Below are 56,847 nucleotides of genomic sequence, written 5' to 3' on the forward strand. Positions count from 1 at the left end.
CCCGCCGGCCTGGAGGGGGTGTGTGTGGCCGGCGACCAGGTGGTGGCCCAGGACGCGCAAACGCGCAGCGTCATATGTGCCCGCCGCGAGCTGAAAGTGCCCGGCGCGACCGCCAACCTCCTGGCCATGATGGCGGTCGGAGTGCTGTGGAAGGTCCCGGTAGCGGTGATCGGCGGCGTCGCCGCCGGATACGCCGGGCGCGAGCACGTCATCGAACCCGTCATCACCGCCCAGGCAGTGGACTACTACAACGATTCGAAGGCGACGAATCCATGGTCAACGCTGCACGCCCTGGACGCCTTCCCCGGCCGGCCGGTGGTCCTGATCACCGGCGGTAAAGACGACAAACGGGCCGAGGTCGCCCCGCTGGTCGCCGGGCTGGCCGGGCGGGTGCGTCACGTCATCACCATGGGGCAGAGCGGGCCACGCATCACCGCCGCCCTGTACGCGCGCGGCTTCACCGCCGTCACGCAGGCCGCCGCCCTCGCCGAGGCGGTCGCCCTGGCCGCCGCCGTGGCTCACGCCGGAGATGTGGTGCTGTTCAGCCCCGGAGCCAACAGCAAGGACATGTTCACCGATCACCGCACGCGCGGGGAGCTGTTCAAACAGCACGTGCGGCAGCTCGCCGCCCAGCCCGGCGGCGCACAGATGTCAGCGAGGTGACGGCATGGACGAGCCTGCACGCTTACGCGTCCACCTCGACGAGGCAGCCCTGCGCGACAACATTCAGACGGTGCGCCGCCTGCTCACCCCTGCCGCCACGGTGATGGGCGTCGTCAAGGCGCACGCCTACGGGCACGGACTGGTCCTGGCCGCCCGGTTGCTGACCCGGCACGGCGTTCAGCACCTCGCCGTGGCCACCACCGATGAGGCCTGCACCTTGCGCGACGCTGGACTCCAGGTGCCGATCACGCTCTTGTCGCCTCCTGCGCCGGCCGCCATGGCCGAACTGGTGGCGCGCGATCTACGCCCCGCGCTGTCCACGCTGGCCGCCGCCCGTGACCTCCACCGAATCGGGGTGCGGCGAGGGCGGCCGGTGCCGGTCCACCTGGAAATCGACACCGGGCTGGGCCGGTTCGGCTGGGCTCCGACAGCGGCCAGCATCGCCCAGATCACCCGCCTGGCCGCACTGGATCACCTGGTGGTGTGCGGCATCTACACCCACCTCAGCAGCCAAGACCCCGACCTCTGCGCCCACCAGCTTCGGCTGTTCACCTGGGTGTATGCAAAAGCGGCCGCCGCGTTGGGCTACCGGCCGCCGCGGCACGTGCTGGCCAGCTCGGGACTGGCCGCCGGGCTGCACCGGCGCACCCGGTTGGAGATGGTGCGCCCCGGCGCGCTGCTGTACGGCCTGCCCCCCTCCTACTCCCCCCCGGCCTCCCCCACGGCGCCGACGCTTGATCTGCGGCCGGTGCTGTCGCTGACCTCCCGTATCGAGCACCTGGCGCGCCTGCCCTCGGGCACGCCCATCGGATATGGCGCCACCTACCGCACCGCCGCTTCCACCGTCGTCGCCGTGGTGCCGGCGGGTTTTGCCGACGGCGTGCCCCGGCAACTCACCGGCTCCGGCCGCGTTTTGATCTGCGGCCACTACGCCCCCGTCATCGGATGCGTCGGCATGACGCACCTGACCGTTGATGTCACCCACATCCCGCAGGCCACGGTGGGCGAGACCGTCATCTTGATCGGCGCCCACGGTGAACGCGCCATCGACGCTCAAGAATGGGCGCGCCTGGCCACGACGATCAACAGCGACGTTCTCACCCGGATCGCGCCCGCCATCGCGCGCACCGTCACCACGCTGCCGCACGCAGAACGGAAACCCGCATGAGCTCCACCATGATTGCTCTTGGCACCAAGGCGCAGACCCTCCAGCGGCTGTTCGGCGCGCTGGCCACCGCCCGGGTCGCCGAGCAGGTCACCATCACCGTCGCCCAGTGGCGCAGCGACCCGCAAGGATGCGTGCGCACCATCCACCGCGTCTTTCCCCGCGGGCACGTGATCGTCCGCAGCAGCGCACCCGACGAAGACGGCGCCACCAGCTCCGCCGCGGGCCTGTACACCAGCGTCCTGCACGTGCCCGCCACCGCAGCCGACGCTCTCACCCAAGCCATCGACGCCGTCGCCGCCAGCTACACCCGCCGCCACGGCCAACACGTCGGCGCCTTCGAGATCCTCCTGCAGCCGATGCTGGAGGCGGTGACGTGCAGCGGGGTCGCCTTCACCCGCGACCTTTCCACCATGGCCCCCTACCTGGTGATCAACTACGACGAGGGGGAGCGCACCGACACCGTCACCAGCGGGATCGGGATCATCCCGCGCGTCGCTCGCATCCACCACCAGGTGCCCACCGCGGACCTGAAGGCGCCGCTCGACGCCGTGGCCGCCACCGTCCGCGAGCTGATCCACCTCACCGGCCAAAGCGAGCTGGATGTGGAATTCGCCGTCGCCGCCGGACAGCTGTACGTGCTCCAGGTTCGCCCGCTGCCGGGTGCGGGCAGCGACCACACCGCCGCTGACGCCCGAGTGGCCGCCGAGATCGCTCAGGTCAAAGACATCCTTCATGCCCGCAACCACCCCCGCCATGGCCTCTACGGCACCCAGGACGTCTACAGCAACATGGCGGACTGGAACCCCGCCGAGATGATCGGCGCCCACCCCCGGCCCCTGGCCCTGTCGTTGTATCAGCGTCTGATCACCGACCAGGTGTGGCGCGATGCGCGCCGCCGCCTCGGCTACCACGACCCCGCCCCCCACCACCTCATGGTCACCCTGGCCGGCCACCCTTATGTCGATCTCCGCGCGGACTTCAACTCCTACCTGCCCGCCGACCTCGACGACCCGCTCTGCCACAAACTCATCGACTGCTACCTGACCCGCCTCACCCGGCACCCGCAAACCCACGACAAGGTCGAGTTCCGCATCTGCCCCAGCGCCCTCGACTTCACCTTCCCGCAGCACGCCGAAGCTTTGGCCGCCGACGGCTTCACCCCCGACGAGATCGGCCGGCTCCGCGCCAGCCTGCTGCGTCTGACGACCCGCGTGGTGGGCGACCACAGCGGCCAGCTCGCGCAGATGCATCAGCGCATCAGCCAACTCCCGGCCCGGCGCGCCCAGCTCCTGGCCCGCGCCGGCGAAGAACACCCGTTGTTCCTGGCGGGCGCCCTGCTGGACGACGCGCTCTCCCACGGCACCCTGCCCTTCGCCGTCGCCGTACGCGGCACGTTCATCGCGACCGCCCTATGGCGATCCCTGCTGGCCACCGGCGTCATCAACCACACCCAGCACGACGCCTTCCTCGCCAGCATCGAGACCGTGGCCACCGGCTTCGCTACCGAGCTCGCCCTGTGCCAGCGCGGCCACATGGCAGCGGAGGACTTCCTCGCCCGCTACGGCCACCTGCGGCCCGGCACCTACGACATCACCGTGCCGTCCTATGCCGAAGCGCCGCATCTGTATCTCACCGGGCCCCACCTCGCCCCCGCCCGGCGGCCTCCCGCCGCGACGCAGGTTCTCCCCGACAGGGTTATCCGGGCCATCGACAAGCGATTGACGCACGCCGGCTTCGACTTCACCGCCCACCGGCTGCTGAACTTCATCCATGAGACCCAGACCCGGCGGGAGGCCTACAAGTTTCAGTTCAGCGCGAACATCAGCCACGCCCTTGCCCTCATCACGGCCTTCGGTCAGCGGCACGGCCTGGACGCTGAGTGCCTGTCCTACCTCACCGTGCAAGACCTTCTGGCCTGCGCCGCCACCACCATCACCGCCCATGACATCACCCGGCTTCGGAACCTGGCCGAAGACCGGCGCCACACCCACGCGGCCCAAAGTCGCGTGCACCTTCCCGACGTGATCACCAGCCGCCCGGACATCGAGATCATCACCAGTCAGCACGCGCCGAACTTCGTCACCACCAAGAAGGTCACCGCCCCGACCGTCTTCATCACCCCCACCCACCTCGCCGAATCCCCCGACCTGGGCGGGCGTATCGTTCTGGTCGAAAACGCCGACCCCGGGTTCGAATACCTGTTCAGCCGAGGTATCGCCGGCCTCATCACCCGCTACGGCGGGGCCGCTTCTCACATGGCCATCCGGTGCACGGAGATAGGCATCCCAGCGGCGATCGGGTGCGGGCAAGACACCTTCACCCACCTCAGCCGCGCACACACCGTTACCCTCGACTGCGCACAGCAGTTGATCATCCCCCTGATCTGAGCTGGCACCACGCACCGGCGACCAAACTCCACCGACCCCAAGGACACCCATGGCCCACCCGCATGAGCAGATCACTCAGCTTCTCAGCGCCGCGGTAGATCAGCGGGTGTTCCCCGGCGCGGTCTGGGCCATCGGCGACGCCCACGGCACCCTCCACTCCGGGACCTGCGGCCTGGCCGACCCCGCTGATCCGTCCTGCGCGATGCGACTCGACACCGTCTTCGATCTCGCGTCGCTCACCAAGATCCTCGCCGTGTGGGCCTGCGTCGGCGCCCTGTGGGAAGAGGGCACGCTGCCGCTCGACGAGCCCCTGGCCACCTGCTGGCCGGAAGTCACCGCTCACCCGCTCGGCCAAGTCACCGCCCGGCACCTGCTCACCCACACCGCCGGCCTGCCGCTTCGGGCCAACCTCAAAAACCTCTACGGCACCGACCCTCAGGCCGTCCGCGACGGCGTCCTGCGCGAGGCACTGCATCGCCCGCCCGGCCATGCCGTTGACTACACCGACCGGGCCGCCCTCATCCTCGGCTACCTCGCCGAATACCTCTCCGGCCAGCCCCTGGACCAGCTTGCCCACGAGCGGATCTGGCAGCCGCTCAGCATGGCCGACACCCGCTTCGGCCCCGTGCCCTCCGGCCTCGCCGCCCGGTGCGCCCCCACCGAGCTCGACCCCGACACCGGCGTTCACCTCAAGGGCCGTGTCCACGACTTTTCCGCCCGCCTGCTCGGCGGCGTCTGCGGTATCGCCGGCGTCTTCTCCGTCGTGGAGGATCTGGCGCTCTTTCATCGCCATCTCCTGGCCCGCGACCTCGAAACGGGCCGGGCCGGCTTCGGGCCTGCTTGGGTGATCGAGTCCCTTCAGGTCCACACCGGGAACCTGACTCCGGCGCGCGGCCTGTTCTGGCACCCCGCCCCTGGTATCACCCCGCAGGAGGATATCTACGTGCACTACGGCTTCACCGGGACCGGCATGTGGGTCTCCCCTAAGCAAGGCCGATGGGCCGTTCTGCTCACCAACAAGCTGTACTACGGCAGAGACCGCAAGCCCCTCATGAGTATCCGCAAGGCCTTCCGTGCGCTCGCTTTCGATTGACACCTCCTCACAGCCGCTCCCGGGATCAGAGGCGCCCGGACCGACGCCCGGGTGAGACGGGTCCTTGAAGCTCACTTCACCGAGCGCGGCTGGCAGTCCAAGTACGAAGTACTCGCTGACCTTCACCGCGGTGCCGAGTTCATCTTCCTTGAGCAGCCCCGCCACGGCCGCTACGGCACCGCGGTGCCCGCGATGGTCGCAAGCAAGTTCGTCGACGGTGACGACTTTCTCTTCCTTACCGGTGACGACCTGCTCCTACGTCCCGACGGGGGTTCCGACCTCGCCGACCTCGTTGCCGCTCGTAAACACGCCAACACGCCTGCCGCTATCGCGGCAGCCACCGTTCCTGGCGCCGATGCACACCGCTACGGGATCTTGACCACACGACACGACGCGTACGGCAACCAACTGCTGGCTGCCATCGTGGAAAAGCCCGCCCACCACGCCGACCCCGTCGCGCACATCAACATCAGCCGCGCCCTGCTGTCAGGCGACTTCATCGACTACCTCGATGCGCTCACGTGCGCGGTGAACGGCGAATACCAGGCCACCGACGCCATCGCAGCCTATGCCCGCGATCACGACGTCTTGGTCCACCCCGTAGCGGGTCAGTATCACGACTGCGGCAGTACCGTCGGCTGGCTGGCGGCCAACCTCGCCGCTGCCCAGGCCCAGGGCACCCTCCTGCCACCCTTGTCCGGCTCGATGATCTAGCAGGTCTGCAAGACGACGACCAGGGGACCTGCGGGTAAGCGGAGCCTTTGGCGACCATGGCGTATAAACGCCACGCCGCGTTCGTTTCCTCTGCCGTCGAAGGGACGTCGGAGGGGCAGAGCCACGATGATTGGCTCCGTGACCGCATGGACGCCACGGTGCCAGAGGCTGGCCGCCGATGCCGACTTCACCCGCCACACCTACCTTATCTACTCCTGTCAAGCTTCTCCGCTGGTCACAGGTCATGCCCGATAGGCAGGCATGTAAGGCATGGCGCTCCTGGCCATGGGTGATCTGGTCAACCAGTCGAGCTGGTAGTGCTTTCGTAGCGGATCATCCGGCGGATGCTGAGACGGGCGGCGGCGAGGTCGTCTTCGGTCTCGTTGAGTTGTTGGGCGAGCTTCGCGTTCTCGGTGCGCGCGCTGTCTCGCTCGTTGCTGAGGCGCTGATTCTCCGTGGTGAGCTCTTGGACGCGCTGCGCAAGGTCGGCCGCGCCAACCTGATCGAGTTGTTGTCCGAGGTGTCGCCGCAGCGCTTCCTTGAGTCGGCGCTCTTCTGCGCGGAGACGGGAGTTTTCCTGTCGAAGGAGCTCGAGTTCGACTTGAAGGCCCGCAGGACTCACCGTGGCGCCCGTGGCCTTGGCTTGCCTGGGGCTCCTGGTGTTCTGGCGGCGCCGAGCGTTCTCGACGTGCTCGCGCATGCCATCGGCGTAAACGAGCCAGCGGGAGACGCCTGCGGCCTGGGCGACCGCCGCGAAAGTGATCTTCTCGTTGTTGGTCAGCATGTTGTCGATGGCGGCCAGGACCTGTTTGCGTTTGGTCTGGCTGTCGCGCCGTCGAGCTTCTCGCAAGACGTCACCTGGGGTCGGCAGGGTGGTCACCTGCTGCTCTCCTGTCGGTTCAGAACGGTGAGGGGTAGGAGGGTCCGGCCGCCGGCGGTGGCTCTGACCTTGCGGAGAACGGCGCTGGCCTGCGCAATCGCTTCCTGCTCGTCGGCGGGTAGTTGGTCCAGGCCGGCCTCCATGCGCGCGACGACGTCCTTGAACGCGTCCAGCTGGTCCTGGAGGTTGCGGAGCACGAAGTCGGCGGCGTCCATGGCGCGAGCGGTTTCCAGGTCCGCCTTCAGGGAGCGCACGTGATCTTCGACTGCGGGGATGTAGGAGGGGTCGGGCCGGTAGAAGCCGCATCCGGCGCACTGGAAGCGGATGGCGCAGGCTTTTCCGCCGGCCCTGACGTTGCTGGGCTCGATGCAGTTGCCGAAAGGGACGGCGACCGAGCGGGCCTCGTAAGCGGTGGCAGACGCCATGGGCGCGGGGCGGCCGCTGCGGTCGACGACGTGCAGCCGCATCGTATCGACGGCCTCGCGTTTCCGTTTCAGGGAGACCTTGAAGTATCCCAGGGTCGTTTGGATGTGTTTGTGGTCCATCAATTCCCGCAGGACGTCGATGTCGATTCCCGCGTCGGCGTGCCTTTGGGCGTAGCTGTGCCGGAACGCGTAGGGAATGATCAGACTACGGTCGAATGGCAGCGGCGTTCCATCAGCCTTCAGGATGGTGGAATTAATCACGGGGATCGAGTCCGCCCAGGCGCGGATGGCGCGGGCAAGGTTGCCCGGCCGCAGGTGAGGGACGCCGCCGTCGTCGCTGATCGCCGGAAAGAGGTAGTCGCGGCTGCTGGCCGGAACCTCCAGGGTGAGCCGATGCTCGCGCCATTGAAGGATCGCGTGAGCGGTGGAGGTGGGTATGGGAAGGCGCCGGCGGTTTCGGCGCCCCTTTCCGTTATCCCAGATAAGGAAATAGTCGCCGTCCTCGCATTCGATGCAGTTCAATCGGAGCCTGGCAACTTCGTGGGGCCGGCGTCCGGTGTCTCGCAGGATCGTGTAGACGGCCGTGAACATCGCGGTGACGTCCGGCGGCGCCATCAGCCCGTAGACGAAGTTGTGGCCGATCAGGTCGAGCGCGGCGTCGAGCTGATGGATGACGGATTCGGGCAGGGCCTTCCCGATCTCGTCCTCGTTGGGTTCCTCGTCGGGGATGCGATGGGAGGCGTGGCGGGTGAAGGAGCCCGACATCCGGTCGAGGAAGCCGTTCTCGCGGCCGAAGTCGAGGACCTCGTAGAAAGCGATGAGCAAGTCGCGGCGGGTCTTGGCCAGCAGCGGAGTACCGTCCTTGCTCAGCAGGGCTCGGAAGGCTGCTGCCACCACGGTCATGTCGGCGAACTGCAGGGCCGCGATGTCCGTGCCTCCGCCTGGCCGCTGAGACAGGGCGTTGGAGGCGATCTTGCAGGCGCGCAGCCGGTGTCCCAGGGTCTTGCTGGTCGGCCGGGTGGCACGGGCCCATTCCCAGGTGAGCTCGCGGATCCAGGCTTGGGGAAACTGGTTGAAGTCGACGGTTCCGACGTTGCGGCGCCGGCCCGAGAGGCTCGCCGAGGACGGGATGCCCACCGCGACCAGGTCCCAGGTCGTCTTGTCGGCGGGGTCGATGCCGCGGAATCTCTCGTGGGCGACCTCGGCCGCCCACCGGGCCTCCCGCAGGAAGGCTTTGGCGTTGGAGTAGGCCTTCCGGTCAAGGGCGTCCAGCTCTTCCGCCGGCGCGGTCACGAGGCTCGGCAGGTGGTGCAGGTTGAACACGACCCACCGGACGGCCTGGGGATCGATCTTGCCGCCGCGGAGATCGCGTTGCTGGAGTCCGTGCAGCAGCTCCAGGCGAAACGTGGGGTGCAGTCCTGCCAGGGAGAATTCGTGCATGGCGGTGTAGGGGTGTTGGGAGGCCGCCCACGTGTCCAAGTCCAGGCGGCCCGTGGCGGACGCGCCCTTCTCCGCGGCTTTCCACCGGACGCGGTGCAACGCGCACAAGGAGGTGACGGTCGCCTGCTGCCGCGTGCAGCCCACGACGACGCAGTCCGGCCGGCGATCCAGCGGTCCGGCCTCGGTGGCGCGGAGCCAGTCCTCCACTGTGGTTCCTGGCCTTCGCTTCCGCCAGTCGTCACAAGCGCGGTGATGCGATCTGCAGAGGCCGGCCGTCGTGGCGTCTCGGCGGCACCGTGCCTCTCCCTTGGTCAGCCGACAGTTCTGCGGCACCACCCCGATCCGTCGAACGGGAGGGGGGACGAATGCCTTGGTGAACGACTCCTTGTCCAGGTCGCTGCGCTCGAAGTGGCGCTCACAAAGATCACACAGTGCGCTGCGAGACATGACGACGCGATCGCATGCATTGACGGAGCAGCCGTAGGCGGCGGTCTTGGGGTTGGTGATGTCGCCAGTGAACAGCCAGGCATCGGCGTTCCATTCATTGGGCCGCCACGACGGGTCCACCAGCCGCGAAAGCCATGTCGTCCATGCCTGCTGATCGGCCTCGGCGCGGTCCCCACCGGAGAGGACCGCGAGTGCTTCAACAGTCATCCGGTCACCGTCCGCCGCGCCGCGACCCGTTCCACAGCTTCCCGTTTGTCCTGGTCACTGGCATGAAGATAGGGATCCATGGAGGAAGGGGAAACATGGCCGAGGATGTCCTGGACGACCTCTCGGCGGGTGCCCGAGCGCACCATCCTGGTGGCGGCGCTGTGACGCAGCAGGTGCGGCCTGGCGATGAACTCGGCCGCCTTGGCCAGCCGGTCGAACATCCCCTTGGCGTTGCCGTAGCGCATCGGCTGGCCGAGTGGAGCGCGGAAGAGATTGACGAACACGAAGTCACTCATCCGGGCCTCAAGCACCTGATGCCGTTCGTGCAGGTAGTTGGTGTAGGCGGAGACGACCTGCTCGGTGACGGGAATCGATCGCGGCGACCTCGCTTTCGCCAAGGCGCCGTTGGCGTTGCGTCGGCGTCGGACATGGACGTGCGGCCCAGGGATCAAGCAGCCCAGCGACTCGGAGTTCGACAGCAGATGCAGATCCTCGCGCCGCAATCCCAGCGCCTCTCCGATCCTCATCCCGGTGCAAGCCAGCAAGACGATCAGGAACCGGTCTCGAGCCCGGCCGGCCAGGGCTATCAGCCGGTCGACTTGTTCAGCCGACAGCCACTCATAGCCCTCGACCGCGACGCGGTACTTGATCCGCCGGGCCCGGATCGTGCGGAACCGGCCGTCCTCTCCCGCGTTGAAGCCGGGTGGGAGGTACTGCAGATACTTCGGTTCCGTCAGCTGAGCAGCAGTTTCCGCGGAGACCCAGCCGGGGCCGACGCCGAACCGCAAGAACTCCGACACCGCGGTGAACACCGCGTTCGCCGTGCTCTGCTTTCTGAACCGGGCGGGCCGCGGCCGCCGGGCGCGCGAGGGAAGCGGCTGCTCGATCAGCCACCGCATGAACTCCTGCAGCTGGATAAAGCGCGGCTCGGCCCAGTCGACGCCGTACTCAGCGCAGTACGACAGGTAGAGCGCGAGACGACCGGCATAGATCCGCTCGGTGTTCACCGACCGATCGAGCGCTCGCAGCGATCCGAGGTAGGTCGTGGCCTGCGGATGCAGCTCGTAGTCGTCGGTAACGACCACCCAGGCGTCGGCCTCCCCCCGAGGGTGGATAGCCCGCTCCGCCACGAACTTCCGAGGCAACTCTTCTTGGACATCCAACATGCCTAACAAACTCACCATCGCGTACGAATCCATCAGAATCAGGGAGGTAAACCTACATGCCTGACCTTTTGGAGGATCTTGAGCGACAGAAGATAACCTATGTGGTGATCGACTTCGAGGGGTTGACCCCGGCGGGCCGCTCGGCCGTGCCGATCGAGGTCGCCGCCCTCGCCCTGACGCCCAAGGACGACGAGCTGGTGGAGACCTGGCGGTTCCAGGCGCTGATCAAACCTCCAGCCGAGGTGCCGATGACCGACTTCGACGTCCGCCAGACCGGCATCACCGCCGCCATGCTGGCCGGCGCGGCCGGTCCCGAGCAGGTCATGGCCGACCTGGACGCATTGCTGAGCATGCCGCCCTACCGGCTGGTCGCCCACCACGCCCCGACCGAGGCCGGACTCATCGCTCACCAGGCACCCCACTGCCGGACGCTGGCGGCCACGCCGCTGCTGGACACCGTACGGCTGGCCCGCCTCATCTACCCCGAGCTGTCCTCCCACCGCTTGGATGCGCTGCTGCGCTATCTGCGCATCCCGATGCCGGTCGACCGTCATCGGGCGATGCCGGACGTGCAGGCCACCGCGCAGGTCCTGCGGCGCATCCTCTGCGACGGCTCCGCCTCAGGCCGCTGGCGGGCCCTGCACGAGCTGGACGCCGACGGCGGCCGGCCGCCCAAACGCCTTCTGGCCGGCGAGGGCTCTCAAGCAGAGCTCTTCTGACCCACACAGACAGCCCTCGGTGATCGACATCTCCTGCAGCCGCGCCCGCGCGGCATCCGAGGCCGGTGGCCCTCGTCGTGGCCGCCCCGGCAGCCCGGCGCCGACATACGGCGGGGTTCCCGAACGGGTTATCGGAAACTCCGTGGCCGGCCGGTAGGGTCGCCGTGTGCGTGACCCGGCTCCTCTTCCGCTGCCGCCGTTGGTGATCTATCGCAGCGCGGTGGTGTTGTGGTGCGGCAGGCGGATCCCGCCGGACGGGCCGCCAGTGGCCGACATCGCCTGGGTGCACACCAGCGACGACAACGATCCGCTTCATCGGCTGTCCCTGGCCGGCGCCCAGGTGCTGATCGACGACATCGAGCGGGTCGACGGCCAAAACTACGACGTTTTCCGCGGGGCCTGTCCTCGTGCGCTCGCTGCGCCGCCGCTGGTGACGCATGAGGGGGCGGCGTTCTTTTTGAGCGCCTGGTGGCAGAGCGGTCCGCGGATGTGGTGGGCCGACCTGGTGCAGATCATCGACGATCGGGGCACCTGGCCGCGACGCCCGCGCGTCATCGGCCGCCGGGTCCTCGCGGCGCAGGTCCAACGGCTTGACGGCCAGGACTATCGGGCGGTGCCCCGCTTGGGCGCCTCGGCGTGATCAGTCGGCGGGCCATGGCGCCACCGGCGGCGGCCACGGCTTGGGGATGCCAGATTTGGAGGTGCCGGATCAGGCTTGCGGTGCTCCAGCCGCTGAGCTGACCTCCCAATCTCGTCGGAGGGGGGACCTCCGCCAGTGCCCGGCGCGGCAGGCGCGGTAGGCGCGGTAGGAGATTGCGGTTGCGGGCGCGTCGAACCGGTCGCGGCGACGACTGCCGGCACATACTGATCGAACATGTATTCGATGCGGGATGTTCTCCCCGGCCCGCCGCTGGAAAAAGGGGGAGCGCCCGTGCCGGAGGAGCAGTTCGCGCATTTACACGTCGCCAGCGGGTTTTCGCTGCTGCACGGAGCTTCGCCGCCGCAGATGCTGGCAGCCCGCGCGGGCGAGCTGGGCATGACCACGCTGGCGTTGACCGACCGCGACAGCCTGGCCGGTGCGGTTCGCTTCACCATGGCGTGCCGCACGGCGGGGGTGCGGCCGGTGTTCGGCGCCGAGCTGGCCATTGAGGAGCTCTTTCCAGCGGAGGTGCCCTACCGCGGCGGATGCCTGGGCGAGCATGGCGGCCGGTGCCGGGTGACGTTCCTGGCGCGTGATATGACCGGGTGGAGTGCGTTGTGCCGGATGATCTCGGCGGTGCACGCCGCCGACCGCGAGCAGCCGTTCTTGAGCAGGCAGGTGCTGGCCGCCCATACCGGCCGGGGTGGGGTGTTGGTGCTGCTGGGCCCGGACTCCGATGTCGGCGCGCGATCATCGACCGGGACGCCGAGAGGGCGCTTACGCGGCTGCGCGCCTGGCAGGAGACGCTCGGCCAGGACGCGGTCCGGGTGGAGATCGTCTGCCATCTGTCTCCCAGTCCGGGGCCGGGGTCGCTTGTCCTGGCCGGGCGGATGCTGGCCTTCGCCGCCCAGCAGCGCCTCGTGCCGGTGCTGACCAACGCGGTGCGTTACGCCGAACGCTCCGGCGCGCGGGTGGGGGATGTGCTGGCGGCCTGCCGTCGTCGGCTGCCGGTCAGCCGGGCTCGTCATCCCAACGCCGAGGCCTACCTCAAGTCCCCCGCCGCGATGCGGCAGGTAGCCGAGCAGGTCGCCGCGGCCGCCGCTCTGCCATCGGCGGCCGTCGATCGGTTGCTGGCGTGCACGCTGGCCACCGCTCAGGCGTGCGCGCTGGATCCGGTCGCCGACCTGGGGATCGGTGCGGGGCGGGTGCGTTTTCCCGAGCCGCACCTGCTCGCCGCGGCTGACACCCGGGAGTCGGTGAACGCCGGCGGCGTCGACGGGGTGCTGCGCGCTCGGTGCGAGGCCGGCCTGAACACCCGCGGATTGGGCGCAGACCGGGCGGTGCTACGGCGGCTGGATGAGGAACTGGCCGTGATCGCGCGGCTGGGGTACGCACCCTACTTCCTGACGATCGCCGAGATCACCGCCATGATCCGCGGCATGGGGGTGCGGGTGGCCGCCCGCGGCTCGGCCGCGGGCAGCCTGGTCACCTACGCCCTCGGCGTCTCCGGGGTCGATCCGCTGCGACACGGCCTGCTGATGGAGCGGTTCTTGTCGACGCGGCGCCGCAGCCTGCCCGATGTGGACCTGGACGTGGAATCAGCGCGCCGGCTGCAGGTGTATCGGGCGATCCTTGCCCGGTACGGGCCCGAGCGGGTCGCCGCAGTGGCGGCGCCCGCCACCTACCGGGTGCGCAGCGCCATCCGCGACGCCGGCGCCACGCTCGGCGTGGACCGCCGCGAGCTCGACGCCCTGGCCACGGCCTTCCCGTGCATCCGGGCCCGGGACGCGCGCCGGGCGATGGCCGAGCTGCCGCAACTGGCCGCGCGCGGCATCCGCCCCGGCCAGCTGCGGCTGCTGTGGGAGCTGGTGGAGGCCCTGGACGGACTCCCCCACCATGCGGCGATGCATCCGTGCGGGATCATCCTGTCGGATGCCGCCCTGCCCGATCGCAGCCCCGTCCAGCCCGTGCCGGCCGATACGGGCGGCCTGCTGATGAGCCAGTTCGACAAGGACGACGTCGAAGCGCTGGGCCTGCTCAAACTCGATGTGCTGGGGGTGCGGATGCAATCGGCCCTCGCCCACGCCGTAGCCGAGATCGCCCGGGTGGAAGGCCGCCGCGTCGACATCGACGACCCGGCCCAGGTTCCATTGGACGACCCCGCCACCTTCACGCTGATCCGCTCGGCGCAGACGGTGGGCTGTTTCCAGATCGAGTCGCCCGGCCAACGCGACCTGCTGAGCCGCCTGCAGCCGGAGCATTTTGCCGATCTCATCATCGACATCTCGCTGTTTCGGCCCGGCCCGGTCGCCGCCGACATGATCTCTCCGTTCCTCGCCGCCCGGCACGGCCACGCCCCGCTCGACTATCCGCACGCGGACCTGGCGCCGGTGCTGGCCGAGACCTGCGGCGTGGTCGTCTTCCATGAGCAGGTCATCCGCATCATCGCCGTCATGACCGGCTGCGATTTCGGTGAGGCCGACGAGGTGCGCCGCGCCCTGGCCGATGACGGCCAAGCCGATCGGCTGCACACCTGGTTCGCCGCCGCCGCGCTCGCCCGCGGCTACGACGCCGTCGTCGTCGAGCGCATCTGGCCGATTCTGGTCGGCTTCGGGTCGTTCGGCTTCGCCAAAGCCCACGCGGCCGCCTTCGCCCTGCCCACCTTGCAGTCGGCGTGGCTGAAAGCCCACCACCCGGCCGCCTTCTACGCCGCCCTTTTCGAACATGCGCCGGGTATGTACCCAAAGCGGTTGATCTTGGCCGACGCCCGCCGCCACGGCGTCGCGATCTTGCCTCTGGATGTCAACCGCAGCGCCGGCCCGTACCGGATCGAACCCCTCCCCCCACACGGGGACGGGGACGGGGACGATGCCGCCCGCGGCTTCGGGGTACGGCTCGCGCTGGCCGCGGTCAAAGGCATCACCGACGCCGAAGTCGCCCGCCTCGTCGCCGGTCAGCCGTATGCCTCGTTGGCCGACTGCTGGCAGCGCGCCCGCCCCAGCCTGCCGATCGCCGAACGTCTGGTGCTGGCCGGCGCCTTCGACACCCTGCACGGACTGTCTCACCGCGGCGGCCGTCGAGCCGGAGATGGGCTCAATCGCCGCGACCTGCTGCTGCAGGTCGGTGAGCTGCACCGGTGGACCTCCGCCGGGCCGCGCAACCGGCCAGCTCGCCGGGGCGCGGCAGGACGGGGCCCGGTGCGGCCGCCGGTCGATGCCGGCGACGGGGTGGCGCAGCAGCTACCGCTGGCCCTCGGTGTCGCCGAGACACCCCGCCGCAGCGGCCTGCCCGACATGAGCGACGCCGACCAGGTCGCCGCCGAACTCGACATCCTCGGCCTGGACGCCAGTCGGCACCTCATCACCGCCTACCACCCGCTGCTGCGCGCGCTCGCCGTCACCGCCTCCACCCGCCTCACCGACTGTGCGGAGGGGACTTTCGTGCTGGTCGCCGGAGTGAAAGTGGCCGCCTGCGCCCCGCCCCTGCCGACCGGGCGGCGGATCATGTTCTGCAGCCTGGACGACGGCACCGGCATCACCGAGACGGTCTTCTTCGCCCCCACCCACGCCGCTTACGCGGCCACCGCCGAAGACAGCCACCTGCTGCTGGTGCGCGGCCGGATCCGCCGCAGCAGCCCGCGTAGCGTGTCGGTCACCGCCACCGGCTGCTGGGACCTCACCGAACTGCGCGCCCTCTGGCGCTCCCACGACATCGACGCCGTCCACCGCCGCCTCGGCCCCGCCCCAGGCCGGCGGCCTCTTTCTGCGGCGCGGTGAATCGGCGGCCGGCAAAAGAGAAGGCCGGTTACTCCGCGCAGGGGCGGGCGAGACGGTGATGGTGAGCGATGCGCCCCGGTCGCTGTGGCGGGCGCCGGTTCGCCTGGTCAGCGACATAGTGCCCATCCGCGCTGCCGCTCGCGGCGTTCGTGCGCGACGCGCATTCGACAGCCTGCGATGACCTCTACTCATACTCATCCTCGGCTCGGTCACACCTGCGCGGGCCGGGGCACGATGCAGGACGCGGTGCAACTCGGCGAGCACGGGATCTTTGTCACCCGGGCGCGGCCGCTCCGCTGTTGCTGGTCGACCATGATCGGGCACGTCACCCAGGAACGGTACGACCAGTTCGTGACCGAGGGACGAGAACTGGTCGATGTCCAAACCCAGTGTCAGTTCGCCGGTGTGTGCCCTTGCGTTCGGATACGCCCGCAAGGGCTCAGCCGGATGCGGGTGGACAGGTCATGCTCAACGTCTGAGACACGGCCTCCGCCGCCCGCCGAGCACAGCACCGGCCAGCTGCGCCGCGCCGAAGCCGGGCACCGAGACGAGCCAAGGCGAAGACCACCACGATCGGCCCTGCCGGGGCCACCATCTCACCCAGCAGCAGATGCAGCGCCGAGCGGTCGGCGGCCGAGGCCGGAACGGCAGGCAGCGCGAACACTAGGTTGGCCAGCACTGCGTCGCCGGTCCCGGTCAAGGCTCTGCGTGATCGGCTGCCGCAGGGCGGATGCGCCCGCACCGCGCTGGACGCGGCCGTCGCCAGGTCAGCTTGCGGGCCCGCACGACGGCCTTCGATCACGTCGAAGAGGTCAGGGGCGGTTGGTGGAGAACGGCACCCGCCCCAGCCGGTCAGCGACCTCACCGGCCAGATAGCCGGCCACCACCTGAGTCAGCAGCGGTGAGAACTCCTCGCGCACCCCGCCGGCCAGCGACAGCACCCCGGCGGCCGACGCCAGGTCGGCGTCGCCCTCCTGGCCCACGGCGACCACGGTACGGCCGAAGGCGCGAGCCCGCCGGGCCACGGCCAGCGCCCGGTCCCGGGTACGGCCCGGCGACGCGAACACCAGAGTCGGCATGTCCAGCGGATGGGCCAGCACCTCCACGTGCTCCCACTCCTCCAGGTCCTGCCCGGTGGCGAACACCCCGGCCGCCTCCACGAGTTTGGCGGCCGCGAACTGGGCGCTGCCGTAGCCGGGGCCGCTGCCCAGCGCCAGCACCACCGGGGCGTCGGCCACCCGCTCGGCCACGTGCGCGCAGCCCGGCCGTACCATCGCGGCGGTAGCCGTCACGGCGTCCGCCGCCGCCGCCAATTCGGCACCGACCGCGTCGGCTTCGTGCGCGTCCAGGTGGCCGCGCACCCGGCCGATCTCGATCGCGATCAGGAACAGGCTCAGGAGGCTGGCCTGGTAGGTGCGGATCCCCGGGCATGGCAGCAACCCCTGCAGGGGCACCACCAGGGCGTGCTCGGCGGCCCGCGCCACGGCGCTCCCGGCGGCGGCGGTGACGGCCAGCGTGCGGGCGCCGTGCCCGGCCGCGCACACCAGCGCATCGACGACCCGGGCGTTGCCGCCCGAGGCGGAGACGCCCACCACCAGCGTGCCCGCCGGGAGCGCCGGGCGGTGCTGCCACGGAGTGCCGTATGCCAGCAGGCGCAACGTGCTGACCGGCTCGCACACTACCCCACCGAACGTGTGGAAGGCCATCTGGGCGGCCAGCGCCGCGTGGAAGGAGTCGCCGTTGCCGGTCACGATCACGTGCGAGATGCCCGCCCACCCCGGCCCACTCACCAGTTCCCGCGCCGCGTCAGCGGCCTGAGCGTACAAGGAGCGCAGGTCCTCGCCCAGCGCCGCGACCTGGCGGGGTATCTCCGCCAGCGTGTAGAGAGGAGCCACCGTCATTCTCGTCTTCCTCTCCTGCCGCACCGCCCGGCACCTGTGCTCCCCGGCCGCGGGGAGCACGGTTATCCCTGGGCGGAGCGCACGATGTCCACATACGCCGCCACCTTGTCCTTGTCGATCGCACTGCCCCACCCGTCGGCTTCCAGGCAGGTGCCGACGAACGCCCCGTCCGCGCCTTCTTCCGAGCCCAGGAGGCGGGCGGCGTTGCCGTGATGGGTGTGCCCGGCCAGGATGACCGGCAGCCCGGGGCAGGCCGCATGGACCGCGGCGATCATGCCCATGGTGACGTCGTCGTCGCCATGGCACAGCGATACCGCGTCCGCGCCCGCCTGCCGGACCAGCACGGCGACCTCGGCCACGGTCTTGCCGCCGCCGAACCAGGTGAAGTGCATCGACTCCACCTCGGCGATCACCTTCACCTCCCACGCGTCGATCTTGCGCCGGTACTCTGCCACCGCCAGCGGATCTCCCTGCACCAGCCCGCCGGCTGTCATGGTTGCCCCCACCAGGGCGCCGACTCGCGTGAAGTCCCCGCCGGCGACCTTCGCCACCGCCAGCGAAGCCTGTACGGCGTTGCGCATCAACTGCGCCCCCACCCGGAACCCGGGCCCGGCCGCCTCCACCACGGCGCGGGTGATGAGGGATAGAGCGGCGATGCGCGCCGGGTCGCAGTCCTGCCCGGCGGCGTACACCCGATCCACCGTCTGGATCAGGCACCCGTCCGCGCCACCCTCCCGCAACGCCAGCGCGGAGGTCACCGCGCGCTCCACGATCGGCTCGACGCAGCCCCCGTCGTGGTAAGGGGTGCCGGGCAGCGGCGGCAGGTGGATCATGCCCAGAACCAGCTTGCCGCGCCCCAGCCACGACGTGTCGCCCATGCCCGGCATGCCCGCCCCTTTCCCGCCACAGGCCACCCGCGAAGGTGAGCCACGTCAAGATCTCCGGCTTCTCCCACCATGACACCCTCCAAGCCGATCGCCCACCCCTGATCACGAACAGCCCTCCGGACGCCGCGCAGCGGCCGAGCTCCTCGCCATGGGAGGGGCGGGCGGTGCGGTCCCTATCGGCTCGCCCGGTCCACGTCCCTTCGGCTCATCCCGAACCAGACATCTCTCCCGCGGCAACGCATGGGGTAGCCAGCGATCAGGGCCGCTGCGACCAGTTCGCCCAGGTACACCTCGGCATCCAGGGCGGCTTGCGCGAGGTGCCGCACGGGAGTGGCCGGCCGGGTGGGGGTGGCGATGGGGGTAATGGTCTCGCGCAGCCAGTTGTGGATCTTGAGCACGGTGGGAGCGGCTTGCCGGAGCTCGACGCGTCGGTGCTGGAACTGCCTTTCCAGCCGTGCGGGCCTTCTGCCGTGGCCGGTCGGCTGGGCCAGGTCGAAACCGAGCCAGCTCAGCTGTGGTTCACGGGCCATGACGTGATCCAGGGCGGCCAGCAGGCCGGCGTCGACACCGTCGGCAGCGTCGCTGAGCGGCGTTGCCTGGCCGTGATCGGCGGCATGGCTGATCATCATCAGATCCTTCGGGTCGGTGGGTAGGTCGAGGGGACGCTAGCCCGCTCGCGCCTCGGCCCGTCGCCGTCCTGATCCATGGCGGCGGTTTCCGCTCCGCTTCGTCCGCCCGCGCGGTATCGCCGCAGGTCAGCCGCCGAACGCAGGAGAACAACATTCCGTGAGGGCGATGTTCGTCCGGGCGTGTCGTTCCTGCTGGGCAAGGAGCGTCACCGCACCAACGACCAGCAGGCGGAAGGGGGCCAGACACGGCCGCCGCGCTCCCGGGCGCCCCGCCGGCCTGACACATCGGGTGACGCCCTGGGCGGGGCCCGTCCCCCTGGGGTGGCCGCACGGCGGCCGATGCGACAGGTAGTTTCCGCGCGCCTGGCCGCCAAGGCGCCGCGGGACTACCGTGACGGCGTCGCGTGCGAACCGGAGCACAAGAAGCGCCATGTCAAAACTGCTGGACGTGCTGGAGGCACTCCTGGTGATCGTCGTCGGCACGGGCATCGTGGCCGGACCGGTCTGGCTCTACCACGCGTTCCTGGCCGATGACGGCGGGAGCTCTTCCGGCTCCGGAGGGTCGTCCGGAGCCGGCGGCGATGGCGGCTGACCGCCTCGCAACGCCGACGAACAAAGGGTTGGCAGGTTTCCCAAGATCATAAGGCACCGATCGCGCCGTTGCGGCCCAGAGCCGGTCGGTGCGTACGGTGCGGTCGGCGGCGGCATGAAAAGGTCCCCAGGCCGCTTCGAGATCACCGACCGGCCAGCAGCCTCGACGGTAAGGTCTGGCCCCTGACGTCACGGAACGTGACCGGGGGCCTCCCGGTCCAAAGAGAGAGGGGTCGCACATGACCGTCGGCAGGTGTACCCACGGCGTCGAACTCCGAGACCACACCGTGGTCAAGCGCTACACCTCCTGGACGCGGGGAGAACCGCACCGGGAATGGGCCGCCCTCTCCCTGCTCGCCGAACACGCGCCCGGCCTGGCCCCTGAACCCTTCGAGGCCGCGCTCGAGGCCGACCCGCCGGTGATCGTGATGAGCCGACTTCCTGGACAGGTCGTGCGCGGCATGGATGCCACCGGTGAGCAGATCTCAGCCATCGCCGCTGCGCTGAACCGGCTGCACCAGATCCCCCGCCCCGTGGTGGACGACCTCGAGCCCGCCCCCTGGGGTCCGGCGGCGGCCGTGCGCAAGACCCGCGCCTGGATCGACGCACAACCCGAACTCGGCTCTGATCCGCTGGTGCGAGAGGTCTTCCGGGCAGGCTCCGCTTGGGTGCACTCCAGCGCCGCCGACCAGCTGCTCACCAATACATTCCCGACCGTCCTCGGCCTGGCGGACGGCAACCACGCCAACGTGCTGTGGGACGGCCAGAAACGACTGGTGCGACTGATCGACTGGGAAGACTCCGGTCGCAACGACCGGGCCTTCGAGCTCGGCGAGCTCACCGAGCACATCTCCCGGCTCGACGGGTCACTCGATACCGAGCTGCTGCTGGACTGCCTCGACCTGACCCCGCCAGAAGCCGAGCGCGTACACAGCTTTCGCCGCCTGATCGCGCTCGGCTGGTTCCTCCAGCTCGGCCCCGACGGGCCGGCGACACCCCACAACCCGCCCGGCACCCTCGAACGCCAAGCCGAGCGCATCCTCCACCTGTTCGCCTGACCGGGCCCTCATCTCAGACACTCCAGACCGCCGATCCGGCGAAGGAAGCAGCGGACTTCACCTGCCCCGGCCCTCCGGCTGCCGATCGCGGCCAGACGGCGCCGTTCGCCGGGAGTGGGGTCAGAAGATCGCTCACCGCGCCGGGTTTGATCGTTTCCCCCACGCCCTTCAAGGGAGACCAGGCTGCCGACTCAGTCGTAGGTGGCGATCTCGATGAGATTGTGGTTCGGGTCTCGGATATACAGGCTGGTAATCGGGCCAAGCGCACCGGTTCTCGGGACTGGTCCCTCTTCCATGGGTACGCCCGCCGCGGTCAGATGGGCGGCCACCTGAGGCAGGGGCGAGGTGGTGATCAGGCAGAGATCGGTGCTGCCGGGCTTCGGGTGAAGAGCATGCGGTCTGATCTCGTGCCCGGCTCGGTGCAGGTTGATTTTGCTGGAGCCGAAGGTGAGCGCGTGACGGCCGTCGCCGAAGGCCACCGACTCCATGCCGAGAGCATCCCGGTAGAAGTCGATCGTCCGGGAGATGTCGGCCACGGTCAGGACCAGATGATCGAGGCTTGCGATGCGGACCGCGAAGGTCTCCTTGACGGCCTCCCAGACGATCGGCGGCAGCAGCTGCCGGCAACGGACGAAGAACGCATACAGCGCGGCCCCGTGTTTGGCGCGGATGTCTGCGTTGTGCCGAACGACGTCGATCTCGTTCGCGGCCGTAATCAGGAGAAATGCCGCTAGCCCGGCGGCGGAGGGATCCACCGGTTGGCCCGTGAAGCGGTCCACGAAGCGCAGGGCAGGGTAGGCCGCTGTACGGTCGCAAGAGGCGTAGAGGTATACCAGCGCCTCGGCCCGGGACCCGATCATCTCGATCAGCGTGGCTCGATCGGCGAGGTCGAGGAGTCGGCGATCGTAGCCGTCTGTGCCGTAGGTTGCGTGACATAGTCCGGCGAGTTGTACGTCTTCGTCTGCCTCCCAGGCTTTGAGCTGGGTCGCGACGCGTTGCAGGTGCGGCAGGAGTGTGCCGCCGGGGTGAGGGATCTCGGCGGCGCCCCTGGAGATGAGGAATGTCGTCGAATCCGTGAAGGTATCCGCTGTCATGATCCCGGATATACGCCATCGGGCGAGAGCCGACAGGGGCAGGGGAGGGGCGCGCTCTGCGTGAATGCAGCGGTCACCAGGAACGCCGCACGCGCATGTGACAGGCGATGATGTCCTTCTCTCCAGACCGATCCCGGGCCCGATGGGGTGGATCATCAGGCATCTGACCACGCCTCCGCTCAACGGCGACCCTCCCCGTCTGGGCCAGCACGCTCATCCGGTCATCGCCTCCCTGATGCGTGCCCCTGATGGGGAATGGTCCGACATCACCGGCGCTTGCCGGCGCGCCCTCTACGAGTGCGTCGAGGCAGCCGATGCTTACGCCACGGACAGAGTGCACCATCTGCTGACCGCACACCACGGCGTGACCTGGGAGCGTGACCGGCGGACCGGCCGGTGGGAGATCTCCAGCGCGAGTGCGGATCTTTATGAAAGTTCCCCCCATCGGCCGTCCGGCCTGCGGCCGGGACACTCCGCCTCGGCCGACGATAGCCGCCGCTTGTCGGCGGTCCAGGCCAGCGCCCTCGCTTGGAGTGCGCCAGGGCGCCGGATGCGGGGGTGCTGAGGGCGGCCGCAGCATGCCCGTGCGGGACGTACGGTGATCGGCACAGGTTTCCCCCGGGAAAGGTGCCGCCGCTGTGACCATCACCGCCGAACCCACCACCGAACCTCTCACCGACGACGATGTGCTGATCCTGTCCGACCCCGACCCCGACGAAGACCACTCCCCCACCCCATCCGCCGGGCCGGGCGCCAGCGCCGACGCGGTCAAGGACTACCTCCAGCAGATCGGCAAGGTCGCCCTGCTGTCGGCCGAACAAGAGGTCGAGCTGGCCCAGCGCATCGAGGCCGGAGTGTTCGCCGCGGAACGGCTTACCCGGCATGGCGGCGTGGACGGCGCCGCGGTGCCGTCGGATGTGCGGGCGGAGCTGCAGTGGCTGGCCGAGGACGGCCGCCGTGCCAAGGACCATCTGCTGGAGGCCAACCTTCGCCTGGTGGTCTCGATCGCCAAGCGGCACACCGGCCGGGGCATGGCCTTCGCCGACCTGATCCAGGAGGGCAACCTGGGGCTGATTCGCGCGGTGGAGAAGTTCGACTACACCAAGGGGTTCAAGTTCTCCACCTACGCCACCTGGTGGATCAAGCAGGCCGTCACCCGTGCGCTGGCCGATCAGGCGCGCACCATTCGCATTCCGGTGCACATGGTCGAAGTGATCAACAAGGTGGCGCGGGTGCGACGCCAGATGCTGGTCGCCCTTGGCCGCGAACCGGCCCCCGACGAGCTCGCGCTCGAGCTGGACATGACCGTGGAGAAGATCACCGAGGTGCAGAAGTACGGCCGCGAGCCGATCTCCCTGCACACCCCGCTCGGTGTCGAGGGGGATGCCGAGTTCGGCGATGTGATCGAAGACGCCGAGGCGATCACCCCGGAGGAGACGGTGGCCTTCGCCCTGCTGCAGCAACAGCTGCACGCGGTGCTGGAGACGCTGTCGGAGCGGGAGGCCGGGGTGATGCGTCTGCGGTTCGGCCTGAAAGACGGCCAACCCAAGACGTTGGACGAGATCGGCAAGGTCTATGGGGTGACCCGGGAGCGGATCCGGCAGATCGAATCCAAGACCATGGCCAAGCTGCGCCACCCCGCCCACGCCCGAGCGCTGCGCGATTACGTGTAGTCGCAGGGCGACGGGTTCCTGGTGAGGCGCGGCGGCCGGTCATGGCGGCGGTAGCTGGGCCGGCGGTGACCGCACACCGAACCGCCGGCTCCCCCGGTTCGCCGCGCATGATGCCCTCCGTTGGGCCATTGGGCCGTGCCGCTTGGGCGCCTTTTGCGCATGCCGGGGATGCCGAGCATGGGTGGAGTACCGCACCAGCTGAGCCCAGATGCGACCAAGAAGCCCTCGCCCAGCACGGGCGAGAGTTTTCCGCTGTCCGGATCGGTTCCGGCATGCCCGTAAGCCGCCGATATGGCCTGAACGCCCCCTCCGGTGAGGAGGGATCATGGCATCACTCGACGCCCTCGGGGACGGCCTCTGGGTAGAGCTCGTCCTAGTCGAGGCACTCCCACGCAGAAGCCGAACGGCTCACCGCCGACTGACATCTGATCCCGCCTCCGGCGAGGGGAGGCTGGTCAGTCTGGCGGCTCGCCGCACGAGGCAGACGACCTACCTGCACGATGGTCTCCCGATCAGTTAAACGCCCTTGAACTCCGCCCGCACGTCCTTTCAGCGTGGCCACGTCCTGGGAGAACTGAGCAACCACCGTCGCCTCAGGGTAAGTGCGCTCCAGCGTGGCACCAAGGCTGGAACTGCGGGCCACGATCGCCGAGGAGTAGCGCGGAGTGGAGATCGCGGCCATGCCGTAAGTGACTGCCTGCTCAGGATCACCCAGCCGGGCGCAGGCGATCCCCAGCTCCAACGCGGTGATCGCTCGTCTGGTCGGCGAAACCCGCGGATCCAGCCCGTACACCTCCATCGCCTGGTCGGCGAAGGCACGGGCCTGCTCGCTATGGCCAAGGCACAAACTCGTCGTAGCTGCCACCGACCACGACTGGGCGGCGGCGCTGCTGAACAGACCCCGCGCGTGCGGCACCTGCCGCTCGGCGTGGCCACACAGCAGGTTGAGCGCATCAGCGGCCGGATCGGTATGTCCGAGCCGGGCCTGGGTGCGCGCCAGTTGCCCCGCCAGGCGTATCTGCGCGACGCTTCCGGCCGGCGCCAGAGCGACGCCCTGCTGAGCGGCGCGTAGCGCCCGGTCCGGCTGGTCGTCGTACAGCAGGGTCGTGGCCTCCACATCCCACCCCGAGGCCGTCGTCTCATCATGGTCGACCTGGCCCCGAGACGGGAAGGCTGCGGGGGCCCTGCCAGGCCTGATGAGCCCTAAGAGCTGACGTTCGCCGGTGCCATCAGCCAAGAAAGACAACTGCCCGAAAAGTGATCTTCATCACTGTTTGACCTCTTGGTTTTATTTATTCCTTATGTAGATCTTGTGCCCCAGACGATCGCTGTGTAACTTCTGACCGTTTGCTGATGGAACGCTCTAAGCCGCTGTCTTTGATCTCGTCAGAGGGGCGGGGTGGAGTAGCGCGGGGCGTAGGCCGTCGCACTGACTGGTTCGGAAGGTGACGGCGTATGCGCCGCAGTTTGTCATGGTCGCGTTCGGCGAGCCGTAGGGCCTGGAGGACGCTGGCACTCACGACGGCGCTGATGCCGGGCTTGTTGTCCTTATCAGCGCTTCCGGCAACCGCTGCGGTGCGCGTCGTCACGCTGGTGCAAGACGGCGTTGATTCTCCCCAGCAGATGACGGGGTCAGCTGAAGGGCTCGCGTCATTGGTTGATTCCGCGGCGACGGCGACGTCGGTGGAGGTGCCGCAAGGTCCTCAGCAAGATCCCCGCGAGGATGACGCCGCACTGCCGATTGAGAAGCGATTCACCGACGAAGCCGCAGCCGCCACCTCCAAGGACGGCGGTTCGGCTCCGTCGGACGCGCAGCGGGCTGAGCGCCAGGGCGTGGCCGATGCCACCGGCAACACCGCTGCGACGGCGGAGGTCTGGTGCGACGGCTATTCGAGCTGGGACTCGACCCGGCGCTACGGCTACGGAGACGTGGTTCGCTGGGGCAGCCTGGACCTGTGGCAGGTGAGCGGCTTCAACAGCACGGTAGGGGTGCCTCCGGACTCCGACAGGGCGTGGACCAACATAGGAACGTGCTCGATTCACCAGTCTCCGTCGGTGGACGTCGTCTATCCCGACGATCAGATGCTGGTGGAGTCGCGGACGCCGACCTTGCGGGCCCAGGGACACAGCAACGACTCCTCTTCTCTTACGCAGATCGGTTTCACCTTCAAGGTCTGTGACAGCGCGGCGATGACCGGGACCTGCACCACCTCCGCCACGGTGAGCGACTACTGGGTAGGGGCATGGAAGGTTCCGGCCGGGAAGCTGGCCTGGAGCAAGCAGTACTGGTGGACCGCGACCGCCACCGACACCTCCAACGGCCTGAAGACGACCTCTTCGGTGGCTTCCTTCACCACCGGGGTGCGCCAGCCGGTGGTCGGCTCGCAGCTGGCCGCCCGCGGGGTCAACGGTCAGGAGTTTCAGCAACTGGCGGGCAACTACACCACCGAGACCACGGATCTGTCGGTGGCCACGGCCGGTCCGCCGCTGTCGGTGACGCGCTCTTACAACAGCATGGACGCGCGCACCGATGGCCTTTTTGGCGCGGGCTGGTCGAGCCGGTGGGACATGAAGCTGGTGCGCGAGGTGCGCGGGGCGCTGGTGACCGCGCTGGTGACCTACCCCGACGGGCGCCGGGTGCGGTTCGCCGCCAACGGCGACGGCACCTTCCAGCCGCCGCCGGGCATGTACGCCACGCTGGCCGATGTGACCGGCGGCGGCTGGCGGCTGATGGACAAATCGGCCACCTCCTATGTCTTCGACGCCCAGGGCCGGTTGACGAAGGTGACCGACGCCTACGGCCGGGGGCAGGATCTCCTCTACGGCACGGGCGGCAAGCTGGAGAAGGTGACGGCGACCGGCGGCCGGTCGCTGACGTTCACCTGGACCGGCGCGCACGTGACCGGAGTGTCCAGTGACGCGGTGGACGGCGCCCCGGTGATGTGGACCTACCAATACGACGGCGACCGGCTGATGGCGGCGTGCGCGCCGGTGGCCGCGCCCAACTGCACCCAGTACGCCTACGGCAGCGGGTCGCAGTATCGCGGCATCGTCGAAGACGCCGAGCCGTACGGCTACTGGCGGCTGGGCGAGGCATCCGGGTGGGAGGCGGCCGACCTGGGCTCGGCGGGCAGCGCCGAGTACAGCGGCGTGCGCACCAGCGTGGTCTACGGCAAGCCCGGCGCGCTGGCGGGAAGCACGGACACGGCGGTGCAGTTCAACAACTCGATGGTGGAGCTGCCCGAAAGCGCGATGACCCGTCCGGGAGATCAGACCTCGGTGGAGATGTGGTTCAAGACCGCCGGCTCCGGCGTGTTGATGGCCGCCTCCACCGATTACGGCACGGTGCCGGAAGGGCCGATGCTGTATGTCGGCACCGACGGCAAGCTGCGCGGCTCGTTCAAGGCGGTGGCCGCCCCGATGGCGTCGGCGGCCGCGGTCAACGACAATCAGTGGCACCACGTGGTGCTGACGGTTTCGGGTGCCGACCAGGTCCTGTATCTGGACGGGGCGCAGGTCGGCACGCTGACCGGCCAGGTGAACACCTGGCGTCCGTACGCCGCGGTCGGCGCCGGCATCGTGACCAAGGGGTCGGCGCCGGGGCTGCCGGCTGGGACCGGTTCGCAGGAGTTCCCCTTCGCCGGGTTCATCGACGAGGTCGCGATCTACGGCAAGCCGCTGACGGCGGCCGAGGTGGCGCTGCACTACGCGGCCCGGGCCGAGGCGCCGACCAAGCTCACGAAGATCACGCTGCCGTCCGGGCGGGTGTGGGCGACCAACACCTACGACGCGGGCACCGAGCGGCTCACCACCCACCTCGACCAGCACGGCGGCACCTGGAAGGTCGGCGTCCCGGCCACCGACTGGTGGGGGGAGGGCACCTCGACGGTCACCGTGACCGACCCGAAGAACAACACGCTGACCTACGCCCACGACCCCTGGCGCGGTGACCGCCTGGTCAGCCGCACCGACCAGCTGGGCAAGGTCACCGCATACGACTACGACACCGGCGGGTTCCTGGCCAAGATGACCGATCCCAACGGCAACGTCATCGAGCAGGTCAACGACGCTCGGGGCAACACCACCGCGGTCAAGACCTGCCGGGCGGCGGGAAGCTGCCAGACGGCCCGCCAGTCGTTCCACCTCAACAGCGCCGATGAGTTCGACCCGCGCAACGACCGGGTGATCGCCTCCCGGGACGCACGCTCGGCCAACGCCACCGACACCACCTATCTGGCGATCCGGGAATACACCGCTCGTGGCAACGTGGCCAAGGTGACCAGTCCAGCCACGCCGGACTTTCCCAGCGGCCGCTCGGTGACCTTCACCTATACCGATGGCACTGAGCCCGCGGTCGGTGGCGGAATCACCCCGGCGGGCCTGGTGAAGTCGCAGAAGAACGCCAAGGGCGACGAGACGACCTACCGCTACAACGCGGCCGGGGATCTGGCCGAGCAGACCAGCCCGTCCGGGTTGAAGGTCACGTTCGTCTACGACGCGCTGGGCCGGCCGGCCTCCCGCACCGAGATCTCCACCGCTCATCCCGACGGGATCACCTCCACCTTCACCTACGACGGGCTTGGTCGGCTGCTCACGCAGACCGGCGCCGGGGTGAAGAACGAGGTCACAGGCGTCACCCACACCGCCAAAGTCACCTCCACCTATGACGCGGACGGCAACACGCTCACGCAGACTTTCACCGACCTGACCGGCGGGGATGCGGCACGCACCACCACCTCCACCTACGACGCCTTCGGCCGGGCCGAGACGGTGACCGATCCTGAGGGCGGCGTGGTCCGCACCGCCTGGGATGTCACCGGCGCTCAGGTCTCGACGACCGACCCGCTGGGAACCGTCTACACCTACGGCTACACCAAGCGCGGTGAGCAAGCCTCAAAAACGATCAAGAATTGGACCGGTAGCCCGGTCAGCCCGCAGGCGGCCAAAGATGTGGTGCTGGAGTCGCGCTCCTACGACCCGGCCGGACGGCTGGCCACCGTGACCGACGCGATGGGCCGCAAGACCTCCTACACCTACTTCACCGACAACCGGCTGTCACAGACGATCGCCGACGACGTCAAGCTGAACGGCTCGACCACCCCGGCCGACGTGGTGCTGCAGGCCAACACCTACGACGCGGCCGGCAACCTCACCAAGCAGGTCACCGGCGGAGGCAAGGCCACCACCGACTACGTCTACGACGCCGCCAGACGCCTCACCTCCACCACGTTCGACCCCGCTGTGCTCAAGCGCACCACCGCCTACGCCTACGACGCGGCCGGCAACGTCACCAAGAAGGACTTCACCGGTGCGGGCAGCACCCGCACCGAATCCACCCTGTATGCCTACAATGCGTTGGGCCTGGTGACGAAACAGACGGTGGAAAACGGCGCCGACGACCTGGTCTCCACCAGCACCTACGACGACCGCGGCCTGCTCATCGAGGCGACTGACCCGCGCGGCAACGCTTCCGGCGCTACCGCCGCGGACTTCACCACCACGCTGCGCTACGACGCGGCGGGTCGGCTGGTGGAGACCACGGCCCCGCAGGTGAAGATCGACAAGAACGGGACGGCCACAGACGGGCGGCCCACGGTGACGTTCGGCTATGACACCGCCGGGCTGAAGACCCATACGGTGGATGCCGAAGGACGCACCGTCGTCTCGGCCTTCGACAAGGCCGGCCGGCTGACCTCGGCCACTTCCCCCGCCTACACTCCCCCTGGCGGCGACCCGATCACCCCCAAGGTCACCTACACCTATGACAGTGCAGGCCGCGTAACCAAAACCACCGACCCGCGCGGCTATGTCACCTCAACCGAATACGATGCGTTGAATCGTCCAGTTCGGGTGACCGACCCTGGCCCTTCAGGACCGGGAGGGGCACGAGTATCGGAATACGATCTACTGGGCGAGCCACTCGCGCTGATCGACCCCACCGGCGCGCGCAGCGAGGCCACCTTCGACGATCTCGGTCGGAAGATCACCGCCACGCAGATCGAGCGCAAGCCCACCACCGCCGCCTACACCACCACGCTGAGCTACGACACCGCCGACAACCTCACCAAGAGCGTTGCCCCCGGCAATAAGACCACCGGCTACACCGTCAACGCCGCCGGCCAGGTCACCAGCGTCACCGACCCGCTCACCCACAAGTCCACCTTCGACTATGACCTTCTCGGGCGCACCGCCCAGACAACCAATACGCTGGGCAATGTCGCCGAGGCCGAATACGACCTGGCCGGACGCAAAATCGGCGCCAAAGAATTCGACGCCACCGGCGCCGTCGTCCGCACTCTGGGCTTCGGCTACGACCCGGCCGGCAACCAGACCAGCCGCACCTCCGGCGAAGGGCACCTCACCCGGCAGACCTTCGACGCGGCGGGCCGGCAGACCTCGCTGATCGAGTCGGTCGCCGCGGATAAGTCGATCACCACCACGTTCGGCTACGACGCCACCGGAGCCCGCACCCGCCTCACCGACGGCCGCGGCAACACCACCTGGACCACCTACAACACCCTCGGCCTGGCCGAATCGGTCATCGAACCGGCCACCACCGCGCACCCCGATGCCGCTGACCGCACCTGGACCAGCGTCTACGACGCGGCCGGCAACGCTGTGACCACCCTGCAGCCGGGCGGGGTGCGGATCGACCGCACCTTCGACCCTCGAGATCAGCTGACCAAGCAGACCGGCGCCGGCGCCTCGGCCGCCACCGCCGAGCGCACCGTGACCTATGACCCGGCGGGCCGGGTGACCGCGATCGGCGACTACACCCTGGACTACAACGACCGCAGCCTGCCGACCAAGGTCTCCAAGGCCACCAACCAGATCGCCACCTACACCTACGACGGGTTGGGCAGCCTTACCCAGCGGGTCGACCCGACCGGCACCGCCGCCTACACCTACGACAGTGCCGGCAACCTCAAAACCGCGACCGACCCGGTCACCGGCCGCACCTGGACCTATGGCTACGACGACGCCGACCGGCTCACCAACAAGACCTCGGCCAACCCGGCGGGCAGCCAGAGCTACACCTACGACGCCATGGATCGGCTCGCCTCGCACACGCTGAAGAACAGCGCCGGCACCCAGCTGTCGAAGATCGTCTATGGCTGGGACAAGGATGACAACCTCACCACCAAGACCACTACCGGCACCGCCGGAGCCGGGGTCAACACCTACGGCTATGACCACGCAGGGCGCCTGACCTCTTGGACCGCGCCCGGTGGCGCCGGCACCGCCTATGAGTGGGACGACGCGGGCAACCGCACCAAGGCCGGGACCAAGACCTTCAGCTACGACGAGCGCAACCGGCTGACCTCCGGCGGCGGGGTCGACTACACCTACACCCCCCGCGGCACCCTCGCTTCGGAGACCACCGGCGGCGTCACCAAGAACCTCACCTTCGACGCCTTCGACCAGCTCATCTCCGACGGCGAGGCCAGCTATGGCTACGACGCCCTCGGCCGGATGACCTCCCGCACCAAGGGCGCCGCCCAGCAGCGGTTCGTCTACTCCGGTCTGACCAACGACATCAGCGTCATCACCGATGCCGCCGGTGCCGTCCAGGCCAAGTACGGCCGTGACCTGTTCGGCGGCCTGCTCAGCCTGCAGGAGGGCGGTGGCCCCGCGCTCGGCGTGATGTCCGATCTGCACGGCGACGTGGTGGGCACCTTCTCCGGCACCGCACTGGTCGACTCGACTGCCTACGACCCGTTCGGCGAGGTCACCCACCGCTCCGGCACCCAGCGCTCCCCGGGCTACCAGGGCGAGTACACCGACCCGGACACCGGCAAGGTCAACATGCACGCCCGCTGGTACCAGCCCGGCACTGGCAGCTTCGCCTCCCGCGACACCGCCACCCTCAGCCCGAACCCGTCGGTGCAGGCCAACCGCTACTCCTACGCCAACGCCGGCCCCCTCACCAACGCCGATCCCACCGGTCACAGCATCGTGGTCCAGACCGGAGGCTCCCAAAACGGCACGAGCGGGATCTCCGATTGGCAGTCCTATGACTGGACCAGTTCCCTGCAGTCGCGTAGTCGGGGCTGGGACTCCACCCCGATAGAAGCCATCCCGGGGAAGCCGTACTACGCGTGGCCCGATCAGCCGTGCGGTTGCTATATGAACGGCGGAGGACAAGCGCATTGGGACTTGCGCTGGAATCCAGGGCTATCAGACGAAGAGGCGCAGCGAATCGGCTACATGCCTAACGGCAGGCTTGCGCCTAAGGGAGTCAACATCTGGGCTGCGACCGAGGAGCAGCGTGACGCCTACATGGCGGCATACGACCACCTTATGCTGGCGACTAACTACCAGGCGAGCGATGACATGTTCGCCACTCTTTGGTCCTTGATAGTGGTGCCTGTTGCTGGAAGCCGCGCAGGAGGGCCGCCCGGAAGCACAGATCCTTGCAGTGGCAGCAACAGTGAGTCGTGCATCAGGAAACGCGCGACTTCGCGATGGGACGGCACCCGCTGGGTTCCCAACAAGCCAGCCAAAGCCCCTACCGTGTCGAATTCTAGGCTCAGGGACATTCTCGAGAAGGTCGACGGAGGGATCTACGCTCGTCCAGGCACGAGACCGGGCGTCGTCGGGGACGGGACGGTAGCGGCCGGGCTGGAATTTGAGTTCAGAACCGGCCTCATGATCAATAATAAATATCATCCCAATAAAGCCGCCGGGATAATGGCGCAGCTGTCCGAACTTCTGGAAGCAGATAGAAAGTCTCACAATAAGGTACTATCGGCCAGCGATCGAGCCGTCGCGCTTAAAGAGTTCACTAGAATTTGGCTCGCCATTACAAGCAAGGATGTCACTGGAAAGGTGATGGCTTGGGTAACGGCCGACGCTGCCAGGATGAACGACTTGGCACGCGTGATGAAGAAAACCCTGACGAGGTATGCCGTCAGTGAAATAACCGGAGAGAAGTTCACCCATGACCCGCAGGGTTATAAACAGCCTAAGTGGGAGCCCAGAACGACCGAGCGCCCGGGATTCCTCGGAGTCTTGGGCAAGCTGGCGAGGGCTGGAGGCATCCTCGTCGACGTATTCACGGTTGTTGGATTCGGATTCTGGTGGTGGGGGTGTGTGAACAGCAATGAATGCGATGACCCATATGCCGAGAAGAGAGACTACACGATGTGATCCCTGTCGCATCGCGAATGTGTGGCGAAGGAGTGATATCCTTGCACTTCACGTAAGCATGAAATGAATCATTGAAGTGAAGCGGTTCCGCTGTTTATCGGGAGGTGGGTCGTGTCGGATCAAGGGGATGATCAGTTGTTTAATCCACAAGATTCCGCAAATGTCGATCTCGACAATCTAATCCTTGAAGTACGGGCGATAATTATTAAGCTTGTTCCTGAAGCAGTGCCGATAATTCAGCAGCAGCAGCAGCTATGGGAGGAAGAGGAGGGGATTCCGCTATCGCTTTATGAATATGTGGGGTATTTGGCTCAAACCCTTATCCCCTCTCTCGAAGAGGGAAATGCGGAGCTAACACTTAGAGGCCTTCAAGCGATGGAAGAACTGTTGGAAATTCCATCGGCCTATCTGCGGGAAACCATTGACATCCGAATAATAGAGCCTTTTCTCGATTTACTTCTCGAAGTACGTGAACTTTGCGGGCCGAAGGTCCTCGCCATGCTGGAGAGCACATCCCTGTGAACAGGGCAGGAGCGCCTGTTCGCCATTGGCCTCGACAGCACGGGTTGCGCATCGTTGAAGCGGCGGAGACCTTCGGTGTAGGAGATGCACCGAAGCCCCCTTGCGCAAGATGGCGAGGTGCATACGTAAGAATTCGGCGCGGACGCAATCGGCCGAGCGGTGCCGGTCGTGATCGGTAGCGTCGCCTCAGCCGCCATCGAAGCGCGCCGTTGACGCGTGGGCCGCGCTGAATGATCGTCAGCACGTGTACATGCGGGTGACCTACACCCAGGACCAAAACGCCGAGTGGGTTCTGGAAGGGCGCCTGGTCACGGGCGAGCAGGCACAGCCGACCAGCCAGTGGCGGTGGCTCGAGTACGGGCCGGTGGGCAACCGGCCATGAGCAATCACGGCAGGGCGCCCCGGTCCGACCCAACCCGACAGGCCATCTACGGCGGGACGGAAATAGCCACTGTGCGCCGTCGTCGACCGACCGTTGCCAGAGTTGGCTTTTCCGCTGGCACGCGGGGCTGATGGTGAAGATGGGTCAGCTGGCCCAGAGGACTTTGACGATGGCGACCCGTCGTTGATCCTCCAAGATCAGGAAGAAGACCAGGCCGTGTTTGTGGTCACCGAACGCAGCCGAGCGCAGCGGCGCGTCGGGATTGGTCGTGCTCGCGGACGGAAAGCTCCATGGGGCGCTCTCCAGCGCGGCGCGTAACTCCAGGTAGAACGGCAGTGCCGCGACGGGCAGGGTGTCGAGCTGGGCCAGGACGTCGGGGTCGTGCTCGACCTGATACACCTGCCGTTACTCGCCGGCGGCGATGCGGGAGCGTAGCCGTGCCTCGATCGCGTCCCACCCAATCGTCGCGAGATTCTGGCCGCTGCCGGCGATACCGGCGGCGACCTCCACCACCCGCTGGTACTCCCCCCGGGCACACAGCACGGCGATCGGCCACCAGCGCTCGACGAAGTCCAGGGCCGGGGCCAAGTCGAGTTCCTCGGTCGCCTGTGCCATGGCCGCCCGGTATTCCCGGTCGAACGTCTCGACGTGCTGCGGCGCGAGCGCGGCGCGAATGGCCTTGGGCGTGCGCTCAAGGGTCGGGGTCGGGTCGGGGCCGTGGGGCTGAGCGGTCATCAGAGGTCTCCTTCGCGTACTCCTGCCAGCCTAGACCGCCCGTGGCATGTGGATCGGCTTTTCCTTTTTCCCTGTTGATCCTGCTTCGGGGGTGAACCCGCGACGGAACCGGTTCGCACGTTAAACCGGTCCGACGGGCCAACCAGGCTGATCCGGCCGGCATCGTCATCGGCCTGAGCCTGGCTGCGGCAGCGGCGGGGAAACCGTGTCGATGCGCCTGGCCCTGTCGAAGGGGGTGCGCGTGAGGACCGCATAGGCGAAGCTCACCTTGGTGAGTGTCGACCAGTCGAAATGCGCGTCGATGAGCGTTGCGTTATCGAAGCGGGTATAGGTGAGCTTGGCCCAGCTGAAGTAGGTGCCGATAAGTCTCGCCCTGTCGAAGCTGGTCCGATTGAGTTCCGCCGGTGCGGGCCTGCCCGGCGGCCTGGACCTTGACCGGCCGCGCAGCTGAGCACACTACTGACAGGTAAGGCCCTGGGCCGCCGTACAACTCCTAACGGAATGAGGTCGGTCGAGTCCGCGGACATGATCGGTCGTTGAACCGGGTGTGAGGAAGGGCGAACAGCCACCCTGAATCGTGTCCGATGGACCCTGGCAACGGATCGAGCCGTTGCTTCCGACGGTCGAACGTCGCTACCGCTACCCCGGACGCAAGCGGATCGACGACCGCAAAGCGTTGTGCGGAATCCTGTTCGTGCTCTACACCGCGATCCCGTGGGAGTTCCTACCCCAGGAGCTGGGCTTCGGCTCGGGCATGACCTGCTGGCGGCGGCTGCGCGACTGGCATCAGACCGGCGTCTGGAACGCCCTGCATGAGCTGCTACTGGCCGAGCTGCACGCCGCTGACCGGCTGGACTGGTCCAAGGCGGTGATCGACAGCTCGCAGGTGCGGGCGCTCAAGGGCGGCCCAAACCGGCCCGAGCCCGGTCGATCGAGGCAAGACCGGCTCCAAGCACCGTGTGATCACCGACGGGAACGGCATCCCGTTGGCGGTCAGCCTCGGCGGCGGCAACCGCAACGACATCCTGCAGCTCATGCCCCTGGTGGAGGCGATTCCACCAGTCCGCGGCAAGGTCGGCAAGCCTCGCCGAGGGCCCAAGACGCTGGATGCCGACCGCGCCTACGATCACGACCGCTACCGCCGCCAGCTGCGAGAGAAGAGCATCGAGCCGATCATTGTGCGCCGCGGGACCGCGCATGGCTCCGGCCTGGGCGTGCATCGCTGGGTGGTTGAGCAGACGATCGCCCTGCTGCACTGGTTTCGCCGATTACGCATCCGCTGGGAGATCCGCGACGACATCCACGAGGCCTTCATGACCCTGGCCTCTGCCATCATCTGCTGGCGACGCCTCAATCGCTGAGCCTTTTTCACCCTGATGCGGAAGCATCAGACGGTCAGAGCAGGAAATGGAGTACCGCTGAGCCGGCTACTGGCGGCCTCGCCCAGTTTGAGTCTAGATCGACTGCGCTTACGACGCCCGGCATGTGAGCCTAAAGGCTCATTCTGCGTGACGCCGGCACCGACACCGACACCGCCACCGCCACCGCGTAAGGCTCCGTAGCCGCCCTGGACTGCGGACATCGCAGGCCAGCACACCCTGCTCGCAACCGGGGGCAAGTCTGCGGGCTAGCACCGGGGTGCGCTGATGTCACCTCTCGAGGCCGCACGCGATTTCCGTCGGGCCCGCATGTCAGGATTTCTCTGATCTAACCACGGAGAGAGCAGGATTCTCGTGAGCGTCTACAGCTGGCTTGATGACGATGCATTCTGTGCAACGCACGTCCGCGGCCTTACCCCGTACGAGGCGTTGGCCCGCCTTGGGATCGAGGTGTTCGACGGTGACGACGAGGAAGGCGAAATTGAGGAGGGTCTCATCTGCGCCCATCCGGCCGAGGGGGGCACCATTCTGGGCGAGTTCAACGGCTTCGCCGGCAGGCTGGACGAGGTGCTGCGGCCCTTGTCGGCCGGAACGGTCACGGCAAGCGTCTTCGTCAACGCCAACAGGGTCGCGGACTTCGTCCACTACGCGGACGGCCACAAGGTCCTGTCGTTCGACCCGCTGATCCCCCATCCCGAGGCCGACGCCCAAGCGGACTACCTGGCCGACCGGATCGAACTCGGCCTGGTCCATGGCAACTCAGAGGGCGGGCTTGTCGCGGCGCGGCAGCTGGCCGAGCACATCACCGGGGTACGGCCGAACGCTTCCAGCCGCATCGTGACCGCCCACGGCTTCCTTGAGTACTGACAGTGCTCTGTTCCCTGCCCTCACCAGCGATGAGCTGCGATGCCAGGATGAAAAAAGGCTTACTGATCGCATTTTGTTAGGAGTTGTTAAGGGCGGACTCCTCCCACCCGAGGATGCCCAGGGCCTCGGCGAGCGCGGTCGTCACCCAGCCGGGCCCGCCCTCAGAGGCGGTCCGGCACTCGGTGAACTCGCCGACCAGCTCCGTCATCGGCGGGCAGACGATCCGGCTCGACCACCCCGGCGCAGGCAGGTACAGCCACCGCCACCGGACCCTACCCCCGAGCACAGCGGCTACCGCGGCGACGTCGATCGAGTCGGGGACCCCGATGATGCGGCACATCAGGACGTCATCCTCACCTCGGTGGTGGGGTCGGGCTCGGCAGGCACAACTGGGACCTCGGTCACGAACGGCGGCGGATCAAACGGCGGCCAGGGTGCCGCGTTGTGTCGGCGCCAACCGTGCTCGGCCACAACCTCCTCCATCCAGGCGCTGATCTCCTCTGGGGGCATGCCGCGCTGGGGCGGGCGCAGCACCTGGTCGTCGGGGGCATCGGGCAGGCGCAGCTGCCAGCCTCCGGCGGGGCCGGGGCGCCCCCAGATCCACCACAGGGTCGCATACCGCAGGCTGGGCGCGTACCGCAGCATGTCGTCGCTCATTGCTGCTCCTGCAGGCCGTCGTCTACCACTCGGGTCGCCAGCGTGATGCGCGGCTTGTGGTAGGTCTCGGCGATGTGGCCGTTCTTCGTCCGGCAGTGGGTGCCCGCGATGGCCTGGCAGGTGGCGCACACCTCCTGCCGGGCCTGGGCCTGGATCGCCGCCGCCCGGGCGGCGCGTGGCGACTCCCACTCCTCCAAACCGGGGATGCCATTGAGCCCGTCGAGGTAGGCGATGCCCGGCTCCTCATCGCGCCACGGCAGGTCTTCGGAGACCAGGGCCAGCACTTGGTGCAGCGACAGCACGGTGGACAGCCGTTTGCCCCACTGCTGCCGGTCGGAGCCGTGCGCGCGGGCTCCCCACGGCTCCCAGTTGGGCAGGTAGGGCCGTAGCGGCTGCCATTGGGAGATGACCGCGTCGGCTCGCGCGACGTCCTGGCCGAGCCTGCCCAGCTCATCGGCCATCGCATCCAGCCGGTCACAGATGTTGGCGCCGAGTTCGATCGGCACGGCTGGGGTTTCGGCGGCGAGGGCGAGCTGGCGCAGCCACACCCGGGCGGCGTCCAGGTGCACGGCGAGCTCGTCCAGGGTGATGCGCTTCCCACAACGGAGGTGCTCGGTGCGGGCCGGATCCGTCGAGGTCTGCTTCTTGTGCTCGGCGCTCATAGGAACCTCACCCGAGCGACCACGGCCATCAGCGGGCCGGCGCCGACCGCCGCGGTCAATGCGTCGGCGGGCGTGGCGTGAGTGCTGACGGCGGTGGCCGGGCCGCACAGCAGGACGTGCTGGGTGCGGTCGATGAGGTGCCACCAGTCGTCAGGCAGCGTCGTCGCCTCGGACGCTTCCCACAGGACAATGTCATCCCAGCCCTCATGATCCACATGGGCGATCGCTTCCACGGACTGGGCGGCGACGTTCAGCCGCAGCCGCCAGGCCGGGTCCGGCTCGGGGATGACGGTCAGGTCCCAGCGGGGCCATCCGCACCGGCTGCGCAGGTCGTCGGCTCCGGCGTCGGGCGCCTGCGGCTCCAGGATCACGATGGGCAACGGCCCGCCGTGGGAGGTATTCACCATGCCGGGGAAAAGCGCGTAGCTCGGCGGCCCGCCCGCCGCACCGGCCCCAGGCTCGGATTCGGTGTCGTCGGCCGCCTCCAGGTCGAGGAGGAACGGGCTGATGTCGGCGCCGCCCGCGGCCCAGTGGTCGCGCGCGTCGTCCAGGAGGTCCGCGACCTCCTCGGCCGGCATGCGGTCCAGGGCGGCCAGCGCCTCGGCGCCGTCGCCGCTGTCGTTTGCCTGCCGGGCGAGCGGCTGCCAGGTGCGGGTCGCCGGCGAGGCGAACGAGCCGGGGACGGGCAGCAGTCCGTAGACGGCGCCGGCCAGCGCCGCGATCGTGACGCGGTCGGCGAGCAGCCGCGGGATCACCGAAGCCTGGCACGGCTGGCAGCCGGCGCGGCATGCCGCCACCGCGGCGACGGCGAGCGGCAGGTTCACCGGGCGGCCGGCGGCGTAGGGCGAATCGGCCAGGATGGCCAGATCCGGGGCAGGGTGCTGGTGTGCGGTGCCCGCGTTGGCGCTGACGTAGGCGGCGCCGGGGGCGCGTTGCTGACGCTTTCTGGCACGGTTCTTGCGGGCGTGATCGTTCGGCATCGCTCAACCCTTTTTCGGCGCGTACGGCCCCATGACCCGCAGCACACGATTCAGGTTCGAGCGGCACGGCGGATGACGGTCGCGAGCGACCGGGATGCTCCACACAGGTGGTGCAGCTGAGCCGGACAAGGCCGGGCACCTTCGCCTCGATGCCGCGCGCTCATGGGCCGCCCGGCAGGCTTGGGCCGATGTGCACGGCCCTGAACGCACAATACCGGGCGAGGAGCCGGCCGGTACAGCCACGGCCGGCATCTGCCGTCCTGCCGTGGTCGCGGCAGACAGCGACGGCGGCCGCAGGGTTCAGCACACCTGCCGGCAGCCAGCGGCGTGGAGCGTTTCGAGCACCCGGGCACCAACCGCCTGAGTATGCCCGCGGGCATGCTCAGCGCGGTGATCGTCAGCCCTCAGCTGAGGGCGGCCTGCAGGTCGGCGCGGGACAACACGGTGCCGCTCGGCCAGAGGCGTTCGGTCAGTGCCAGCAGGCCTGCCCACGACCCAGCCCGCCCCAGGTCTTTCCGCCGAACGGCGATCTGTCCCCTCCGATGCTGTTCGCCCTCGGGCGTGCCCACCGGCATCGCGCCGGGGCGAACAACGCCGTGCGATAACGATTGAGAGGTCCTGGCCATCTTTAGGGCCGCGGAGGCCGTCTACATAGGCATGACAGTGGCAATACTGCGCCTCGTGCAGGCGGTGCAGCGGTACAGGGCGCGTCGGATGACCCGGGAGCTGACCGGCCCGTCGCTCGAGCATCTCTACCATCACTACGGGCGGGAGATTCTCGCCAAAGCCGCCGCCGAGCCCGCGCTGTCGCAGGCCATCGCCCAGGAGATGGACGACATCGAGACGACCTTGCGGCGCGAGGGGCTGCCCGGGACACCTGGTCACCTGCGCGCGTTTCTCCTCGGATACGGCCAGGGCGTGATGGACTCGGCCGTGATCCGACCGGATCTGGTCGCGGCGCAGATGCCTCACACCGGCTACCCTCCCCCGGTCGTCCAGTTGGGCGCGCTGTGTCAAAAAGCCCTCGCCGAGGGGCTGGTGCGGATGAGCGTCGGCCCCGCGCGCCGATCCACGATCATCAGATAGTGACGACACCAAGACGCCGATGATCTTCAGGGGGCATGCTTGCCCCGCGGCTCCCCAAAGTCACCGGGGGTGCTTGGTGATCGACGATGGATGCGCATGACGGCATGGACTATTTTTTCGCCGAATGGCCTTCATCTGCGGTGATGACGCGCATGGCGTGCTCGCCCTGCTGCCCCTGCTCGGCAAGCTCGCTGCGGCGCCGAAGCGGGAGCCGGGCGGCACTGCGGCCACGCCCAGCCGTGCTTTGTGAAAATCCCGTGTCTATCGGCGGTCGAGCGGCATGAGGGCGGGCGGCGGATACGGATGCCGCCATCGAAAGCCGTCCGGGGGAATCAGCGCCTCCAGGTGATCGCGTGTCTGCGGCACCACGGCCTTCAGCAGGCGCGAGGGAGCGGCGGCGGGATTGCTCTGTGCGATCTGCCCGAGGGCTTGTGCATCCAGCAGGAGGGCGTAGCGCCGGTATCGGCGGCTGTAGAACACAAAGCGGGGTTTACCCCACCTCCATGATGACCGGCCGGTGCTTCTGCTACGTGCGGCGGTGACGACGATACGACCGCCTGCGCGCCAATCGTCACCATGCCAGGCGTCCAACCACACTCGGTGCCCGTCGTAGATCCATTTCACCTCCCATTCGTATTGGTGCAGCACGGCCGCGTAGCCGGTGAACGCGGCGGGGTGAGGCGGGCGCCGATCACCTACCAGCGGCGCGGCGAAGGAGAGCGCGGCCGCGGGCTCTTGCTGCTGGTAGCGGGCGTACTCATCGGGGTGGGCCGCGATCAGGTGCTGCTGGAGCGGGAGGTGGATCTGGCGAGATAGCCGCAGATCGTGTGCGCGGCGCAGCCTGCTGCGTTCCATCAGCCGTACGCGGAGGTGGGTCAGGAAGGTGAGCTTGGGCGCCCAGTCGTCGATGGGCGCCTCGTGCCGGGTGTCGATCAGATGCCGGTCGGGGACAGCGAACCATGCGCGGATGTTGCGGTTTTCGGCTTCCAGGCCGATCTGCTCGAAGGTTCGACATCCCAGATCGACCAGGGCGTCATACCAGCGGGCCAGCACGGCGGGGTGGCCCAGGGCGTCTGCGTCTACACGGCCCTGCACGTCGTGGGCGACCAGATCGCGGAACTGATCGTCGCTCAGTTGCAGAAGCTGGACGGCTCGAGGGGTGGGGTGTTCGTCGGCGGCGACGCCGCTGGACCAGCGCAGCTTGTCGATCACCGAATCGGTCTCTTCGGGGTGGGCGTCCTTGAGTCGCTGCAACGCGAGGGTCTGCCCGAGGCTGTTCGCCACAGGGGCGGCCGATGTGGCCGCGATGAGCTGGGCCTCCCGGCGGCGTTGGCGGATCTTGGCCAGGCGCCGGTCGGTGCGCAAGGTGTCGGGGTCCTCAATTCCGGCGGTGGTCATCTTGTTCCACCACGAGAGCTGGTGGTTGCCCTCTTGGACGGCGAGGACCTCCTCCCACGCGGTACGCATCGCGGGAGACGACAACCACATGGTGACGCCGGCGGGAACGCGATTGAGGGTCGCCTCCGCGACGGTGAGCAGGCTGAAGGCATCGTCGTCTGCGTCGTATCGGGCGCTCAGCTGCTCGGGGGTGATCTTCTGGTCAAGAGCTGCGACGTCGGCCAGTTTCGTTATGTCGTCCATACCGCCCTCGGGAAGTCAGCCATCGCCTGATAGCGGCGTCCATTGTGTTACGGAACATCAACACATGGTGAGCGTTATGGAAGAGTCGGCGGAAAACGGCTCCGTGGTGCAGCGACCCTGAGGTCTGCGGCTTGCTTTGCCGGGCCCGTCTATGGGCGCAATGGCCTGCCCCGCAATGAAGACGGAGCCCTTCCCACAAGGGGCGGCAGAAGAGCTTCGACGAAGACGAGCTTATGACCGCCGCCCGGACCAAGGGGCGGATGGCCACCTCCCGCTGCACGGTGACGCGAGGGCCCTCGCCGGGGTCCCATGGCCGCCGGGCAGCAGCCACGATTGCGCCTTGACGTGATCGACGAGCATGACGGTTCGGCCGGTCCCATCCTGCCCCGCATCTCGGCCTTCCTCTCATCAGCCCTCCGCTGATCACGCCGCCGGAAGGCGTGATCACCTGTCCTCGGCCGTCAGCCGCCGCACGTACGCCTGGATACGGTCGTGGTCCTCGGGGAAGACGGATTCCCATTCCTCGTCGAGACCGAACCACCGCGGCGGTTGTCCGCTCTCGCCGCCCAGCGGCACATCGCGGTTGACGATCGCGGCGTACGCCAGGCCCAGCGTCGACGACCAGTCGGCGCGGTAGGAGCACACGAAGACGGCCGCCGGCACCGCCAGCAGTTCGGCCAGCACACCGGTCTCCTCGGCGAGCTCGCGCGCCGCCGCGGCGCGCGGCGTCTCCCCCGGCTCGACCTTGCCGCCGGGTGGCACCCATCCGCGCCAGCGGTGCTTGACCAGCAGGACGTGCCGGAAGCCCGGATCGGTCACCCATATCTCGGCCGCGATCGGCTCCATCGGCTGCTGGCGCGCCCGCTCCAGCCAGGCCCGCGCGTCATCGAACTCCACAGCCGCCAGGGTGGCGTCGCCGACCACCACATCCAAGATCTTTCCTGCATCGCCGTGGATCATCCGGCACCTCCCATGTGCGCCGCGCATCGACGCCCCACCCGGCGTTTGCCGGGCAATCCGGTGGCGCGGCTTAGGCATCTTGGTCCAGCGCGTGGATCGCGGTCGTGATCAAGGCGCGGGCGGCTTTGCCGTACACCGCGAGCGTGGCCAGTTCGGCGAACGTTGCCGCGTACATGGCGATCTCACGCGGTTGAGTGATTGTCAGGTGCCCGGAGACCAGCTCGACCGTCACCTCGGTATCGTCGAACATCCAAAAGCCCTCCACTGGCTATGTCGGTGACGACGGGAGCCACATGGCGCCCTCTTTGAGAGCCGGGCTACGGCTCTCGGGCCGGGCTCGTGTCGGCGAATTCGAGAGCCACGCCGGCCTTTCTCGTTGCCGAGTATGGCCGTCGCTCACCGCACCTCCAGGTCGTACGTCCTCGCTTCGCTGCGGGCGCTCCACCTGGACCTGCGGCTTCGCCGACGGCGGGGTCGGCAGCTATCGAGGAAGGCCGGGGACTGCCAGTGAGTCGGCTGAGCTGTCGTGGTGGCTCCCGAACTCATCGACACGGCACTGTGGCTGAGTCGATCAAGAGAGCCAGTCAGCAACATTCGGCTCCGGTTCTCACCGACATAGCCACTCCACCGGCCAGAGGCTCGATCGGTCGGCGTCCAGGGGGATGATGCCCACCGACACTGATGGCAGTGTGCCCGCGGTGAGCAGGTGGCCGAGCTGCCCGGCCATGGTCTCCGGGCCGCCGATGGGATGGCGCAGGACGTTTTCCTCCAGCAGTACGGCGAATTGGCGGTCACCGGTGTTGATGATGGTCTGCTTGTCCACGCGGATCTGTACGGCGTCGTCGATGTCGTCGGGAATGGATCGGCGCCGGGTGAGGGAGGTCAGCACGGCCGTGATGTAGGCGCGGGTCTGCAACGGGCCGGGGATCATCCGCGGAGAGTAGATCCGAAAGTGCTGGGTGCGCTCCCACAACGGCAGTACCGATTCCTGGGCGCGGCGCGCCCCGTCCAAGACCGATGCCGAAAGACTCCTGCTCGTCTCGCCCGAGCTCGCGGAGGTTCTCACCGCGATCATCTTCCGAGTCCGGCGCGGCCAAGCCGCCATTCCCCTCGTCTCCGCCTACGACGTGTTCGAGCAGACCTGGAGCGCGCCGATGCCGTTCCTGTTCCAACGCCGCTACGGCTCCGAGGACCGGGCCCTGACCCGCAGCTACATCCGCGAATGCCTGATCGCCACCTCGGCCGCCGCGCAGATCACCATCATCGGTGAACCTCTCGAATGGCGGCCCCATGACTTCCATCGAATCTTCGTCACCGATGCCCGCTCCTTCGTGTTGACCCAGCTCAGAAGCCGCGGCTGGAAGAAATCCACGCCAACCTCATCGACCGGCTCGCCGAGGCCAAACAACAGGGCTGGCTCGGCGAAGTCGCTGGAGTTGCCCCGGTTCGGTAGACACATCAGGGCTTTCGGCTACGCGGCAGCATAGTCGTCTTCTTGAATGGGCTTGAGGGCTTGGCGTCGCTCATATTCGGCCGGGCTGAGCTGGCCGTTAGCGGAGTGACGGCGGCGTGGATTGTAGAAGCCCTCGATGTAGGCGAACACCGCGCGCCCGGCCTCTGACCTGGTGTGGAAAGCACGCCGGTCGATCAGCTCGCACTCCAGCGAGGCGAAGAAGCTCTCGGTGATCGCGTTATCAAAGCACGTGCCGGTGCGGCCGGTGGAGGGGCGCACGCCGGCCTGCGCACACCGCTGGCCGAACGCAATCGACGTATATTGACCGCCCTTGTCGCTGTGATGGATCACCCCGGCGTCAGGGCAGCGCTGACCAACCGCCATCGCCAGGGCATCGGTGACCAGTTCGGTGCGCATGTGCTCGGCCATCGCCCAACCAACGATCCTGCGGGAGAAGACATCCAAGACGACCGCGAGGTAAAGGAAGCCCTGCCACGTCGGCACATACGTGATATCGGCGGTCCAGATCCGGTTCGGCTCGTCGGCTTCGAACGTCCGCCTCACCAGGTCTGAGGCGGCAGCCGCCTTCCTATCCGTAATCGTCGTGCGACAGCCCCGACGCCGAGACACTCCGGCCAGCCCGGCCGCGCGCATCAGCCGGGCCACCCGCTTGCGGCCCACGTTGTCCCCGTCGATCTGGCGCAGGTCGGCGTGGATGCGCGGCGCTCCGTAAATCTCATCGGAGGCCTGATAGTGAGCGTGGATCTTCTCGGTCAGCTCCGCATCGCGACGGGCGCGAGCCGACGGGCCGCGCCCGGCCCAGGCGTAGTAGCCCTGGCGCGACACACCCAGCACCCGGGCCAGCAGGGAGACGCCGTGGTGGTCTTTCTCCGCATGAATCAGCCGGAATCTCATCTCGGCCGATCCGTCTCCCGCGCGAAGAAAACCGCGGCCTTACGCAAGATCTCCTTCTCCTCGCGCAGCAGCTTGACCTCACGACGCAGCCGGGCCAGCTCGTCTTTTTCGGCGCTGGTCAGCCCGTCTTGGCGGCGGCCGTCATCCAGGTCGGCCTGGCGCACCCAGACACGGATCGACTGCGCGGAGGGCTCGAATTCCTTGGCGAGCTCCTCCGGCGACCGTCCCGCGCGCACCAGCTCCACCATCTGCCGGCGAAACTCCGGCGGATAGTTGTTCGGCACAGTGGACTCCTTCTTCCGGGAACCAGGGTTCCTCAGAAATCAGGTGTCCACCAAACCGGGTCAACTCCATCGCCGCCATCGAGACCACTCTCGCGGCAGCGAAGCAGAAGCTTCAAGCCATGCATGAAGCGACTGTCCGCACGAGCACCGTCAACCTCGGAATGCCCAGTATCCGCAAGACGGCCGGACGATTCACCGATGCTTCCGCCACTCCCGATATCGTGCAGCCGTGACCGGATCCGCACAGCGTCCGCTGCTCTTCCTCGACGTCGACGGACCACTCATCCCCTTCGGTGCTCCGTCGCAGCAGTATCCGACCTACCAGCCCGTCTCGTCGCCGCGAGCAGAAGCAAATCCGCTCTTGGTCAGAATCAATCCCGACCACGGAGCTCGGTTGATGACGCTGCCTTGCGAGCTGGTCTGGGCCACCAGCTGGATGAACGATGCCAACGAGTGCATCGCGCCCCGCCTGGGACTGCCCCCGCTGTCGATCGTGGCCTGGCCGGACGAGCCTGAGACTGAGCAGCAGGACGAACGCGACGGCCTGCACTGGAAGACCCGCACCCTCGTCACCTGGGCGGCAGGACGCCCCTTCGCCTGGATCGACGACGAGGTCACCGACAAAGATCGCGCCTGGGTCTCCGCGCACCATCCCGGGCCGGCGCTCCTTCACCGAATCGACCCACGCACCGGCCTCACCGAAGCTGACTACCTCATCATCGAACAGTGGCTCCACGGGACCGGCACGACGGCACCCTCCAACAGCGCCACCCGATCGGGCCTCAGCCAGCTCGCCAGCGACACGCCGAACACCTGACGTCGAACATGTTGCTCGGTCACTATCTGTTGCCACGATTGAAGACCATGATCTTTCCGGCCAACCAAGATCAGTTCGGTTAAAGCTGTATTCGCTGCCCCCTCCTTCGCGTCGACCCTGCCCAGCGAGGGCGTCTGGAAGACATCCGGGACAACCTGACGGCTCGCATCGCCGAAGCTGAACGCGAGGGCTGGCTTGGCGAAGCCGAAGACCTGCGCGTCAGCCTCGCCGCCGCCGAGGCCAAGCTCGCTCAGCTCGACGAGCGTGCTCGCCGATCCACCACTATCCATCTCGGCATCCCGACCTTCCGCGATGTCGCCGGGCGCACTGCCTCGCCGCCCAAGCCTCGTTAGCGACGAAGGAGCATAGCGAGGGCCCTCTCCGCCCTCTCCAGTTCGGGCCTGGTCGCTGCCGCAGCCTGCTTGAACGCCTCGGACTCCTGGTCTTTCCACCATCCGGGCTCTTGCGTCGCACTACGCCTGACGCAGAATGGCGATCTCCGCACCAGGGCGTCATCGGCCGTCAGGCAGGACACCCGCCGCTCGCCGGCCCTACTGCGATCCTCGCCCCTGGCCTGACTCGGATACAGGCCCATCAACACCGCCTGACCGGCCTCGGCGATGTGATGACTCGCCTTGCGAGCAGCGTTCATCTCCGAACTCGTGGGCTGGCGTTCCAGGACTTCAGCGACGACGTCCCGCACGATGATGGTTGGTTCGGAGCTGAGCCGGGTCAGGAAAAGCTCACGCCAGAACGCTGTTCCTCGATTCACCTGGGGATGATCCCAGCCACACGCTAGATCAACTCTGGAGTTGACCCGGTTTGGTGGACACCTGATTTCTGAGGAACCCTGGTTCCCGGAAGAAGGAGTCCACTGTGCCGAACAACTATCCGCCGGAGTTTCGCCGGCAGATGGTGGAGCTGGTGCGCGCGGGACGGTCGCCGGAGGAGCTCGCCAAGGAATTCGAGCCCTCCGCGCAGTCGATCCGTGTCTGGGTGCGCCAGGCCGACCTGGATGACGGCCGCCGCCAAGACGGGCTGACCAGCGCCGAAAAAGACGAGCTGGCCCGGCTGCGTCGTGAGGTCAAGCTGCTGCGCGAGGAGAAGGAGATCTTGCGTAAGGCCGCGGTTTTCTTCGCGCGGGAGACGGATCGGCCGAGATGAGATTCCGGCTGATTCATGCGGAGAAAGACCACCACGGCGTCTCCCTGCTGGCCCGGGTGCTGGGTGTGTCGCGCCAGGGCTACTACGCCTGGGCCGGGCGCGGCCCGTCGGCTCGCGCCCGTCGCGATGCGGAGCTGACCGAGAAGATCCACGCTCACTATCAGGCCTCCGATGAGATTTACGGAGCGCCGCGCATCCACGCCGACCTGCGCCAGATCGACGGGGACAACGTGGGCCGCAAGCGGGTGGCCCGGCTGATGCGCGCGGCCGGGCTGGCCGGAGTGTCTCGGCGTCGGGGCTGTCGCACGACGATTACGGATAGGAAGGCGGCTGCCGCCTCAGACCTGGTGAGGCGGACGTTCGAAGCCGACGAGCCGAACCGGATCTGGACCGCCGATATCACGTATGTGCCGACGTGGCAGGGCTTCCTTTACCTCGCGGTCGTCTTGGATGTCTTCTCCCGCAGGATCGTTGGTTGGGCGATGGCCGAGCACATGCGCACCGAACTGGTCACCGATGCCCTGGCGATGGCGGTTGGTCAGCGCTGCCCTGACGCCGGGGTGATCCATCACAGCGACAAGGGCGGTCAATATACGTCGATTGCGTTCGGCCAGCGGTGTGCGCAGGCCGGCGTGCGCCCCTCCACCGGCCGCACCGGCACGTGCTTTGATAACGCGATCACCGAGAGCTTCTTCGCCTCGCTGGAGTGCGAGCTGATCGACCGGCGTGCTTTCCACACCAGGTCAGAGGCCGGGCGCGCGGTGTTCGCCTACATCGAGGGCTTCTACAATCCACGCCGCCGTCACTCCGCTAACGGCCAGCTCAGCCCGGCCGAATATGAGCGACGCCAAGCCCTCAAGCCCATTCAAGAAGACGACTATGCTGCCGCGTAGCCGAAAGCCCTGATGTGTCTACCGAACCGGGGCAACTCCACTCAGCATCTTGCCGACAACTGAATCAGCCGACCGAAACCGTTGACCTTAGTTCAGAGAAGCAGGCCCACCCAATGATCGTGCCACTGGAGGAGTGGCATGAGACGCAGCTGGTGACCGCGCAGATGCAACAGCGGCCAGCGCCGGGCTGGGATCGCGTGAACGCGGCCGCCGCCCAGCGCGGGATCCAGCTCACAACAGTACGGGAGAGCGACACCCACATCCTGTACGAGGCCGCCGGCCGCCACCTCGTACTGCCCCGCGGAGAGCTGCCGGCCGCGGTGGCCGACGAGGTCATCGCGCTCCTGGAGGCGGGCGCGTGACCGACACCGAACCCACGGCCGAACGCGCGATCGACGAGGGCGTCGTCCTGCTAGCCGTCCGACAGGACGGGCGGTGGATCACGCGGGCCGACGCACATGGCATCGTCGTCCACGGCCGTACGCTGCGCGAGCTCCAGGCCAGCGCGCAACAGGCGCTGGCGCTACGTTGCGGCACCCAGGCGGCCCCGCCCATGCAGGTGCGCCCGCAGTCCGCCGAACTCGACGCGCTCGCCGCGGCGCGCCTGCGCTACGAGGCGGCCTTGCGCCACACGGTGCAGACCCTGCGCGCCGACCAATCCTCCTGGACCGACATCGCGCAGGCCTGCCACGTCCGTATCGCCGACGCGCAGGCCGCGCTGCGCCAAGGCCCAGGCTGACGCATCCGCGAAGATCACAGCGTCGCACCCGCCTCGTGCGGGGCGGGGTAGGCGCTTGCAGATCAGGTGCAGGTGATGGCGTCGGCGCGGGTGGAGTTGTAGGCGCAGGTGTCGATCAGGCGGGCGTCGGGGCGGCGGAGGGAGGCGGCGTCGGTGTCGTTGTTCCACACGTATTGCCGGCGTCCCCAGTACAGGGTGGTGGCGCTGTCACGGCCCTGACCGGTGCGGAGGGTCAGCCTCTTGCCCGCGGCCAGCAGGACATCGTCGCCGAAGGTGTAGACGTAGCCGGTTTTGTCGCGCAGGCTCCACCCAGTCAGGTCGATCGCGGTGCGCGTGGTGTTGCGGATGGTGACGTACTCGCCGTTGAGGCTGGCGTTGGAGCGTCGGTCCACTCCCGGGGAGTCGTAGTAGATCTTCGTGATCTAGACCGCCGGGACGGTAGCGGCCTGCGCAGGCAGGACCGGGATGAGCCAGACGGCCGCGCAGGTGGCGATGCCCGCGGCGAGGAGGGAAAGACGCACCAGTGATCCTCCGATGGTGTGAGCGACGAAACGCATCAAGAGGACGGCCACCAGGACCCCCGGGTTGCCAGGGTGCCGGCCTTTGGTTGGAGCCCCGGCTCCGCACAGAGCGTGGCAGCGATCACCCCGGTTCCGCTCGGGGTGGTGGCCGATCACCAGCGGTCGGGGCAGCAGGTGGCGAGCATGTTCTGCAGTGCGGTCTGCTTCGCGCTCGGCAGGGTCAGCGCCCAGTGGTACTTGATCTGGATCCAGGCACGGACACAGGCGATCGGCTGTGTCGCCGATCGAGGGGCCATCAGGGACAAGTCCGGGGAGGAGACGGCAGGCCGCGGATACGTTGATCGGCGCCTGCCTCACTGATCGTTTTGTTGGGATTTCTTAGTAGGGTTTTCCGGCATGCGTATCCTTTTCGCCGCGCTGACGGCCAGCGCGCTCGCCGGCACGGCGCTCACCGGGACGGCGAGCGCGGGCTCGGCCGGACCCGTCCCTACCGGCTCGGCGGCCTTCACCAAAAACCCGATCTACAAGACCGGTAAGTTCGCGCCCCGGACCTGCGAGGAGCCGACCATCAAGGGCGGCGATATCGACTCCGTCCGACTGTATGCCGACGCCATCTCGGCCTGCCTCGGCAAGGCATGGGGGGCCCAGCTGGGAAAAGCCGGAATACCCTTCACCAAACCGAAGGTCACGGTCGCCTATGGGGACCGGATCAAGACCGCCTGCGGCGTCTATCGCCCGAGCGACACCTTCGGTCTGTACTGCCAGAAGAACACGACCGTCTACCTAATGGTCAACCATTACGGCATTGCCGATGAACTCGACTCACCGCAGATGCTCGAAAGCCTCTCGATCGGATATGGCTACCACATTCAGCGGCTGATCGGCGTCTTCGCCCAGGAGACCCGACTCGCCAGGCAGTCGTCCAAGTCCGGGGTGGTCGCGCTGCGCAGCAAGGTCGCACTGCAGAACATCTGCTTCGCCGGTGCCTTCATCGGCAGCGTCTGGGACTCCCTGGGCCACAGCAAGGAACACGGCTCCGGCTCCTTCATCAACCGGCACTCCATGGAGAGCGACGTCCTGGGCAACGGGACGACGAAGAACCGCATTTACTGGCTGGGACACGGTTTCGACGCTCAGTCCCCCGGCGCCTGCACCACCTTCACGGCGCCGGCTTCCCGGGTGGCCTGACCCGCCGTCCCTCGCCGGGGGATCGCTCTGGCCTTCCCTCACCCCGGCGAGTCCGGGAGGAGGGAAGGCTTTGCGGCCAGTCCCCCGCCTTAACCCCGGCCGCCGCCCCGATCGCTCGGCTCACGCTTTCCCATGTTCGCCACCTCCCTCGCCGCGGGCGCTTTGACGCTCACCCGACTGCCCCAGGCGGTGTAATGGGTCTCGACGCTGACGTGCCTGTCCTCTGCCACTGCCGCACTGACGTGGGTGCTCCCCGGGTAAACAGTGGTCAATCGCTGGGGAAGCCGGTCAGCGCCCAAAGTGAGCCTGAAGCGCAGCACCGCGGCCTTGTCGCCATTGGACAGCCCGGTCAGGCCGGCGTTGCGCAACCACGGGGAGATCTTCTCCAGCGCGCCGAAGCTGATCGTGCCGGTGTAGGTGCGTCCCGTTCGCTTCCCCTTCGTGATCAGGACCTTCAGGGTCGCCGGCTCGGCCGCGTTCACCAACTGGCCGTACCAGCCGCTGAAGCCGGCGTTCATGCCGTGTGGATGCTTGATCCAGGTCTTGCCCTTCGGCGGCGCCCAGGCACCGCCGGAGTAGTAGCTGGTGGTGCCGATCCTGATCGTCCGCTCCGGCCTGGCCAGCATCCCCAGGAAGCTGATAGGCATCTCAGGGTCGTCGCTGGTGCGCTTGGCGTTGACGTCGGAGGCGACGATCCCGGCCTTGCCGAACTGGAAGGAACCGGTGCGCTTGAGGAAGGTCGTGTTCCCGGCGAACTCGACCAAAGTGGCGACGTCGGTGAACTTCACCCCGTTGCCCGCGACGAACTGGCTCTTCAACGCCGTGACCGGATCCGCGGAGGCGGCTTGGACGGGTGCCGCGGCCACGGACGTGGTGACCGTCATGGTGACCGTGGCCGCGGCGATGCCCGCGATCACTCGCTTCACGGTGATTTCCTCTCAGCCTGGTACAGGGAGGGAAATCCTGCCGAACCTTGATCACGAACGCGTCTCGGAACGCGTCGTCCATGGCCGACAGGAGCCGCGGGTGATCCACCGCAGCAGCGCGCTGATCGCCGCCCAACGGACCATTCCCTCACTGGTCGGCCGACAGCGCTCGTCATCGCCTACCCACCGCCGGTGCATCATCAGCCAGGCCGGCGCCCGCCCGACACGCACCGCTGGGGACGCACCCGAAAGCCACGCTGGTCAGCGGGCTTGGCGACGATGGGGTTCCCCCGGCCTGGGATAGGTCAGTGGGTTGCCATACCCAGTCGCGTCAGGCTGGCGGGGTGCGGGGCGCATGCTGAGGTGGTGGGCCGGCACAGGGATCGTTCGCCGTGCTCAGCCCTTGTAGTTGAAGACCTGCCGCAGTGTGTGCCGCACGGCGACGAGGTCTTTTTGGTCTTCCATCACGGCGTCGATGTCCTTGTAGGCCTCGGGGTGCTCATCCACCAGGGCGCCCGCGCGGTCGGCGTTCCAGGTCCGGCCGCCCATCGCCTCGGTGAGGGAAGCGGCGGTGAGCTTCTTGCGGGCCTCGGTGCGGGACATGCGGCGGCCGGCGCCGTGGGAGCAGGAGTTGTAGGAGGCCGGGTTGCCCAGGCCGGTCACGATGTAGGAGCGGGTGCCCATCGATCCCGGGATGACTCCCTCATCGCCGTCGGCGGCCTTGATGGCTCCCTTACGGGTGATCCACACGTTCCGGCCGTGGTGCTTCTCCTGCTGGGTGAAGTTGTGATGACAGTTGATCGTCCGCAGCGCGGAGCCGTGGCCGACGACCTCGAACAGGGAGGCCACCAACACCTCGGCCATGCGCGCCCGGGACGCCATGGCGTAGCGCTGGGCCCACAGCATGTCCTCGATGTAGGCGGTGAACTGCGGGGTGCCCTGCACGAGGTAGGCCAGGTCGGGGTCTTCCAGGGTGATGAAGTACTGCTTCATGAGCTTCTTGGCCTCGCCGATGTGCTTGGTGGCGAGCTGGTTGCCGATGCCCCGCGACCCGGAGTGCAGCACGGTCCAGACGTGGTCGCGCTCGTCCAGGCACACCTCGACGAAGTGGTTACCGGAGCCGAGCGTGCCGAACTGGGCGGCCGTCGTGCTCTCCTGCTTGCCGGTCAGGGAGGTGTGCGGGCGGCCAAGCGCGTCGAGGGCGCCGTCCACGCGAGGGTCGTCGTGGCCTTGGCCGACGCCGGCCGGGATGCGGTGCTCGATGAGCGGCATCAGCGCGGCCAGGCTGTCAGGCAGATCCGCGGCGGTCAGCGTGGTTTCGGTGGCGACCATGCCGCAGCCGATGTCGACACCCACGGCGGAGGGGATGATCGCGCCCTGGGTGGGGATGACGGAGCCGACCGTGGCGCCCATGCCGACGTGCGCGTCGGGCATCAGCGCGACGTGGGAAGGGATGAAGGGCAGGCGGGCGGCGCGGGCGGCCTGTTCGACCGTGCCGGGCTCGATGTCACTGGCCCACGAAAGGAGGCCAGGTGCTACCTGCTGGGGCATGGGGGACGCCTTCCTGCTTGATGATCTCCTTGCAGGCTATGGACTAACCAATGGCGGCCGCCACCTAGTTAATCGAGCGGCTGCGGGCGAGGAGATGTCATGCGGCTGACCCTCGCGAGCGGCCCCGAAAAGGGCTGCGTGCCGCCACTCGCGAGAAAACAGCCTCTATCGGATGTTGCGTTCTGTACCCGTTGAAGTCTCCCGGAGGTCACCGGGACACCCGTGCGGGAGATCGTTCCAAGCCTTCACCGCTTTCTCGACGGAGCCTCCACCCGGGGCGCACCACCATTGAGTCTTCTTGTGGGAGATGGACACTCGCCAACTGGTGATCTTCACGAATGTTTCCTGGGCCTGGAGCAGCGTCGGCCGCCCCCAGCAACGCTTACCCCTCGGCAAGGCGTTCAGCGTGCGCATCCAGCGTCGCCCGCGCATCCAGCGTCGACCGTGCAGGAGCGCGGCGAACTCAACCGATAGCGATTTGAACGCCACATAGGCGCCGCACTGATCGGCGTTGCCCTGCACTCGGAAGGGCAGCGGGACACTCGCCTCGATTGACTCGCGTAGTTGCTGGTAGCCCTCGCGGAAACGACCGAGACGCTCGACCTCTGAGGCCGAAAGCCGCCGCTCGATCGCGATCTTGACAAGCAGTGCCTCGAACTGACCTTCGGCGGCGGCGGCCCGCTTGAGGAGCCGGTCGTGCTCATCTTCTGCCGGTGCGCCTTTTTTCAGCGCGGCACTCCAGGCCTTCCACGTCGCGAACCACTCACCGTACACATCGTAGAAACGCGCCAGAGCCGCCAGATTCAGTTCACGGCGGTGACGGACAACCGCCCACAAGGTTCCAGCAGCACCACCAAGCACTGCGACAGATACGAAGGTGAGTACGGCTTTCGTGATTTCGCCGGACACGTCGATCGCGGCAACGGCCATTCTGAACCTCCCGTTGGAGACCTGCAGCCGTGCTGCCACGGCTCCCGAGCTTGAGGGGAGGGGTGTATGCGGCCTGACGGGCGAGGACTCGTGCCCGCAACATCGGCTATCGATCAAAGACAGTTAGTGATGGGGCCACAAGCTGTAAACGACAGTACTTCGGCCCTTTTCGACATGCCCGACACCACGGCGGTGACGATCGAACGTGCCGCCGTCGAGGGTGAACAACCAGGACGGCTGATGCCTGTACCAGGCGCTGGCGGTGACTGCCGCCTCCTGGGAGGACCTCAAAGCCACCGCCCGCACGGCCGAAGCCCTCGGCTACTCCACCATCATGATGCCCGATCACCTGCGCAACCAACTGCCGCCGCTGGTAGCCCTGTCCGCGGTCACCTCCCGGATCACCCTGGGCACCATGACCCTCGCCACCGCCATCCGCGACCCGGTAATGACCGCCCGTGAAGCGGCGATGATGCAATTCGTCTCCCAGGGCCACTTCGAGCTCGGCCTGGGCGCCGGCTGACTGCAAGCTAACTTCCACGCCACCGGCACCAACTTTCCCGCCAGCAAAAGCACATTGATCGATCGGTTCGCCTGAGAGACCCTCGGCTTCCACGGTCGCTTCCACCAGGTGTCGGACGCCTACCTGTGGCCCCGGCCCCGATTCGGCCACCGCTCGTGGTCGGCGGCGGGTCCCCGCGCATCCTGGCCCTGGCCGCGCACTACGGGGACGCCGTCAGCCTCATGCCCCGTCTCACCTCGGGACTGCCCGGCGGGCACCTCACCCCGATGCCTCACTGACGTCATTTCAGCACAAGGCCACCCGGCTGGCCGACCTTGCCGGTGCCCGCTGGCCGGACATGGATCTCTGCGCCACCGTCTTCTTCGTGCATCTCGGCCCCGACAAAGCAGCCTTCCTGGACTGGGTCGCCACCAAACTGCCCCTGCCCCACCAACAGCTCGCGCACTCGCCATTGGTCCTGACAGGAGACATCGACGAGGTATGCGAAATGATCCGGACGCGCCGGCAGCTGCTGGGACTGAACTACCTCCTCATCAAAGACGATGTGATGCACGCCTTCGCCCCGGTGCTGGAGCGGCTGGCCTGACCAGGACCGGGCAGTCTCTCACAGCCGTTGCGCAGGCGCGCAGCATTGAGATCGTTGAGCTGGAGAAACGGCAGAGGGGTTAGGGCATCCCGGGCCGCAACCTGCGGGGGACCTTCCGGCCTGATCCGCTGCTCCGCCCGTCAGCAAAGGAGGCTTCATCCATGACCGGTAACACCTGGGCGTCCCCGAATGGGGAGCTGGCCGACTCCTACGATCGCCACGGCGGCACGCTGCGCGGCGCGCTACGGCATGCGCTGATCGCCCGCGCGCTGCACACTCATCTGCCTGCGGCCCCGCAGCGGGTGCTGGACATCGGAGGCGGCGGCGGACAGCAGGCCCTCGCGCTGGCCCGGGCAGGCCACCACGTCACCGTGCTCGACCCGGACCCGCGGATGCTCCAGCAGGCCGAGACCCGCCTGAGAGCCGAGCCCGAACACGTCCGCGAGCGGATCATCCTCATGGCAGGCACCGGCGAGCAGGCCACCGATCTGGTCGACGGCGGCTTCGACGTGACGTGCTGTCACGGCGTGCTGATGTACGGCCCCGACCCGCGACCGTTGCTGACGGCGCTCGTCGAAACGGCCCGGCCCGGTGGCGTGATCTCAGTAGCCACCAAGCAGCCCACGCTGGCCATGCGCGCCGGGTTGAGCGGGCAGTGGGATCGCGTGCCGGAGCTCATGGACGCCACCACCGAGGTCGGCAACCTCGGCGTGCTCACCTACGCCCACCCCGTAGATGAGCTGTCGGCGGTGCTCGACGACCTCGGGACCGCCGTGTCCGCCTGGTACGGCGTGCGGATCTTCACCGACCATCTCGATGACACCCCGATGCCTGAGCGGGAGGAGTTCGACCGGATCCTGGAGGCCGAGTGGCAGGCCGGGCTCCGCGATCCCTACCGGCGCATCGCCCGGATGATCCACCTGATCGCCCGCGCACAACCCGCGCGGTGAGCCGCGCCCGCGCGGACGGGTCCAAGGGCGTTCAAGGGGGCGAAGAGGCTCGGCGGAAAAACAGGCCCGCCTCCCCGGCATCGTGACCGGAACGCGCGTTTCACCGGCTGCCGGTGCTGCCTGTCGCTACGGTTCACCTCCATGACGATGGATGAGTCCCCGGCAGTGCCCCTCGACCCGTACGCGGCGTCGCTGGCCCGCAAGTGGATGGGCGCCACCGTCCTGCTGCGCAACGCGGCCGGAGAGGTGCTGCTGGTCGACCCGACCTACAAGCCGCTGTTCGAACTTCCTGGGGGCGCCGTCGACCGAGACGAATCGCCGCAGGCCGCCGGCCGCCGAGAGGTGCTTGAGGAACTCGGCCTGGACCGGCCGGTGGGCCGGCTACTGGGCACGGACTGGGTACCGCCGAAACCCGGGTGGCCGGACGGGCTGATCTTCGTATACGACGGCGGCGTGCTCACCGACGATGAGGTCGCCGCGATCCGGCTACCGGCCGAAGAGCTGGCCGGATGGGAGTTCGTGCGGCCGGACCAACTCGCGGCACTGCTGCCCGAGGCGTTGACCCGGCGCATCATCGCGTGCCTGCAGGCCCTGGAAGACGCGACGGTGGCGTCACTGGAGGACGGCTACCCGTCCCTGTGATCTGGCCGCAGATACGAACTCGTGCGTCTTCTGCCGCATCGTCGCCCACCCGCCCAAACCCACCACCAAGCGGGTGCATATCCGCCGTTTTCTGCGTCGTTACTACTGGGATCCTAGGTGGCGGCCAGCACGAAAACCCTCTTTCCCCTCTACGGCTGGGCCTTCACCGTCCAACAGGCCATGCTC

54 protein-coding genes and 3 pseudogenes (2 of these 57 running past the window's edge) are annotated in these 56,847 nt (G+C 68.0%); 31 read left to right on the forward strand and 26 right to left on the reverse strand.

The annotated features are described in order from the left end of the window. The 5 genes in view from murD to ACQPYK_RS50010 are tightly spaced (at most 51 nt apart) and all read left to right on the forward strand, a layout consistent with a single transcriptional unit that may run on beyond the window. A protein-coding gene (gene murD, locus ACQPYK_RS49990) for a UDP-N-acetylmuramoyl-L-alanine--D-glutamate ligase (protein ID WP_433259361.1) crosses the window boundary here: on the forward strand, positions 1–663 show its 3' portion. 726 nt of this gene lie to the left of the window's left edge; 663 of the gene's 1,389 nt are visible here — the last part of the coding sequence; its start codon lies off the left edge, out of view; it ends in the stop codon at positions 661–663. A 4-nt stretch (positions 664–667) separates the two neighbouring features. Next, positions 668–1,831, forward strand: coding sequence for an alanine racemase (alr, locus tag ACQPYK_RS49995; protein ID WP_433259362.1), 1,164 nt, complete (start codon positions 668–670; stop codon positions 1,829–1,831). After that, complete coding sequence (locus tag ACQPYK_RS50000) at positions 1,828–4,218, forward strand: PEP-utilizing enzyme (protein WP_433259363.1); 2,391 nt, start codon at positions 1,828–1,830, stop codon at positions 4,216–4,218. The genes alr and ACQPYK_RS50000 overlap by 4 nt, the downstream gene beginning before the upstream one ends. Before the next feature lie 49 nt (positions 4,219–4,267). Further along, positions 4,268–5,311 (forward strand): serine hydrolase domain-containing protein, encoded by a 1,044-nt coding sequence (locus ACQPYK_RS50005; RefSeq protein ID WP_433259364.1) that lies wholly within the window; start codon positions 4,268–4,270, stop codon positions 5,309–5,311. Positions 5,312–5,362: 51 nt separating this feature from the next. Next, entirely contained in the window at positions 5,363–6,025 is a 663-nt protein-coding gene (locus ACQPYK_RS50010) for a sugar phosphate nucleotidyltransferase (protein ID WP_433259365.1), read from the forward strand. Positions 6,026–6,323: 298 nt separating this feature from the next. Here the strand turns inward: ACQPYK_RS50010 and ACQPYK_RS50015 are convergent, their stop codons facing one another. The 3 genes from ACQPYK_RS50015 to ACQPYK_RS50025 are packed head-to-tail and all read right to left on the reverse strand — an operon-like array spanning position 6,324 to position 10,623. Beyond that, entirely contained in the window at positions 6,324–6,905 is a 582-nt protein-coding gene (locus tag ACQPYK_RS50015; RefSeq protein WP_433259366.1) for a DUF6262 family protein, read from the reverse strand. Further along, entirely contained in the window at positions 6,902–9,424 is a 2,523-nt protein-coding gene (locus ACQPYK_RS50020; protein ID WP_433259368.1) for a tyrosine-type recombinase/integrase, read from the reverse strand. Before ACQPYK_RS50020 ends, ACQPYK_RS50015 begins: the two co-directional genes overlap by 4 nt. Beyond that, complete coding sequence (locus ACQPYK_RS50025) at positions 9,421–10,623, reverse strand: tyrosine-type recombinase/integrase (RefSeq protein ID WP_433259369.1); 1,203 nt, start codon at positions 10,621–10,623, stop codon at positions 9,421–9,423. Before ACQPYK_RS50025 ends, ACQPYK_RS50020 begins: the two co-directional genes overlap by 4 nt. A 23-nt stretch (positions 10,624–10,646) precedes the next feature. On the opposite strand from ACQPYK_RS50025, the gene ACQPYK_RS50030 reads away from it, so the two are divergent. From ACQPYK_RS50030 to ACQPYK_RS50045, 4 genes are all read left to right on the forward strand, one after another. Then, the gene (locus ACQPYK_RS50030) at positions 10,647–11,309 is read left to right on the forward strand and encodes a 3'-5' exonuclease (RefSeq protein ID WP_433259371.1); all 663 of its coding nucleotides are present in this window, start codon (positions 10,647–10,649) and stop codon (positions 11,307–11,309) included. A gap of 166 nt (positions 11,310–11,475) precedes the next feature. Then, complete coding sequence (locus ACQPYK_RS50035) at positions 11,476–11,949, forward strand: hypothetical protein (RefSeq protein ID WP_433259373.1); 474 nt, start codon at positions 11,476–11,478, stop codon at positions 11,947–11,949. Between the two features lie 243 nt (positions 11,950–12,192). After that, positions 12,193–12,882, forward strand: a complete 690-nt coding sequence (locus ACQPYK_RS50040; RefSeq protein WP_433259375.1) for a PHP domain-containing protein — start codon at positions 12,193–12,195, stop codon at positions 12,880–12,882. Beyond that, a complete protein-coding gene (locus ACQPYK_RS50045; protein WP_433259377.1) occupies positions 12,777–15,725 on the forward strand; it encodes a DNA polymerase III subunit alpha in 2,949 nt (982 codons plus the stop codon). The genes ACQPYK_RS50040 and ACQPYK_RS50045 overlap by 106 nt, the downstream gene beginning before the upstream one ends. Positions 15,726–16,537: 812 nt before the next feature. On the opposite strand, the gene ACQPYK_RS50050 is transcribed toward ACQPYK_RS50045, so the two are convergent. The 3 genes from ACQPYK_RS50050 to ACQPYK_RS50060 all read right to left on the reverse strand — a co-directional run bounded on the left by ACQPYK_RS50050 (position 16,538) and on the right by ACQPYK_RS50060 (position 19,142). Beyond that, on the reverse strand, positions 16,538–17,626 hold the full coding sequence (locus ACQPYK_RS50050; RefSeq protein ID WP_433259379.1) for an SIS domain-containing protein: 1,089 nt from the start codon (positions 17,624–17,626) through the stop codon (positions 16,538–16,540). Positions 17,627–17,688: 62 nt separating this feature from the next. Then, positions 17,689–18,504: a BtpA/SgcQ family protein gene (locus tag ACQPYK_RS50055; protein WP_433259381.1), complete on the reverse strand. Its 816-nt coding sequence runs from the start codon at positions 18,502–18,504 to the stop codon at positions 17,689–17,691. Between the two features lie 182 nt (positions 18,505–18,686). Continuing rightward, positions 18,687–19,142, reverse strand: a complete 456-nt coding sequence (locus ACQPYK_RS50060; RefSeq protein WP_433259382.1) for a hypothetical protein — start codon at positions 19,140–19,142, stop codon at positions 18,687–18,689. A gap of 430 nt (positions 19,143–19,572) precedes the next feature. Between ACQPYK_RS50060 and ACQPYK_RS50065 the strand changes: the two genes are divergently transcribed. Together ACQPYK_RS50065 and ACQPYK_RS50070 are read left to right on the forward strand one after the other, a co-directional pair. Beyond that, positions 19,573–19,734, forward strand: a complete 162-nt coding sequence (locus ACQPYK_RS50065; protein ID WP_433259384.1) for a hypothetical protein — start codon at positions 19,573–19,575, stop codon at positions 19,732–19,734. Positions 19,735–19,972: 238 nt separating this feature from the next. Continuing rightward, positions 19,973–20,791, forward strand: coding sequence for a phosphotransferase (locus ACQPYK_RS50070; protein ID WP_433259386.1), 819 nt, complete (start codon positions 19,973–19,975; stop codon positions 20,789–20,791). A 191-nt stretch (positions 20,792–20,982) separates the two neighbouring features. Here ACQPYK_RS50070 and ACQPYK_RS50075 read toward each other — a convergent pair whose 3' ends face one another. Continuing rightward, entirely contained in the window at positions 20,983–21,396 is a 414-nt protein-coding gene (locus ACQPYK_RS50075; protein WP_433259803.1) for a VOC family protein, read from the reverse strand. A gap of 213 nt (positions 21,397–21,609) precedes the next feature. Next, positions 21,610–22,041: pseudogene (locus ACQPYK_RS50080) on the reverse strand (DUF6817 domain-containing protein); the annotation flags it as partial. Here ACQPYK_RS50080 and ACQPYK_RS50085 point away from each other — a divergent pair. Both ACQPYK_RS50085 and ACQPYK_RS50090 read left to right on the forward strand, forming a co-directional pair. After that, positions 22,028–22,450, forward strand: a complete 423-nt coding sequence (locus ACQPYK_RS50085; protein WP_433259388.1) for a relaxase domain-containing protein — start codon at positions 22,028–22,030, stop codon at positions 22,448–22,450. The pseudogene ACQPYK_RS50080 and the gene ACQPYK_RS50085 sit on opposite strands and share 14 nt — an antisense overlap. A gap of 82 nt (positions 22,451–22,532) precedes the next feature. Next, positions 22,533–23,558 (forward strand): annotated as a pseudogene (locus ACQPYK_RS50090) (RNA polymerase sigma factor); the annotation flags it as partial. A gap of 373 nt (positions 23,559–23,931) precedes the next feature. On the opposite strand, the gene ACQPYK_RS50095 reads toward ACQPYK_RS50090, so the two are convergent. Then, entirely contained in the window at positions 23,932–24,675 is a 744-nt protein-coding gene (locus ACQPYK_RS50095; RefSeq protein ID WP_433259389.1) for a hypothetical protein, read from the reverse strand. Positions 24,676–25,241: 566 nt separating this feature from the next. Between ACQPYK_RS50095 and ACQPYK_RS50100 the strand changes: the two genes are divergently transcribed. The 3 genes from ACQPYK_RS50100 (at position 25,242) to ACQPYK_RS50110 (ending at position 33,612) form a co-directional block, all read left to right on the forward strand. Then, positions 25,242–32,708 carry a LamG-like jellyroll fold domain-containing protein gene (locus ACQPYK_RS50100; RefSeq protein ID WP_433259391.1) on the forward strand — a complete coding sequence of 2,489 codons (7,467 nt, stop codon included), beginning with the start codon at positions 25,242–25,244 and terminating at the stop codon, positions 32,706–32,708. A 111-nt stretch (positions 32,709–32,819) separates the two neighbouring features. Continuing rightward, positions 32,820–33,230 carry a hypothetical protein gene (locus ACQPYK_RS50105; protein WP_433259392.1) on the forward strand — a complete coding sequence of 137 codons (411 nt, stop codon included), beginning with the start codon at positions 32,820–32,822 and terminating at the stop codon, positions 33,228–33,230. Between the two features lie 244 nt (positions 33,231–33,474). Further along, entirely contained in the window at positions 33,475–33,612 is a 138-nt protein-coding gene (locus ACQPYK_RS50110) for a hypothetical protein (protein ID WP_433259394.1), read from the forward strand. A 144-nt stretch (positions 33,613–33,756) separates the two neighbouring features. Here ACQPYK_RS50110 and ACQPYK_RS50115 read toward each other — a convergent pair whose 3' ends face one another. From ACQPYK_RS50115 to ACQPYK_RS50125, 3 genes are all read right to left on the reverse strand, one after another. Further along, the gene (locus ACQPYK_RS50115; protein WP_433259396.1) at positions 33,757–34,011 is read right to left on the reverse strand and encodes a hypothetical protein; all 255 of its coding nucleotides are present in this window, start codon (positions 34,009–34,011) and stop codon (positions 33,757–33,759) included. A gap of 6 nt (positions 34,012–34,017) precedes the next feature. Continuing rightward, positions 34,018–34,347 (reverse strand): DUF6247 family protein, encoded by a 330-nt coding sequence (locus tag ACQPYK_RS50120; RefSeq protein WP_433259398.1) that lies wholly within the window; start codon positions 34,345–34,347, stop codon positions 34,018–34,020. Between the two features lie 165 nt (positions 34,348–34,512). Continuing rightward, positions 34,513–34,794, reverse strand: a complete 282-nt coding sequence (locus ACQPYK_RS50125; protein WP_433259804.1) for a pentapeptide repeat-containing protein — start codon at positions 34,792–34,794, stop codon at positions 34,513–34,515. A gap of 127 nt (positions 34,795–34,921) precedes the next feature. Between ACQPYK_RS50125 and ACQPYK_RS50130 the strand changes: the two genes are divergently transcribed. Beyond that, positions 34,922–35,708, forward strand: a protein-coding gene (locus tag ACQPYK_RS50130) for an IS5 family transposase (protein WP_433259805.1) whose coding sequence is annotated in 2 segments (ribosomal slippage) — positions 34,922–35,256 and positions 35,255–35,708 — 789 coding nt in all. Because the reading frame shifts where the segments join, the coding sequence is not laid out codon by codon here. A gap of 372 nt (positions 35,709–36,080) precedes the next feature. Beyond that, entirely contained in the window at positions 36,081–36,593 is a 513-nt protein-coding gene (locus tag ACQPYK_RS50135) for a DUF6461 domain-containing protein (RefSeq protein WP_433259399.1), read from the forward strand. A 76-nt stretch (positions 36,594–36,669) separates the two neighbouring features. On the opposite strand, the gene ACQPYK_RS50140 is transcribed toward ACQPYK_RS50135, so the two are convergent. Genes ACQPYK_RS50140 through ACQPYK_RS50155 form a run of 4 tightly spaced genes read right to left on the reverse strand, consistent with a single transcriptional unit; the run spans position 36,670 to position 38,892 of the window. Then, complete coding sequence (locus ACQPYK_RS50140; protein ID WP_433259401.1) at positions 36,670–36,933, reverse strand: hypothetical protein; 264 nt, start codon at positions 36,931–36,933, stop codon at positions 36,670–36,672. After that, positions 36,933–37,250: a hypothetical protein gene (locus ACQPYK_RS50145; protein ID WP_433259403.1), complete on the reverse strand. Its 318-nt coding sequence runs from the start codon at positions 37,248–37,250 to the stop codon at positions 36,933–36,935. Before ACQPYK_RS50145 ends, ACQPYK_RS50140 begins: the two co-directional genes overlap by 1 nt. Continuing rightward, complete coding sequence (locus ACQPYK_RS50150; RefSeq protein ID WP_433259405.1) at positions 37,247–37,912, reverse strand: hypothetical protein; 666 nt, start codon at positions 37,910–37,912, stop codon at positions 37,247–37,249. The genes ACQPYK_RS50145 and ACQPYK_RS50150 overlap by 4 nt, the downstream gene beginning before the upstream one ends. Then, complete coding sequence (locus ACQPYK_RS50155; RefSeq protein ID WP_433259407.1) at positions 37,909–38,892, reverse strand: hypothetical protein; 984 nt, start codon at positions 38,890–38,892, stop codon at positions 37,909–37,911. The genes ACQPYK_RS50150 and ACQPYK_RS50155 overlap by 4 nt, the downstream gene beginning before the upstream one ends. A 714-nt stretch (positions 38,893–39,606) precedes the next feature. On the opposite strand from ACQPYK_RS50155, the gene ACQPYK_RS50160 reads away from it, so the two are divergent. Together ACQPYK_RS50160 and ACQPYK_RS50165 are read left to right on the forward strand one after the other, a co-directional pair. Further along, entirely contained in the window at positions 39,607–39,978 is a 372-nt protein-coding gene (locus ACQPYK_RS50160) for a hypothetical protein (RefSeq protein ID WP_433259408.1), read from the forward strand. A gap of 124 nt (positions 39,979–40,102) precedes the next feature. Further along, positions 40,103–40,228: a hypothetical protein gene (locus ACQPYK_RS50165; RefSeq protein WP_433259410.1), complete on the forward strand. Its 126-nt coding sequence runs from the start codon at positions 40,103–40,105 to the stop codon at positions 40,226–40,228. An 11-nt stretch (positions 40,229–40,239) separates the two neighbouring features. Here the strand turns inward: ACQPYK_RS50165 and ACQPYK_RS50170 are convergent, their stop codons facing one another. The 4 genes and pseudogenes from ACQPYK_RS50170 to ACQPYK_RS50185 all read right to left on the reverse strand — a co-directional run bounded on the left by ACQPYK_RS50170 (position 40,240) and on the right by ACQPYK_RS50185 (position 43,510). Beyond that, entirely contained in the window at positions 40,240–41,619 is a 1,380-nt protein-coding gene (locus ACQPYK_RS50170) for a hypothetical protein (RefSeq protein ID WP_433259412.1), read from the reverse strand. 444 nt (positions 41,620–42,063) lie between these two features. Beyond that, positions 42,064–42,579, reverse strand: coding sequence for an NUDIX hydrolase (locus ACQPYK_RS50175; RefSeq protein WP_433259414.1), 516 nt, complete (start codon positions 42,577–42,579; stop codon positions 42,064–42,066). A 70-nt stretch (positions 42,580–42,649) separates the two neighbouring features. Further along, positions 42,650–42,847: pseudogene (locus ACQPYK_RS50180) on the reverse strand (hypothetical protein); the annotation flags it as partial. A gap of 339 nt (positions 42,848–43,186) precedes the next feature. Next, positions 43,187–43,510, reverse strand: a complete 324-nt coding sequence (locus ACQPYK_RS50185) for a DUF5753 domain-containing protein (RefSeq protein WP_433259416.1) — start codon at positions 43,508–43,510, stop codon at positions 43,187–43,189. A 28-nt stretch (positions 43,511–43,538) separates the two neighbouring features. On the opposite strand from ACQPYK_RS50185, the gene ACQPYK_RS50190 reads away from it, so the two are divergent. Beyond that, entirely contained in the window at positions 43,539–44,066 is a 528-nt protein-coding gene (locus ACQPYK_RS50190) for a hypothetical protein (RefSeq protein ID WP_433259418.1), read from the forward strand. Here the strand turns inward: ACQPYK_RS50190 and ACQPYK_RS50195 are convergent. After that, positions 44,051–45,195 (reverse strand): IS3 family transposase gene (locus ACQPYK_RS50195; RefSeq protein WP_433258866.1). Its coding sequence is split into 2 segments (ribosomal slippage): positions 44,051–44,982 and positions 44,982–45,195, totalling 1,146 coding nucleotides; the frame shifts between segments, so codons are not numbered across the junction. The genes ACQPYK_RS50190 and ACQPYK_RS50195 overlap by 16 nt on opposite strands. Positions 45,196–45,460: 265 nt before the next feature. On the opposite strand from ACQPYK_RS50195, the gene ACQPYK_RS50200 reads away from it, so the two are divergent. The 4 genes from ACQPYK_RS50200 to ACQPYK_RS50215 all read left to right on the forward strand — a co-directional run bounded on the left by ACQPYK_RS50200 (position 45,461) and on the right by ACQPYK_RS50215 (position 48,844). Next, positions 45,461–46,048: an HAD domain-containing protein gene (locus tag ACQPYK_RS50200; protein WP_433259420.1), complete on the forward strand. Its 588-nt coding sequence runs from the start codon at positions 45,461–45,463 to the stop codon at positions 46,046–46,048. 912 nt (positions 46,049–46,960) lie between these two features. Beyond that, a protein-coding gene (locus tag ACQPYK_RS50205) for an IS3 family transposase (RefSeq protein WP_433258866.1) occupies positions 46,961–48,105 on the forward strand; the annotation gives its coding sequence in 2 pieces (ribosomal slippage) (positions 46,961–47,174 and positions 47,174–48,105; 1,146 coding nt in all). 113 nt (positions 48,106–48,218) lie between these two features. Then, a complete protein-coding gene (locus ACQPYK_RS50210) occupies positions 48,219–48,467 on the forward strand; it encodes a hypothetical protein (protein ID WP_433259421.1) in 249 nt (82 codons plus the stop codon). After that, positions 48,464–48,844, forward strand: a complete 381-nt coding sequence (locus tag ACQPYK_RS50215; protein ID WP_433259423.1) for a hypothetical protein — start codon at positions 48,464–48,466, stop codon at positions 48,842–48,844. The genes ACQPYK_RS50210 and ACQPYK_RS50215 overlap by 4 nt, the downstream gene beginning before the upstream one ends. 62 nt (positions 48,845–48,906) lie before the next feature. Here the strand turns inward: ACQPYK_RS50215 and ACQPYK_RS50220 are convergent, their stop codons facing one another. After that, positions 48,907–49,236 carry a lamin tail domain-containing protein gene (locus tag ACQPYK_RS50220; RefSeq protein WP_433259425.1) on the reverse strand — a complete coding sequence of 110 codons (330 nt, stop codon included), beginning with the start codon at positions 49,234–49,236 and terminating at the stop codon, positions 48,907–48,909. Positions 49,237–49,517: 281 nt separating this feature from the next. Further along, on the reverse strand, positions 49,518–49,661 hold the full coding sequence (locus ACQPYK_RS50225; RefSeq protein WP_433259427.1) for a hypothetical protein: 144 nt from the start codon (positions 49,659–49,661) through the stop codon (positions 49,518–49,520). Positions 49,662–49,761: 100 nt separating this feature from the next. On the opposite strand from ACQPYK_RS50225, the gene ACQPYK_RS50230 reads away from it, so the two are divergent. Next, positions 49,762–50,553, forward strand: a complete 792-nt coding sequence (locus tag ACQPYK_RS50230) for a neutral zinc metallopeptidase (RefSeq protein ID WP_433259429.1) — start codon at positions 49,762–49,764, stop codon at positions 50,551–50,553. Positions 50,554–50,642: 89 nt separating this feature from the next. Here the strand turns inward: ACQPYK_RS50230 and ACQPYK_RS50235 are convergent, their stop codons facing one another. The 3 genes from ACQPYK_RS50235 to ACQPYK_RS50245 all read right to left on the reverse strand — a co-directional run bounded on the left by ACQPYK_RS50235 (position 50,643) and on the right by ACQPYK_RS50245 (position 53,960). Beyond that, positions 50,643–51,479, reverse strand: coding sequence for a hypothetical protein (locus ACQPYK_RS50235; protein ID WP_433259431.1), 837 nt, complete (start codon positions 51,477–51,479; stop codon positions 50,643–50,645). A gap of 396 nt (positions 51,480–51,875) precedes the next feature. Then, the gene (locus ACQPYK_RS50240) at positions 51,876–53,030 is read right to left on the reverse strand and encodes an RtcB family protein (protein WP_433259433.1); all 1,155 of its coding nucleotides are present in this window, start codon (positions 53,028–53,030) and stop codon (positions 51,876–51,878) included. 165 nt (positions 53,031–53,195) lie between these two features. Next, a complete protein-coding gene (locus tag ACQPYK_RS50245; protein ID WP_433259434.1) occupies positions 53,196–53,960 on the reverse strand; it encodes a hypothetical protein in 765 nt (254 codons plus the stop codon). A gap of 262 nt (positions 53,961–54,222) precedes the next feature. Here ACQPYK_RS50245 and ACQPYK_RS50250 point away from each other — a divergent pair, with 262 nt between their 5' ends. From ACQPYK_RS50250 to ACQPYK_RS50270, 5 genes are all read left to right on the forward strand, one after another. Then, a complete protein-coding gene (locus tag ACQPYK_RS50250; protein WP_433259436.1) occupies positions 54,223–54,483 on the forward strand; it encodes an LLM class flavin-dependent oxidoreductase in 261 nt (86 codons plus the stop codon). Positions 54,484–54,820: 337 nt separating this feature from the next. Further along, a complete protein-coding gene (locus tag ACQPYK_RS50255; RefSeq protein ID WP_433259438.1) occupies positions 54,821–55,069 on the forward strand; it encodes a hypothetical protein in 249 nt (82 codons plus the stop codon). 161 nt (positions 55,070–55,230) lie between these two features. Next, a complete protein-coding gene (locus ACQPYK_RS50260; protein WP_433259440.1) occupies positions 55,231–56,019 on the forward strand; it encodes a methyltransferase domain-containing protein in 789 nt (262 codons plus the stop codon). A 141-nt stretch (positions 56,020–56,160) separates the two neighbouring features. Then, positions 56,161–56,661, forward strand: a complete 501-nt coding sequence (locus ACQPYK_RS50265) for an NUDIX domain-containing protein (RefSeq protein WP_433259442.1) — start codon at positions 56,161–56,163, stop codon at positions 56,659–56,661. Positions 56,662–56,778: 117 nt separating this feature from the next. Continuing rightward, positions 56,779–56,847, forward strand: partial view of a hypothetical protein gene (locus ACQPYK_RS50270; RefSeq protein WP_433259443.1) — the 5' end (the start) only. The gene runs 288 nt beyond the window's last position; the window shows 69 of its 357 coding nt (coding positions 1–69); the start codon lies at positions 56,779–56,781; its stop codon lies beyond the right edge, outside the window.

It is taken from the genome of Streptosporangium sp. CA-135522 (assembly GCF_050949235.1).
Classification (GTDB): Bacteria; Actinomycetota; Actinomycetes; order Streptosporangiales; family Streptosporangiaceae; genus Streptosporangium.

Coding starts and splice junctions, on each gene's coding strand:
- alr (WP_433259362.1), top strand. CDS start 668: ATGGACGAGCCTGCACGCTTACGCGTCCACCTCGACGAGGCAGCCCTG.
- ACQPYK_RS50000 (WP_433259363.1), top strand. CDS start 1,828: ATGAGCTCCACCATGATTGCTCTTGGCACCAAGGCGCAGACCCTCCAG.
- ACQPYK_RS50005 (WP_433259364.1), top strand. CDS start 4,268: ATGGCCCACCCGCATGAGCAGATCACTCAGCTTCTCAGCGCCGCGGTA.
- ACQPYK_RS50020 (WP_433259368.1), bottom strand. CDS start 9,424: ATGACTGTTGAAGCACTCGCGGTCCTCTCCGGTGGGGACCGCGCCGAG.
- ACQPYK_RS50025 (WP_433259369.1), bottom strand. CDS start 10,623: ATGGATTCGTACGCGATGGTGAGTTTGTTAGGCATGTTGGATGTCCAA.
- ACQPYK_RS50030 (WP_433259371.1), top strand. CDS start 10,647: ATGCCTGACCTTTTGGAGGATCTTGAGCGACAGAAGATAACCTATGTG.
- ACQPYK_RS50040 (WP_433259375.1), top strand. CDS start 12,193: ATGCGGGATGTTCTCCCCGGCCCGCCGCTGGAAAAAGGGGGAGCGCCC.
- ACQPYK_RS50050 (WP_433259379.1), bottom strand. CDS start 17,626: ATGACGGTGGCTCCTCTCTACACGCTGGCGGAGATACCCCGCCAGGTC.
- ACQPYK_RS50055 (WP_433259381.1), bottom strand. CDS start 18,504: ATGGGCGACACGTCGTGGCTGGGGCGCGGCAAGCTGGTTCTGGGCATG.
- ACQPYK_RS50060 (WP_433259382.1), bottom strand. CDS start 19,142: ATGATGATCAGCCATGCCGCCGATCACGGCCAGGCAACGCCGCTCAGC.
- ACQPYK_RS50065 (WP_433259384.1), top strand. CDS start 19,573: ATGTCAAAACTGCTGGACGTGCTGGAGGCACTCCTGGTGATCGTCGTC.
- ACQPYK_RS50070 (WP_433259386.1), top strand. CDS start 19,973: ATGACCGTCGGCAGGTGTACCCACGGCGTCGAACTCCGAGACCACACC.
- ACQPYK_RS50085 (WP_433259388.1), top strand. CDS start 22,028: ATGGGGTGGATCATCAGGCATCTGACCACGCCTCCGCTCAACGGCGAC.
- ACQPYK_RS50120 (WP_433259398.1), bottom strand. CDS start 34,347: ATGACCGCTCAGCCCCACGGCCCCGACCCGACCCCGACCCTTGAGCGC.
- ACQPYK_RS50140 (WP_433259401.1), bottom strand. CDS start 36,933: ATGTGCCGCATCATCGGGGTCCCCGACTCGATCGACGTCGCCGCGGTA.
- ACQPYK_RS50145 (WP_433259403.1), bottom strand. CDS start 37,250: ATGAGCGACGACATGCTGCGGTACGCGCCCAGCCTGCGGTATGCGACC.
- ACQPYK_RS50150 (WP_433259405.1), bottom strand. CDS start 37,912: ATGAGCGCCGAGCACAAGAAGCAGACCTCGACGGATCCGGCCCGCACC.
- ACQPYK_RS50155 (WP_433259407.1), bottom strand. CDS start 38,892: ATGCCGAACGATCACGCCCGCAAGAACCGTGCCAGAAAGCGTCAGCAA.
- ACQPYK_RS50160 (WP_433259408.1), top strand. CDS start 39,607: ATGACCCGGGAGCTGACCGGCCCGTCGCTCGAGCATCTCTACCATCAC.
- ACQPYK_RS50165 (WP_433259410.1), top strand. CDS start 40,103: ATGGCCTTCATCTGCGGTGATGACGCGCATGGCGTGCTCGCCCTGCTG.
- ACQPYK_RS50170 (WP_433259412.1), bottom strand. CDS start 41,619: ATGGACGACATAACGAAACTGGCCGACGTCGCAGCTCTTGACCAGAAG.
- ACQPYK_RS50175 (WP_433259414.1), bottom strand. CDS start 42,579: ATGATCCACGGCGATGCAGGAAAGATCTTGGATGTGGTGGTCGGCGAC.
- ACQPYK_RS50185 (WP_433259416.1), bottom strand. CDS start 43,510: ATGATCCCCGGCCCGTTGCAGACCCGCGCCTACATCACGGCCGTGCTG.
- ACQPYK_RS50210 (WP_433259421.1), top strand. CDS start 48,219: ATGATCGTGCCACTGGAGGAGTGGCATGAGACGCAGCTGGTGACCGCG.
- ACQPYK_RS50225 (WP_433259427.1), bottom strand. CDS start 49,661: ATGGCCCCTCGATCGGCGACACAGCCGATCGCCTGTGTCCGTGCCTGG.
- ACQPYK_RS50230 (WP_433259429.1), top strand. CDS start 49,762: ATGCGTATCCTTTTCGCCGCGCTGACGGCCAGCGCGCTCGCCGGCACG.
- ACQPYK_RS50240 (WP_433259433.1), bottom strand. CDS start 53,030: ATGCCCCAGCAGGTAGCACCTGGCCTCCTTTCGTGGGCCAGTGACATC.
- ACQPYK_RS50245 (WP_433259434.1), bottom strand. CDS start 53,960: ATGGCCGTTGCCGCGATCGACGTGTCCGGCGAAATCACGAAAGCCGTA.
- ACQPYK_RS50255 (WP_433259438.1), top strand. CDS start 54,821: ATGGATCTCTGCGCCACCGTCTTCTTCGTGCATCTCGGCCCCGACAAA.
- ACQPYK_RS50260 (WP_433259440.1), top strand. CDS start 55,231: ATGACCGGTAACACCTGGGCGTCCCCGAATGGGGAGCTGGCCGACTCC.
- ACQPYK_RS50265 (WP_433259442.1), top strand. CDS start 56,161: ATGACGATGGATGAGTCCCCGGCAGTGCCCCTCGACCCGTACGCGGCG.